This is a genomic window from Streptomyces sp. IBSBF 2435, from assembly GCF_036815005.1.
Lineage (GTDB): Bacteria > Actinomycetota > Actinomycetes > Streptomycetales > Streptomycetaceae > Actinacidiphila.
In genome coordinates this window covers 1-43,344 of record NZ_JAJSYW010000027.1, presented here as the reverse complement: position 1 = coordinate 43,344, position 43,344 = coordinate 1, and the positions used below count along the sequence as shown (strand labels likewise).

General features: G+C 71.7%; 42 protein-coding genes and 4 pseudogenes. 19 read left to right on the top strand and 27 right to left on the bottom strand.

All coding sequences use genetic code 11. The features are described 5' to 3' along the window. Together V7E46_RS07965 and V7E46_RS07960 are read left to right on the top strand one after the other, a co-directional pair. Positions 1-402 (top strand): annotated as a pseudogene (locus V7E46_RS07965) (hypothetical protein); the annotation flags it as partial. 271 nt (positions 403-673) lie between these two features. Then, positions 674-862 carry a hypothetical protein gene (locus V7E46_RS07960; RefSeq protein WP_333767753.1) on the top strand — a complete coding sequence of 63 codons (189 nt, stop codon included), beginning with the start codon at positions 674-676 and terminating at the stop codon, positions 860-862. Between the two features lie 37 nt (positions 863-899). Here the strand turns inward: V7E46_RS07960 and V7E46_RS07955 are convergent, their stop codons facing one another. The 4 genes from V7E46_RS07955 to V7E46_RS07940 all read right to left on the bottom strand — a co-directional run bounded on the left by V7E46_RS07955 (position 900) and on the right by V7E46_RS07940 (position 3,312). Further along, positions 900-1,136 (bottom strand): hypothetical protein, encoded by a 237-nt coding sequence (locus V7E46_RS07955; RefSeq protein WP_333767752.1) that lies wholly within the window; start codon positions 1,134-1,136, stop codon positions 900-902. A gap of 532 nt (positions 1,137-1,668) precedes the next feature. Continuing rightward, positions 1,669-2,520 carry a helix-turn-helix domain-containing protein gene (locus V7E46_RS07950; RefSeq protein WP_333767751.1) on the bottom strand — a complete coding sequence of 284 codons (852 nt, stop codon included), beginning with the start codon at positions 2,518-2,520 and terminating at the stop codon, positions 1,669-1,671. Positions 2,521-2,543: 23 nt separating this feature from the next. Beyond that, on the bottom strand, positions 2,544-3,080 hold the full coding sequence (locus V7E46_RS07945) for a DUF6879 family protein (RefSeq protein WP_333767750.1): 537 nt from the start codon (positions 3,078-3,080) through the stop codon (positions 2,544-2,546). After that, positions 3,043-3,312 carry a hypothetical protein gene (locus tag V7E46_RS07940; protein WP_333767749.1) on the bottom strand — a complete coding sequence of 90 codons (270 nt, stop codon included), beginning with the start codon at positions 3,310-3,312 and terminating at the stop codon, positions 3,043-3,045. The genes V7E46_RS07945 and V7E46_RS07940 overlap by 38 nt, the downstream gene beginning before the upstream one ends. A gap of 258 nt (positions 3,313-3,570) precedes the next feature. Between V7E46_RS07940 and V7E46_RS07935 the strand changes: the two genes are divergently transcribed. The 4 genes from V7E46_RS07935 (at position 3,571) to V7E46_RS07920 (ending at position 4,739) form a co-directional block, all read left to right on the top strand. Continuing rightward, the gene (locus tag V7E46_RS07935; protein WP_333767748.1) at positions 3,571-3,801 is read left to right on the top strand and encodes a hypothetical protein; all 231 of its coding nucleotides are present in this window, start codon (positions 3,571-3,573) and stop codon (positions 3,799-3,801) included. After that, positions 3,798-3,980, top strand: coding sequence for a hypothetical protein (locus V7E46_RS07930; protein ID WP_333767747.1), 183 nt, complete (start codon positions 3,798-3,800; stop codon positions 3,978-3,980). The genes V7E46_RS07935 and V7E46_RS07930 overlap by 4 nt, the downstream gene beginning before the upstream one ends. A 116-nt stretch (positions 3,981-4,096) precedes the next feature. Beyond that, complete coding sequence (locus tag V7E46_RS07925; RefSeq protein WP_333767746.1) at positions 4,097-4,582, top strand: glycine-rich domain-containing protein; 486 nt, start codon at positions 4,097-4,099, stop codon at positions 4,580-4,582. A gap of 31 nt (positions 4,583-4,613) precedes the next feature. Next, a complete protein-coding gene (locus V7E46_RS07920; RefSeq protein WP_333767745.1) occupies positions 4,614-4,739 on the top strand; it encodes a hypothetical protein in 126 nt (41 codons plus the stop codon). 284 nt (positions 4,740-5,023) lie between these two features. Here the strand turns inward: V7E46_RS07920 and V7E46_RS07915 are convergent, their stop codons facing one another. From V7E46_RS07915 to V7E46_RS07905, 3 genes are read right to left on the bottom strand one after another with little or no spacing between them, the layout of a single operon-like run. Beyond that, on the bottom strand, positions 5,024-5,539 hold the full coding sequence (locus V7E46_RS07915; RefSeq protein WP_333767744.1) for a hypothetical protein: 516 nt from the start codon (positions 5,537-5,539) through the stop codon (positions 5,024-5,026). Beyond that, positions 5,536-10,362, bottom strand: coding sequence for a transglycosylase SLT domain-containing protein (locus tag V7E46_RS07910; protein WP_333767743.1), 4,827 nt, complete (start codon positions 10,360-10,362; stop codon positions 5,536-5,538). The genes V7E46_RS07915 and V7E46_RS07910 overlap by 4 nt, the downstream gene beginning before the upstream one ends. Continuing rightward, positions 10,362-10,586 (bottom strand): helix-turn-helix domain-containing protein, encoded by a 225-nt coding sequence (locus V7E46_RS07905; RefSeq protein ID WP_333767742.1) that lies wholly within the window; start codon positions 10,584-10,586, stop codon positions 10,362-10,364. The genes V7E46_RS07910 and V7E46_RS07905 overlap by 1 nt, the downstream gene beginning before the upstream one ends. 216 nt (positions 10,587-10,802) lie before the next feature. Here V7E46_RS07905 and V7E46_RS07900 point away from each other — a divergent pair, with 216 nt between their 5' ends. Next, positions 10,803-11,174: a helix-turn-helix domain-containing protein gene (locus V7E46_RS07900; protein ID WP_333767741.1), complete on the top strand. Its 372-nt coding sequence runs from the start codon at positions 10,803-10,805 to the stop codon at positions 11,172-11,174. Between the two features lie 107 nt (positions 11,175-11,281). On the opposite strand, the gene V7E46_RS07895 is transcribed toward V7E46_RS07900, so the two are convergent. From V7E46_RS07895 to V7E46_RS07825, 15 genes are all read right to left on the bottom strand, one after another. Beyond that, entirely contained in the window at positions 11,282-12,337 is a 1,056-nt protein-coding gene (locus V7E46_RS07895) for a hypothetical protein (RefSeq protein ID WP_333767740.1), read from the bottom strand. Then, positions 12,334-12,909, bottom strand: a complete 576-nt coding sequence (locus tag V7E46_RS07890; protein WP_333767739.1) for an RNA polymerase sigma factor — start codon at positions 12,907-12,909, stop codon at positions 12,334-12,336. The genes V7E46_RS07895 and V7E46_RS07890 overlap by 4 nt, the downstream gene beginning before the upstream one ends. Continuing rightward, the gene (locus tag V7E46_RS07885; RefSeq protein WP_333767738.1) at positions 12,906-13,157 is read right to left on the bottom strand and encodes a hypothetical protein; all 252 of its coding nucleotides are present in this window, start codon (positions 13,155-13,157) and stop codon (positions 12,906-12,908) included. Before V7E46_RS07885 ends, V7E46_RS07890 begins: the two co-directional genes overlap by 4 nt. 235 nt (positions 13,158-13,392) lie before the next feature. After that, positions 13,393-14,451, bottom strand: coding sequence for a site-specific integrase (locus V7E46_RS07880; RefSeq protein ID WP_333767737.1), 1,059 nt, complete (start codon positions 14,449-14,451; stop codon positions 13,393-13,395). A gap of 92 nt (positions 14,452-14,543) precedes the next feature. Next, positions 14,544-14,771, bottom strand: a complete 228-nt coding sequence (locus V7E46_RS07875; protein ID WP_333767736.1) for a hypothetical protein — start codon at positions 14,769-14,771, stop codon at positions 14,544-14,546. 158 nt (positions 14,772-14,929) lie between these two features. Continuing rightward, the gene (locus V7E46_RS07870; RefSeq protein ID WP_333767735.1) at positions 14,930-15,427 is read right to left on the bottom strand and encodes a hypothetical protein; all 498 of its coding nucleotides are present in this window, start codon (positions 15,425-15,427) and stop codon (positions 14,930-14,932) included. 48 nt (positions 15,428-15,475) lie between these two features. Next, positions 15,476-15,817 carry a hypothetical protein gene (locus V7E46_RS07865; RefSeq protein ID WP_333767734.1) on the bottom strand — a complete coding sequence of 114 codons (342 nt, stop codon included), beginning with the start codon at positions 15,815-15,817 and terminating at the stop codon, positions 15,476-15,478. Then, positions 15,814-16,185: a helix-turn-helix domain-containing protein gene (locus V7E46_RS07860; protein ID WP_333767733.1), complete on the bottom strand. Its 372-nt coding sequence runs from the start codon at positions 16,183-16,185 to the stop codon at positions 15,814-15,816. Before V7E46_RS07860 ends, V7E46_RS07865 begins: the two co-directional genes overlap by 4 nt. Further along, positions 16,185-16,436, bottom strand: coding sequence for a hypothetical protein (locus V7E46_RS07855; RefSeq protein ID WP_333767732.1), 252 nt, complete (start codon positions 16,434-16,436; stop codon positions 16,185-16,187). The genes V7E46_RS07860 and V7E46_RS07855 overlap by 1 nt, the downstream gene beginning before the upstream one ends. 42 nt (positions 16,437-16,478) lie before the next feature. Beyond that, positions 16,479-16,832, bottom strand: a complete 354-nt coding sequence (locus V7E46_RS07850) for a DUF4326 domain-containing protein (RefSeq protein ID WP_333767731.1) — start codon at positions 16,830-16,832, stop codon at positions 16,479-16,481. A 219-nt stretch (positions 16,833-17,051) separates the two neighbouring features. Beyond that, entirely contained in the window at positions 17,052-19,709 is a 2,658-nt protein-coding gene (locus tag V7E46_RS07845) for a hypothetical protein (protein WP_333767730.1), read from the bottom strand. Further along, complete coding sequence (locus V7E46_RS07840) at positions 19,706-20,005, bottom strand: hypothetical protein (protein WP_333767729.1); 300 nt, start codon at positions 20,003-20,005, stop codon at positions 19,706-19,708. The genes V7E46_RS07845 and V7E46_RS07840 overlap by 4 nt, the downstream gene beginning before the upstream one ends. Positions 20,006-20,085: 80 nt before the next feature. Next, a complete protein-coding gene (locus tag V7E46_RS07835; RefSeq protein ID WP_333767728.1) occupies positions 20,086-20,313 on the bottom strand; it encodes a hypothetical protein in 228 nt (75 codons plus the stop codon). Between the two features lie 320 nt (positions 20,314-20,633). Further along, positions 20,634-20,819, bottom strand: a complete 186-nt coding sequence (locus V7E46_RS07830; protein WP_333767727.1) for a hypothetical protein — start codon at positions 20,817-20,819, stop codon at positions 20,634-20,636. Beyond that, entirely contained in the window at positions 20,816-21,061 is a 246-nt protein-coding gene (locus tag V7E46_RS07825) for a helix-turn-helix domain-containing protein (RefSeq protein ID WP_333767726.1), read from the bottom strand. The genes V7E46_RS07830 and V7E46_RS07825 overlap by 4 nt, the downstream gene beginning before the upstream one ends. A 124-nt stretch (positions 21,062-21,185) precedes the next feature. Here V7E46_RS07825 and V7E46_RS07820 point away from each other — a divergent pair, with 124 nt between their 5' ends. Then, complete coding sequence (locus V7E46_RS07820; RefSeq protein ID WP_333767725.1) at positions 21,186-21,782, top strand: hypothetical protein; 597 nt, start codon at positions 21,186-21,188, stop codon at positions 21,780-21,782. Here V7E46_RS07820 and V7E46_RS07815 read toward each other — a convergent pair whose 3' ends face one another. Next, positions 21,783-23,405: a recombinase family protein gene (locus V7E46_RS07815; RefSeq protein ID WP_333767724.1), complete on the bottom strand. Its 1,623-nt coding sequence runs from the start codon at positions 23,403-23,405 to the stop codon at positions 21,783-21,785. A 38-nt stretch (positions 23,406-23,443) separates the two neighbouring features. Between V7E46_RS07815 and V7E46_RS07810 the strand changes: the two are divergent. The 3 genes and pseudogenes from V7E46_RS07810 to V7E46_RS07800 all read left to right on the top strand — a co-directional run. Then, a pseudogene (locus tag V7E46_RS07810) lies at positions 23,444-23,563 on the top strand (DUF4244 domain-containing protein); the annotation flags it as partial. 58 nt (positions 23,564-23,621) lie between these two features. Beyond that, positions 23,622-23,978, top strand: coding sequence for a TadE family type IV pilus minor pilin (locus V7E46_RS07805; protein WP_333767755.1), 357 nt, complete (start codon positions 23,622-23,624; stop codon positions 23,976-23,978). Beyond that, positions 23,975-24,283: pseudogene (locus V7E46_RS07800) on the top strand (Rv3654c family TadE-like protein); the annotation flags it as partial. The gene V7E46_RS07805 and the pseudogene V7E46_RS07800, both read left to right, overlap by 4 nt. Before the next feature lie 264 nt (positions 24,284-24,547). On the opposite strand, the pseudogene V7E46_RS07795 reads toward V7E46_RS07800, so the two are convergent. Then, a pseudogene (locus tag V7E46_RS07795) lies at positions 24,548-26,923 on the bottom strand (DEAD/DEAH box helicase); the annotation flags it as partial. Between the two features lie 181 nt (positions 26,924-27,104). On the opposite strand from V7E46_RS07795, the gene bldG reads away from it, so the two are divergent. From bldG to V7E46_RS07775, 4 genes are all read left to right on the top strand, one after another. Beyond that, positions 27,105-27,446: an anti-sigma factor antagonist BldG gene (gene bldG, locus V7E46_RS07790; RefSeq protein ID WP_031520166.1), complete on the top strand. Its 342-nt coding sequence runs from the start codon at positions 27,105-27,107 to the stop codon at positions 27,444-27,446. A gap of 80 nt (positions 27,447-27,526) precedes the next feature. Further along, entirely contained in the window at positions 27,527-27,940 is a 414-nt protein-coding gene (locus V7E46_RS07785; protein ID WP_329176249.1) for an ATP-binding protein, read from the top strand. Positions 27,941-28,274: 334 nt separating this feature from the next. Further along, on the top strand, positions 28,275-28,847 hold the full coding sequence (locus V7E46_RS07780) for a small secreted protein (protein ID WP_333767722.1): 573 nt from the start codon (positions 28,275-28,277) through the stop codon (positions 28,845-28,847). Between the two features lie 61 nt (positions 28,848-28,908). Further along, positions 28,909-30,444 (top strand): DUF7059 domain-containing protein, encoded by a 1,536-nt coding sequence (locus V7E46_RS07775; protein ID WP_333767721.1) that lies wholly within the window; start codon positions 28,909-28,911, stop codon positions 30,442-30,444. Between the two features lie 164 nt (positions 30,445-30,608). Here V7E46_RS07775 and V7E46_RS07770 read toward each other — a convergent pair whose 3' ends face one another. Then, positions 30,609-31,037 (bottom strand): DUF2752 domain-containing protein, encoded by a 429-nt coding sequence (locus V7E46_RS07770; protein ID WP_333767720.1) that lies wholly within the window; start codon positions 31,035-31,037, stop codon positions 30,609-30,611. Positions 31,038-31,044: 7 nt separating this feature from the next. Beyond that, a complete protein-coding gene (locus V7E46_RS07765) occupies positions 31,045-31,599 on the bottom strand; it encodes a hypothetical protein (protein WP_333767719.1) in 555 nt (184 codons plus the stop codon). Between the two features lie 298 nt (positions 31,600-31,897). Between V7E46_RS07765 and topA the strand changes: the two genes are divergently transcribed. From topA to V7E46_RS07745, 4 genes are all read left to right on the top strand, one after another. Beyond that, positions 31,898-34,693 carry a type I DNA topoisomerase gene (gene topA / locus V7E46_RS07760; RefSeq protein WP_333767718.1) on the top strand — a complete coding sequence of 932 codons (2,796 nt, stop codon included), beginning with the start codon at positions 31,898-31,900 and terminating at the stop codon, positions 34,691-34,693. 507 nt (positions 34,694-35,200) lie between these two features. Continuing rightward, positions 35,201-38,245 carry a dTMP kinase gene (gene tmk, locus V7E46_RS07755; RefSeq protein ID WP_333767717.1) on the top strand — a complete coding sequence of 1,015 codons (3,045 nt, stop codon included), beginning with the start codon at positions 35,201-35,203 and terminating at the stop codon, positions 38,243-38,245. 523 nt (positions 38,246-38,768) lie between these two features. Then, on the top strand, positions 38,769-42,008 hold the full coding sequence (locus tag V7E46_RS07750; RefSeq protein WP_443054075.1) for a BTAD domain-containing putative transcriptional regulator: 3,240 nt from the start codon (positions 38,769-38,771) through the stop codon (positions 42,006-42,008). 88 nt (positions 42,009-42,096) lie between these two features. Then, positions 42,097-42,834: a DsbA family oxidoreductase gene (locus tag V7E46_RS07745; RefSeq protein ID WP_333767715.1), complete on the top strand. Its 738-nt coding sequence runs from the start codon at positions 42,097-42,099 to the stop codon at positions 42,832-42,834. Between the two features lie 25 nt (positions 42,835-42,859). Here the strand turns inward: V7E46_RS07745 and V7E46_RS07740 are convergent. Then, the coding region (locus V7E46_RS07740) for an NPCBM/NEW2 domain-containing protein (RefSeq protein WP_333767714.1) at positions 42,860-43,344 on the bottom strand (485 nt) is incomplete at its 5' end.

Below are 43,344 nucleotides of genomic sequence, written 5' to 3'. Positions count from 1 at the left end.
CCGGCCAGCCCCGCACAGTCCGCCCCGGAGGAGCCGGCGCCGCTGGACGCCGACACCATCGCCGACACCATCCGGGACATCGCCGGCAAGCACGGGTGGAAGGGCGCCCACCTCGACCACATCCTCACCGCCCTGCCCGGCCACACCAAGGAGGCCCTCACGGACGTCCTCGCAGAGGCCGGGATCGAGGTCGCCGACCAGCTCAAGCTGACGCTCCCCGGAGGCCGCCCGCGCAACCGCCGGGGCGTCCGCCTCGCAGCCCTGCCCGAGCCCGCTCCCCCGACCGCCCAGGCGATGCCCCAAGGGACCGGTAGGCCGGTAGGAACCCCAGGTCAGGACGCGTCCTACCCGGCCCCTACCGACCGCATACCTACCCCGCAGAAGGGGGCGACAGGCACATGATCCGCCTCATCCTCGCGGCCTTCGACGACCGCCAGCTCACCACCGTCTACTGCGCCGCCTGCGCCCAGCACATGCCCATCGGCCACGGCTGCCAAAGCGGCAACAACCGCTGACGGCACCTGCTTCATCGGGCAAGGCGCCGACGCCGAGGACTGCCGCTGCTGGCCGCCGGTTGACGGCGCGTAGCTGATGACCGCCCGCTCCGTTCGCCGAACCCCGGCGAGCGGGGCCCGCGCGGTGGCAACATGGCCGACTACTCCCAGGGGGATTTATGAAGAAGATCGCGTTAGCCCTGCTCGGTCTGTTCCTCGCCGGGATGGCCATCACGGCCACCTTCACCGGCGGCATCTTCGGTATCGCGTTCGGTATCGCGTTCGCCGCCGGCTCCTGGCGCGCCTTCCGTGCAGTCGGCCGTCTCGCCCCCGCTGCGCCCACTGAGGACCGTCCCTGGCGGCGCTGAGTTAGCCGAACCGCGTCGCCCCGTCGCTGGCGGGGCGTTACCTGTCGTACTGGTCGGTGTACGCCGGGCCGCCGGGCTCGGACTCGCACCCCTGATTCGCCGCCGGCTCACCGAAGTGCGTAACGACCAGGCCATACGACTGGGCGGTCCCACAACCGCGCTCAATCCACTGGTTCGCGGCCAACGACCACACCATGAACAGCAGCAGGGCGATGCCAAGCTGGCTGCTGCGGCGGCGGATCCAGGGCTTCGCGGGTCTCTCGTTCTCCGACATGGCCGTGATTGTCCACGTCACCGCGGGGTGAGGCGCCCGGCGTCACCGAGTCGTGACACACCTCCGCCCCGTCACCATGCTGGTGGCGGGGCTGAGGTGTGCGCAGGGTCAAGCGGTGGTGACGCCGTACGCCTCGGCGAGCAACCGCAGCGCCTCGGCGAGCCCGTCGCCGTTGGGGACCCTGCGAGACCCGGCCCCCTGCTAGAACCCAGCAGGCGGCCTAACCGCACCCTGGCCTGCGCACTAGCACCCCCAACGAGGCTATCGACGACGCCGGGAGAGCACCGAAAGAGCCTGAGAGCCACAGACCAGGACCCAGCCCAAGCAGGCGGCCACGATGGCTGCACCAGTCTCGGCGCGACCACCGATCACGATGCACATCCCCGAGCCGACCAGCAAGGCAACACCTGCCAGCAGCAGACCGGCCACAATTCTGCGAGTGCGCACAGCCACGCCCAAATCCACCGCTTCCCCCTCATGAACCGTCACAGCGTCATCGAGGGGACCCTAACGCCGGGCACACGGCTGCCGCTCACCCAAGGGCGCCGATGGCCTTCAAGATCAGGGCGCGGGCCTGCGGTCCGTACACAGCCATTGAACGCAGCCGCTCGAACGCAGCCGCGTACACCTCGATGTCGGCTGGCTGCGTGACCGTCACACGGGCCGACAGCAGCTCGACGGACACCAGAGTGTCGTCGTACATGTGGAACGTCTCCACCGGCCACAGCGGACCCGGAGCCGCAGTCATGGGGATGATCCCGAACGAGACCGCGGGCAGCGCACCTGCGGTCAGCAGGTACCCCAGTTGGGCGGCCATCGCTTCGGCGTCGGCGACCTGATGGCGCAGCGCCGCCTCATCGATGACGAACACGAAGCGGCGCCCCGCCTCGTGAAGGATCCGCGACCGCTCCAGGCGCGCCACGACGGCCGCGGCCACATCGTTGGGGATGTCCCGGAACTCGGTGATGGTGGACAGCAGCCCGGCCGCGTACCCCTCGGTCTGTAGCAGCCCTGGGACGAGGGTGGGCGAGTAGACACGGAACAGCTTGGTCGACCTGAACAGAGGGACATAGCTGTGCTGTAGCTGGGCCAGGCCCGCCCGGAGCTTGCGCCGCCACTCCATGTACATCGACTCGGCGTTGCGGGACTGGGCGACGATGCCGGGCGCCTGGTCGTCGTTGCCGCACGCCTCACACCAGCGGCGGATGTCCTCTGCGGACGGCGGCGTGCGGGCGCCCTCGATCCGGTACGTCTTCGAGTGAGTCCAGCCGCAGCGCGCGGCCAGCTCAGTCCCGCTGATCCCGGCGTCCAGCCGGATCTCCCGGAGGCGCTGCGCCACGGCGCGCCGCGCCGCTTGAACGGTGGACGAGGGGGAGAGGGACATGAGCTGGCTTGGCTGCCTTTGCGCTATCGGATCTTGTACGTGTCGTGCGGGATCGCCCGGTCCCAGACCTCTTCGAACGCGGTCGCGCACAGCTTGGCGGCGGCCGGGTTCTCGCTGATCTCCCCGCCTCCTGAATGGCCTTCGCCGGTGAAGTGGTTCCACCGGACGAGGGTGCCGTCGATGAGCCAGAAGTCATTGCCGGGAAGTGCGATCTCCGATGCCAGCCGGCGCGGCAGCCACCGCACCTGCTCGCCGGCAAGAAGGTTCTTGAACGTCCCGGAATGCTCGAACCGGATGTACTCGCTGACCGGTTCGGACACAACCCGGGCGCGGCGCACGGCAACGCCCCGGGCGACCGTCGCAGCAATCAGCGAGTGCCACGGCCGCCACCACGAGGCGCGGTCGTCGGGATCGAGGCGGACACCGGCCCGCCAGTCGGCGAACGGCCCCTTCTCTTTGTCGACGGCGTAGGAGTCGCGCATCTCCAGATGGATCGCGGAGCGCTGCGCCGACCCGAGGAGTTCATCCCACGTGGGGACTGGCCGGCCGCTCGATGGCATCGCACGCCTCCCTGATCATGTCCACCATCCTGGCGGGGATACGGACGACAGCCTCGTGGTCCGGGATGCCGATGGCGTGCCCCGGCACCTGGAACGCTTCGCACTGCTGCTGGAGTTCGCTGTCGGGCCTCCAGCCCTGGAAGACGAACTCGTGGCTCTCCTGGTCGATCCACACCGTGGGGCTTTCGCCTTCCTCGGTGTCGGGGTCGATGCCGATGAACTGTAGTGACATGGCCTGCCTCCGGCCTTGGGGGTGTGCACGGATACACACAACGGTTGCCGTGCTGGGGTGGCCGGTCAAGGGGGCCTCATGGCCGTTGACCTCGATCGGGGTCACCTCGTGTTCATTCGTGCACATTGCTCGGTGTGGTGCACACGGCCCGCCTAGCGTCGAAGGGTGCCCGTCCCGCGCCCGGCGTGGGGGCGGGCAGAGAGAAGCCCCGCGGCTGGGCAGGCCCGGGGCGTGGCCACGCCGTAGAGGGGCGCAGCAATGACGACCTTAGCCCTCCCCCGCACCATCGAGACAGCAGACGGCTGGAAGACCGTCGACGACCTCCGGGCGGTCTTTCGCGCCCTCGGTGCGGACGAAGACGTGCTCCGCCGGATCGTCCTCCGGGATGACGCGGAAGGACGGCAGTACGTCGTTGTCGTGCCGCCGCTGGCCGTGGCGCTCGTCGCCGGCCTGGCGGAGCTGCTGCCCCCGGAGGTGAACGGCCGGTGAGGTACTGCACAGGCTGCTGCCAGCAGATCCCCCTGGACGTCGAGGCAGTGCTGACGGGTGTGATCGAGCAGGGGTCAGGCCCCGGCATTCCGCAGTACCGGCACCCCGGCTGCAAGCCGCGGCCGGCAGGCCCCGGGGCGGACCGGCCGCCGCAGGTCGGCATCCGCCGCGCCCCCTAAAGCTGGGGCTGCCGGGTCGCTGACGCACCGGTGGCCCCTACCCCTGCCGTCGTGCTGTGCCCCCGCGCGGCACGGCGGCAGGCCACCACCCTGAACCCCGCCCGACTGGAGAATTCATGCAGCCAACGTCACCCCGCGCGCTCCTGGCCCCGGGCGACTTCGCCGACGTCACCGCCACGGTGCTGGACAACAATCCGGGCATGGACACGGCCACCGCCGGACGGATCGTCACCGAGGCACTGGCGTTCGTCGCCACCGCCGCCCGACACCCAGGCGCCCCGATCGCCCCCTCACGGACCGTGGATGAGGGCTGGCACGCCCTGCTGCTCCACACCGCCGTGTACGCGCGCCTGTGTGACCGCCTCGGGGTGTTCGTCCACCACTACCCGGAGCGGCCCGACACGGCCCGGCAGGGGGCGGACGTCCTCGCCCGCACCATGGTCCTGATCCGATCGGACGGCCACACCCCCGACCCCGAGCTGTGGACAACCCCTGTGGACAACCGCATCCCGGTTGCAGCCCCGTGCGGGCACGCGCCCAGGTGCGGGCCGATCGACCCCATCCCGGCCCCACCGTCCGACGTGGCCGCTCTCGTCGGCTGACACCCGCAGTGTGGCCGGCAGGAGGAGCCCCGTGGAATGGATCGACCCGCGCTACGCCGCGGTCATGAAGGCGCTGAGGCAGGCACAGCAGGCCCGCACGGCGGACGACCGGCCGGTTCGCTTGTTCATCCTTCCCGCCCCGCCTGGCGGCCGTTGAGACCCGCGGTACAGCAGCACCTGTAGCGGTACCGCGGTCACGGAGCCCGCACCGGAGACACGCCCCCCAAGGCAGCCGGTGCGGGCTTCACCATCAGCCGGTTGTCGGTGATGATCGGCACCCAGAAGTGCACGCTCAAGCTACGCAGGCGCGTAGCCTGGCTGACCTGTGTTTTTACGGTGAACCGTGAAAACCCCTCCGCCCGCCCGCGTAGGCGGGGAAGTCCCCCCGGGCAGCCGCAAACACGCTGGTCACCTGCCAGGGTCTACGCCCTCGCGTGCCCTTCACAGGGTCGGCGGCCAGCCGGGCGTGGGCACCGGAACGTCCTCGTCGAAGCTGAGCAACCGCCACCCAGCACCCCCGGCGTAGCGCATCACCAGCGTCACCCACGGCCCGTCAGCGACATCCCCGGCCGCAGGGGGCGCATACAGTGCGAGGCGCTCGACGTCCGGGGCCAGCGGCTCCGTGTCCACCGTCATCACCCACGACTCGATGCCCTCTGGGGCACCCTGGGCGAAACGCTGGATCTGCGCGGACTCGTACACGCTCCACAGGCGGTGCCTCGGCTCGTCGACCACCAGGGCCTCAACGACCCCTTCCCGGGTGTAGCCGAGGTGCTTGAGCGCCTTGCGCTGCGGGGTGAGCCACAACTGCACCATGCACCGGCGCAGCGTCGGATCGATCCACGGCCACGCCGCCCGCAGGTTGAAGTCGATCCACAAGGCACGATGCACCGCCCGCCCCGCGAGGTGGATGGCCAGGTTCGGGCTGAGGTCGACGTCGTCTCGCTGCTCGCTCATCGGCCGACCCCCGGGCGCTTGATGCTGCTGTTGTACCTGATCAGCTCGTTGTTCATCTCGCGAACCAGCTCCTTTGCCGCGTGTTTGCGGGCGGCCGGCGTGGTGAAGTCGAAGCTACCGGCGATGTTGACGGCCTCGATGGTGACGCCGCCCCCGTTCTGCACCAGGGCCTGGAAGCTTGCGTAGTCGGCGGGGTTCAGGACCGCCTCGGGCCGGCCGGTGCGGTTGACGGCCATCGTTGCCCCGGGTTTGAGGAGCCCGCCCTGGTCGTACCCGCCGGGCCGGTTCAGGGCGCTGAGGGACCCGTAGCGGTGGAGGGCGTAGTTCAGGCCGGCATAGGTGTTGGCAAGGGGGTCGGTCGAGACGCCGTACATCGACGGGCCGCGCCCCCGGAACTGCCCCGCGTAGGTGTCGAACGTCCCCCGGATCACCTGCATGAGGCCGACGCTCGGGTGCCCCGCCTTGGCGTTGCTGTCCCAGAGGTTGACGGCCCGCGGGTTGCCGCCGGACTCCTGGTTCATGCGCCGCTCGACGGTGCCCAGCCACGATCCGGGCTGACCGAGGAGGCCGAGGGCCTGGGTGATGGTGGACGCCCACTGGGCGACCCCGGCGACGGGCGAATAGTTGATCTGCCCGGCGGTGTTCTTCTTGTCGTCGTCCCGGAGGAACCCGAGCATCTGATCGAGGATCGACGTCGGCACGCTCTTGATCATGCGGGAGAAGTCGCCGGACCCGGACGGGATACGGGCGATGAGCGGGTTCACCAACTCCTTGATGGCCGCCTCGGCGGCCTTCGCGAGACCGCCCCGCACAATGTCCTTCGCCCACCCGGCGGCGTCTCCGATGGCCCCACCGACGCCCTTGACGACACCGCCGATCGTCCCGCCGATGCCGTAGTAGGGGCCGCTGTTCCTGCTGCTGCCGACCGCCTGGTCGATCGCCGGGTGCCCGCCGAGCTTGGCGACCTGGGCCAGCGACAGCACCCGCTCACCGGGGGTGAGCATCGCGGGCACCGTGTCCCTGGTGCCCTTGCCCGGGACGACACCGCCGGCGGCGAAGCCGAGGGGGACATCCGGCAGGGTGATCTTCGAAGAGATCTTCCCCGCGATCTTGTTCCACATCTTCTCGATGCCCTGCCCGTACACCTTGCTGATCACGAACCGGACCGGGCCGGCGAACTTCTCCGTGATGCCGTTCCAGATGGTGCCCAGCGAATCCCGCAGCCCGGTGAACACTGCCTTCGTCGCACTTGAGAAGGCGCCGATCGACGTGCGGACCGAGCTGACCGTCGAGGTGAACTTCGACGACACCCCGTTCCACAGGCCGTTCCAGGTGTTCGTGACGCTGGTGCGCAGCGATGTGAACTGGCCGCTGATCCACGTGCGGGCGGAGGTGATCGCCCCGGACAGTCCCGACCAGAAGCTGTTCCAGGCCTGGCGGATTCCCGCGGTGAGGTTATTCCAGATCTGCTGGACGTCCCGGCGCAGCCCGTCGAAGATCGCTTTACCGCGGTCCCACAGCAGCGTGAACCAGCCGATGATCGCCGTAACCAGGTCCGGGATGATGCTGTGCCCGACGAGTACATCGAACAGCCATTGGAACGCGGCGGCGATGCCCTTCGTGACAGCAGTGACCGCGTCAATCGCCGGTTGCAGCGCACCGAGCAGGCCGCCCATGAACGCCACCAGGCCGCCCAGGACCGGCATCACGACGTTCGTGATCGTTCCCGTAGCCAGGCCGATCAGAGCAGTCGCCAGGTCGGCGACGACCGGCAGCAGCGGCAGGATCGCCGGCAGCAGCTGCGTGAGGAGCTGGGTCGACAGCAACACCACCTGCGGCAGCAGCGGCGCCACCGCGGTCAGGATCTGCGCCAGGGACTGCGCGAGCTGCACAACCACCGGGATCAGTACCGGGATGACCGGCAGCAGCGCCTGGAACATGCCGACGAACTGTTCGGCGTACCGGCTGACAAGCCCCCCGATGGCCGTGCCCAGGGCTGCGACGATCGGCACCAGGCCCTGTGATCCGAGCTGGTCGAGGGCCGCACCCAGGACGGGGCCGAGGTCGGAGAACACCCCGGACAGGGTTTGGACGATCTTCATGAACGGCGGCAGCAGGGACTTGCCCAGCTGAGCCACCACCGGCGCCAGCGCGGTGAACAGGCCGGTGACGATGCCCAGCACCGGCGTCAGCACCGGCCCCAAGGCTGCGATCATCTGCCCGACGACGACCAGCAGCGGAGAGACCGCCGTCACGGCCGCCCCGATCGCCCGCGCGACTGCCACCAGCACCGGGCCGAGGGCGGCGACGATGGGCGTAAGCGCCGCCCCGAGGGAGCGTGCCAGCAGCTCCACCGGCGGGACCAGGGTCGTCAGGATCGGGGCAAGGGATGCGAACAGCGGGCCCATGGCCTTGAGCAGTGGCGTCAGCGCGGACGCCAGCGCTCCGACGAGCTGGCCCACGACGGGCAGTACCGGGTTGAGGGCGGTCAGCAGCGCGCTGATGGCGCCGGCTGCCGCCATCAGCGGCGGGCCCAGCGCCTTGATGACCGGTCCCAGCGCCGACCCCAGCCCCTTCACCAGCGCCTGCACCGGCGGGCCGAGGGCAGTGACGACGGGGACGATGGTTTCCAGCGCGGTGATGAGCAGCGGGCCGGCGGTCTTCGCGATCAGGGAGAACGTCGAGAACAGTGCCCGCAGTGCGTCCTGTACCGCCGGGGAGCTGAACGCCGTGTTCAACGCCCCCGTGATCGTTTTCAGGGTGTTGAGGAACCCGCCACCGGAGGTGTTGGCGGCCTGGAACAGCGACCCGAGGATTCCCCCGATGTTGGCGAGGATCGGACCCAGCTGCTTCACCAGGTCGACCGCGTCGTCAATGGCCTTGGTGAGGCGGCCGTCCTTGAACGCCGCGGTGAGCTTCGCGCTGATGCTGTCCGCGCCCCGCCCGGCCGCCTCGGTGAGCTTCTGGAACGCCGGCGCTGCGGCCACACCGATCTGCGCCAGCCCCGTCACGAACTGCCCCGGGATACGGGACAGGGGCACCAGGCCCCCGTTGAGCCCGTCGAACAGGCTCCGCAGGGTGCCGGTCTTCCCCAGGTTCGTCACGGCCGACATGGCGTTCTTCGCCATCTCGTTGAGGACCCCGGCAGTACCGGACAGGCCGGCCCGCAGCGACGGCAGCGCCGCGTTCGCCATCGTGGTGAAGCTCGCACCGAGCCCGGAGAAGAGCTTCTGCTGCACGTCCAGCTTGAGCGCGGCCCAGGCGGCACGCTGCGCGACCACCGCAGTAACGAACCCGCGGGCCGCCGGAGCGAGCTTCGCCATGGCCTGAGCGAAGGTGTTCACCGCGCCCGTACCGCTCGTCGCAGACGCACCGGCCTGCGTGAGGGCTTCCTGCGCCTGGAGGATCGCGTCAGCGCCCGCCTGCGCGGTGCGGGCCTGCTGGATCTGGGCGTTCGTCAGGGCCTGCGTCTTGTCCGCGACATCCTGGACGGCGTCGGCTTCCGCCTGCTTGGCCTGCTTGACCTGGTCGCTTCCTTCCACCCCGGCCTTGTTCGCGGCCTTCGTGTCGTCGCTGAGTCGCTGGACCTGCTGCTGCTGCTCGACCAGGGACTGGACGGCCTCGTCGTAGGCGAGCTGGGCGCGGGCGATGGCGTCGGGGTCGCCGGTCTTCTGCGCGTCGGCCAGATCCTTCGCCGCGTCCTTGACCGCGAACTGGGCGTCCTTCTCCCCGTTCTGGGCGTCGACCAGGTTGTTGTTGAGATCCTGCAAGTCCCTCGCGGCCTGCTTGCGGGCCGCGTTTACCTGCTGCTGCGCCGCCAGCGAGGACCGCTGCGCCTGGGCGAGGTCCCGTTCCGCACCGGCCACCTGCTGCACGGCCGACCGATTGGAGTCCGCGGCGGACTGCGCGGCCCGCGCCAGGTTCCGCTGGGCGTCGGCGACCTGGTTGGTGGACCGGGTCGCACTGGCCCCGCTGCTGGTCGCCGGGGCAAGGGCCGCCTTGATGGCATCCCCGATACCGCCCGTGCCGATCTTGATCGCGGCGAACGCAGACGCCAGCGACAGGACCGCCGGTACGGCCAGCGCGGACGCCGGACCCATCTCAACGATGGCCTGAGACAGGCCCAGGATCGCCGGGGACCCCAGGATCGCCGCAGCCTTGAGGCTCATCAGCGAGCCGATCAGCCCGCCGAGACCGCCGCCGCTCCCCCCTGCGCTGCCGAGGGACGACAGGGACGACGTCAGCGTCGACAGGGCGGAGCGGTCGAAGTCGACGTGCACGTTCATGCGCCGATCGCGGGTCAGCACGTCGAGGCGGGTACGGGCTTCGGTGGTGTTCGCCTGCGCCACGACACTGACCGTGCGGCGACGGGTGAGGTTCGTCAGGTCATCGGCAGCAACCCGGGTGTCGACGTCGACACCGATACGGGCGCGCCGGCGGGCCGTCAGGTTCCGCAGCTCGTCGGCCGCGACCCGGGTGTCGACTGATGCCAGGATCCTCACCATGCGGTCTGCGGTCAGCCGGTCGAGCTGGGCCGTGACGCGCCGCAGGGCGGCGTCGGGGATGAGCGGCTTCACGGTGACGGTCAGGTCCCGCAGCCGCAGCCGGTCCAGGACCCTACTGTCGACGTCGAGCGACACCCGGAGCCGCCGGTCCGCGGTGATTCTCGCGAGGCGGGCCGTGAAGTCCTGCTCCCGTTCCAGGGTCAGGCCGACCTTGACCGTGTGCCGGGCGTTCTTCAACCGGTCAATCGACCGGTCGTAGGCGCTCTGGTCTGCGGTGACCTCGACGTAACCCTCGGCGATGCGAAAGGCCCCGGGCATCAGGCCACCGCCCCGCGGTCTTCATCGAGCAGGTCGTCGAGGGGGACGCCGATCACTTCGGCGAGTCCCGAAGCGATATCGACCGGGGGGCGTACACGGCCGCGTTCGTATGACCAGACCGCGAAGGGGCTGCGGTGGACGCGTGCGGCAACGTCGCCGGCGGTGAGGCCGGCCGCCTGGCGTGCTGCACGCAGACGAGTACCTGAGAAGCGGCGGTTCGACATCGAGGTGACCCCTGGTCATGAGCGGCATTCCTGCGGGGACCGCCATCGGGCCGCCCATCACGGGCCTGTCCGTCTGCTGTTGCCTTCGCCAGTCCCATCACGGGCGGGGCGCGGCGGCAGGGCGAAGAGAGTGTCCTGCTTGCAGCTTACGCCAGTCAGCCTACGATTCGCAGGGATAGAGGATGCTGATTCTTTGATTCGTAGGCAGGAGTCTCGATGGTGATTCAAACTCGATGGCCAGCGGCACCCGGATACGGGGCACTCCTCTGGCAGGCACGGCACCGCGGCGGAACATCACTGCTCGCCCTGGCCCGCGCGACCGGGGCCAGCACTAGCCACCTGAACAACCTCGAACACGGCCACTATCGGCCGGCGGAAAGCCTCGCCGTGCGCGTCGCCGACGCCGTGCCCTTCACCGAGTGGGAGCGGGCGGTGTGGCTGGCCCTCGCCGTCCCCGACCACCTCAAGGCCAACAAGGGGCGCCAGCCTGCGGCGCGGAGGGCGCGTCTTGCAGGTGACCCGTTTCGAGAAATGGGTCACCTGGCGCCGGATGGCGGGCGGCGTAGACGTTGCCGTCTGTGCCCGTGATCTCGGGCTACCCGTAAGAACCCTGTCACCAGCCGCAAACGTGATCTACTCCAGAGCTTCGTTGGCCGTGCGGTGTCTCAACACACTGCGTGCGGACCTGAAACCTCTCATGTCAGATCGGCGAAGTCTCGGACGGTTGTGGTTCCGGACCGGACGATCCAGATTCCGCTTCCAGGCGGTGTCTCGTCCGAGCGGGCTTTGAGGGCTTCGATGTCTACGACCGGGGGCCATTGGGTGCGCTGTGACCAATGCACTCCGCTGAAGTCGATGCCCCTCAGGTCAGTGTCGCGCAGGTCGTCATGGGTGAAGTCGTCCAGGAGTGTGGGCACCGATGCGGCATCGAGTACGGGGGGGTCTTGGCGTAGGACCGAGCCAATGGCCCGGCAAACCTCATTGGTACGGATTTCGATGAAGGCGTCGAGGTTGAGGGCGGGGTCGAGGTTGAGGGCGGCGTCGCAGGCGAGGTCGGGGTCGAGGTCGAGGTCGAGGACGTGGGCGCGCTCGAGGGCGAGGTCGAGGGCGAGGTCGAGGGCGCGGGCGCGGGCGAGGGCGCGGGCGAGGGCGCGGGCGCGGGCGAGGTTGAGGGCGAGGCGGCGGTCGCGGACGACGAGGGCGAGGGCGAGGGCGAGGGCGCGGACAAGGTCGAGGGCGCGGTCGCGGGCGAGGTCGAGGTCGAGGTCGCGGACGCGGTCGCGGACGACGAGGTCGAGGTCGCGGACAAGGATGTGGGCGAGGTCGCGGGCGAGGTCGAGGGCGAGGTCGCGGACAAGGTCGTGGGCGAGGTCGAGGGCGAGGTCGCGGACACGGACTCGGTCGCGGGCGAGTGCGCGTTGTGCTGCTTTGACGTCCGGGTGCTCGCGTAGGCCCATGCGGTCTGCGGGGCTGAGTGTGGGAAGGAAGTCCCCTGTGTGGGGGTGGCGGTGTGTGCCGGATGTGTCGGAGAAGGCCTGGGGCTGGGGTGACGGCGGGAGGATGCCGGCCAGTCCGGCTTCGGTGTCCAGGACGGTGCCGAGGGCGTTGACGGCGGTGTCGTGGCGGGAATGGATGAGGATTTCCCGCAGGCCGGCTTCGATGTCGAGGACGCTGTCCAGGCTGTGCTGGTACCGGCCGAGTCGGCTGCTGACGGCCTCGCCGTCGTCGTCGTGCGTGGGGTGGTCGGTCACTGTCCCTCCTCCCGTGCCTTGATTGCTTCTGCCACAGCTCGGCGGGCTTTGTAGAGGCTGGCGCGTACTGCGTCGTCGTTCATACCGAGTTGTTCGGCGATGTCGCCGGGGGTGAAGCCGGACAGGGTCCAGGCCAGAACCTGACGCTGCCGGGGCGGCAGGCTGCGCAGCAGAGGCAGCAGGTCGTGGCGGGCCTCCCAGGCCGCGATCGCGTCCGGGTCTGCCAGTAGTGACGTCGGCTCCGGTACCTGTTCCACGGGCTCTTCACAGGAGGCGATCCTGCGGACCAGCGCGCGGGAGGCAACCTTGTACACCCACGCCTGGGGCCGATCAATGGTGTGCCAGCGCTTGTAGGCGGAGAGCATGGTGTCTTGGGCGATGTCCGCTGCGACGTGCACGCCAGCGCCCTGACTGACCAAGAACCCCACCAACGCGCGGACCGTGGCGCGGTAGAAGGCGCTGAACGCCGCGTCCTTCGCTAGCTGTAAGTCGTGCCACGTGTCCAGGTGGTCCCCTATCGCGGGTGCGACAGCGGAGTGCTCAGGACCGTCCCCCGGTTCGTGGATACTCACGCTGCCGCGTCCTCCCTGTACTCCTCCACGGGGGAGATGCTCACCCGCAGCCGGTGACCGTCACGGTCCTGGTCGTCGAACTCCACCCGGCTGCCGGCGGCCACCTTCTCCGCGATACCCAACAGATAGGCATGGCGACACTGCTCACGGCGCGACCGCCAGCGCAGACGCAACCAGAGCCCCCACAACGCGAACGCCTTGGCGCTGACGACCGAGCCGATGGTAATCACAATCGTGGTCGTGTCCATCCCCTGCCCTCCCCTGATGCCGGGTACGGCCCCGGACCGAGTCTCATGCAGAGAAGAGGCTGAGAGAGCCTTGATCGTGAACCTCAGCCTGCGGAAACTTTCGCCGCGCAACGACGGAGTAGACGTACCGTCGTTTGCGGCTGGTGACAGGGTTCTTACCGGCACCCCATCTCGGCGGGTGTTTCATCTGGACCACCTGCATCACGCGTCGCGGTTGGCGCGGCCGACCCTGCGCCTACAGCCCGGTTACCGGGTTCTCCTCCCAGCGGTCGCCGTCCTCGAAGTAGCCCAGCAGGGCCTTGCTGCCGTCCGCCCACCCGCCGTGGCGGCCGATCCGCACCAGGTCATGGCCGGCCTTCCTTGCGGCCGTAGCGAACCCGCGGCGCAGGGAGTGACCGGACCATTCACCGTCCAACCCTGCGGCTGCGGCGCTGCGTTCTACGACCTGGGCGGCGGCCTGCGCGGTGAGGCGGCCGGAGCTGTCGCCGATCGGCAGGCCGCGCCGCATCATCGGCGGGGCCACGCGCCCGTGTCGGTCGACCCGGACGAACAACGGGCCCTCGGTACGGCCCGCCTCGGCCAGGGCCCCACGCAGGGCACGGACGGCCCGCACCGGGCACGTGGCCGGGCGGCCGCCGAAGGGGACCGCGGTGTCCGTGAACGCCTTAATCTTGCGGCGGTAGACGCTCGCGTCGATGCCCTGCTCGGTCTCGGGAACGTCGGCCAGGTCGAGGGCGACGAGCTCGGAGACGCGGGCCGCCGTGGCGAAGCCGAGCAGCAGCAGCGCGGCGTCCCGCTTCCCGATCAGCATGTCGCGGTCGAGGGTGGCGAGCATCGACCGGAGCGCCGCGGGCTCGGCCGGCTTCGCCTTGCGCTGGCGTGCCGCCGGGTCCTTGGTCCGGGCGAGCCGGTCGCGGTAGCCGCGCAGCACGACCCGGGCGCCCTTGGTCGAGGGCGGGGTCAGGTTCGCGGCCGTGTGGGCGGTGCGGATCGCGGCGATAGCGCGTTCGACGGAGCTGGGGGAGTAGGGCCGGCCGGTCGACCGGCGGGGCGTGGTCGTCAGGTGGGCGGCGTACTCGACGATCGTCTCGGGCTGGGCAGGCAGGGGGGCGAAGCCCTCCGCGATGCACCAGTCGGTGAACTGCCGCCAGTCGGAGCTGTAGGCGCGGCGAGTCGAGTCGGCGGTGCCGGCGGCGAGGGCTTCGCGGGCGGCTCCGCTCAGCGCCGGGGTGGTGTTGTCGACGACTGCTGACGGGCCGTTGGTGGGTACAGCAACCTCATTGCTCTGACTCATGAGAAGAAACGTTATCGTGAGTCAAAGACTGAGGGGCGGAAACAGCTCAGCCCCGCCAGGGCGTGACTGGCAGGGCTGAGCCGAGGACTACGTCAGGCCGCGTCCCCGCCGCCCGAGCGGTACGCCTCCCGCAGCGCTTCGCGCGCCACCTGCCCCGCCCGGATGGCCTTCCGCGTCTCGGCGTCGACCACCTCGGCCCGGCGTTCCGCCGCCCGGTCCTCGCGCCCCGCCGGCTCGCTCTCCGGCGAGTCGGCGGCCGGACGCGCCCGCCGCGCGTACTCCTCGGCCGTGCGCTCGGTCAGCGGTCGCCATCCGTTCACCCGACCCCGGCGGGCAATCCGATCCGCGTGGGCCTGCGCCGAAGGCATGGCCGGCGGAATCGACGCGTGGGGGTTGTAAGGCTTCTGCTCCATGGTGCTGCTCTCCCTTTGTGACGGTGAGGGTGCGACTACTCGGCGCCCAGCGCCCGGCTGGCCGCTCACGCCTCCACCTCCGGCAGACCCGGCAGTCCCTCGATCTGCTCGGACAGATGGTGCGCCGTCATCACGGCCTTCGCCCTCGACGCCGGGTTGATGCCGACACCGTGCGACCCGGCCGCCGTGTCGAACACCTGCGCTGCCGTCGCCGCATCCTGCAACGCCACCTGCGCCTGCCCGATGGCCCGCGCATACCGGCGCGTCGCATACTCGTACCGCTCCGCCGCGTGCTCCCGGGTCGCTTTCGCCGACGCGCCCGCCCGGTCGTACAGGGCGTGCACCGCCTCCGCCAGCGCCTCGTTCGCCTCCCGCCGCGCGGCGTGGTCGTTGGGCTTCTCCCGCATCACCGTCTGCACGGCGCCATGCGCGGCCTCGACGTCCGCCAGGGCCTTGGCCACCTTCGGGTGAAGGTGCTCCCGATCGGAAGGGATCGCGAAGGTGTGGGCGCGGTCACCTGGGATGGTGAACGAGACCGGGTGACCATTCAGTTCGGTAAACATGCTGTGCTCCTCCTGTTGTGTTCCGTCTGCTTACGCGGCCGTGCACGTCTACGTGTCGGCCGCCATCTCGGCGAGGACCCGTTCGTTCTCCGCCTCCGCCGCCGCCACAGCCGCCGCCAGGTGCCGGCGGCGCTCCTCCAACTCCGCCTCCGGCACCGCCTCGTGCCCCTCGCGCGCCCACCGCTCCCGGCGGGTCGGCCACGGCGTGAGCCCCTGGCGGCGCCGGGCGCCCTCGACCAGCTCCGCCAGCTCGTCCACAGCCGACCCCTCGTACGGCAATGGCCACCGGGCGCCCAGCCCGCACGACTCGTCGTGCCACCGGCACACCGGGCCCGGCACCGGCGGCCGGCCGAGCCGGTCCAGCCGTGCCCGCAGGCTGCGGGTACTCACGCCGCACCCGCTTCCTGCGCCGCCTCGATCTCCGCGATGCGCTCCGCCAGGTCCACGTGCTCACGCACCGCCGGCAGCGCCCCGAGCAGCGCCGTCGCAGCCCGTACACGGATCGCCGGGGACTTGTCCACCAAGGCCTCCCGCAGCGTGTCCACCGCGTCCCGGGACGCAGCCGCGATGGCGTCGGTGATCTCCCCCAGGATTTCGCGCCGGGCCTCCCGCACGTCCGCGGCGAACGCCGGGTCCTCCCGCCACCGGCGCACGGTTCGCCCCGATACGCCCACCTCTGCGCCGACCTTGTCCGTCGACAAGCCGCGGGCCAGCAGCGCCGCGGCACGCGGCTTCTGGTCCAGGTCAGAAACGGTCATCACCGGTCATCCCCTTCCGTGGCCGGGTCGTACGAGGGCCGGTAGACGATCTGCCGGCGGAAGGACTCGAACGACTCCTCGGTGTGGGCGAACGGCGGGGCGCACGGGCCGGCGTCGACGAAGGGCAGCAGGATGTCCTCGCCGTCTGCGGCGGTAGCCACCTTCCAGGCGATGACGGGGTCGAGGGTGGTCTCGCCGTCGTCGGTTTCTTCGAGGTACCAGCCGGGTGCGGCGGGGATGATCTGGGGCATTGCTTCTCCTCGGGTCAGTGGTCCGTCGTCGTCGGAGCAGGGCTACGGGCGTGCGCCGCGCTTGTCGACTCGGTTGAGCAGCATGTCGACGTGGCAGGGCTCGCTCAGCGGGCAGCGGCACGCGACGCGGGTGTCGGCCAGCTCGGTGACCGCCTGGCGGACGATCTCGGGGTGGGTGTCGAGGTGTTCGGCGTACAGCCGCAGTGCCTCGGCGCGGTCGTGCGTGGTGCCGCCGCAGGCCGGTTGCTTGCACGGCTTGTTGACGCGGTGGGGGTTGGCGTACGGGCTGCCGGGGAGCTTGGGCCCGCGGCGGCCGGCATAGATGGCACCCGCGGGGAGGCGAGGGTGGAACAGGTCTCCGTCGACCTTGGTGCGGCGGGGGTGGGGCGTGTTCATGGCTGGCTCCGGTTGTGGACGCGTCCGGGGAATGTGGACGTGGACAACGTGGACACGTGTCCACACACCCCCCTCGCGCGTCGCAGGAAAGGAGAGATGTCCTTATTTCTTTTAGTTCGTCAGGGGTGCGCGAGGCCGTTCCGATCCCGATACGGGGGTGTGTGGACACGCGTCCACATGTCCACATCGGGGATTCGGTGTCCCCGTGTCCACATGTGATTAGTCCGTTGTGACACAAATGTGGTCACCTTCTTCGAAGACCCATTCCCGGGACACGGCGAGGGCGACGGCCTTCTCAAGGAGAGGTCGGTCCCGGCTGGCGAGAGTGCGGTTCAGCGCCCCGTAGGTGATGCCGCCCACCTGGGAGGCGTGCTTGCGTACGAGGCGGGCGACACGCTCCAGAACAAGGTCTGCACCCTGCTTGGCGTTGTGCTCGCGCACCGCCTTCTCGACCGCGGCGACTTCCTGCCGCTCGCGTTCGGCTGCGGCCTCGCGCTGGGCCCGGGCGATGAGGCTCTCCCGAACACCACACGATGCGGCCCACAGCATCTCGGCCAGCTCCCAATCCGCCTCGGTCGTCGCGTATCGGCCGCCGTCGAGCAGGGCGAAGATCGCGGCGAGCTTGACCTTCATCAGCCCCGCGTGGCCGTCGAGTTCGGAGACTTCGACTTCGCCGCGGGCTCGGGCGGTGTGCTCTCGCCAGAGCTGGCGCCGGATGTGGTCGGGGAAGGTGATGTTCACGGGCTCGGCCGGCTGCAACTGGCCGGGGTGCTTCTCGATGGGCCCGGGCCAGGCCGGGGGTTCGTCGGGGATCGAGGGGTCGGTTGCCCAGCACCACAGGAACCGTTGCGGTGTGCCGGTGCTGGCGTCGGCGATCAGCGGCATGGCCGTACTCGGCTGGAAACCCACCAGCAGGCCGAGACTGTAGGTGCCGGCGGCGACGTAGCGCGTCCGCTCCTCGGAGGCGTTCGTCTGGCCGAGGGTCTCGCCGACGGCCGCGCGCCGCAGCGTCTCGGCGAGGACGGAACCGGATCGCGCGCCGAGCTGCGCGAGAGTCTGCCCCTCGTCCACGTACAGGTACGCGTTGTGCCTGACCTGCTGGCGCTTCCGCACGGTCACGGGATCGCCCTTATTGGGTCCGTGCCGGTGGATCTCGCCTGTCTCGACCTCGACGACGCCCATGAACATCTCGGCGATGCCCTCACCGGTGCCGACTGGCAGGCCGTCGCGGAACTCGTCGTCCACGTGGGGCATGAGGTCGCGGGTGAGGGACTGGCCGGTCGACTTGCCGGCGCCGGACGGGCCCACGGTGGCGGCGAAGATGTTGAGGCTGGCCCGACTTCCGATGCCGGTGTCGGCCCGCAGATGGTGGGAGATCATGCCGGACAGACGGGCGAGCGTGCCGAAGAGCAGCACGTCTCCCGAGCAGCCACGGGAGTGCGCGGCCTGCCGGATGTGCTGGAACACCGGGCGCGCTGCCCAGAATGCCTCGGGGAGCCGGCCAGTCTGCATCGGCTGCTGCGGTGCGGCCGGGCCAGAGTCGGCGGCCGGGCTCGGCTCGGTCCCGTCGGCCAGGTCGCTCCAGTCGACGGGCGGGGCCGCGTCGGTGGGCGGCAGCAGGTCCTCGAAGCCGTGTCGTGACTCGGTGAGGCAGCGCTGTCGTACTTCGGTGAGCACGGCGGCAGGGAGTCGTGTGGCCGCGCCGCTGGTGGGGTGGCCGCCGGCGGCGCGCTTGATGTCGCGGGCGGCCTCGCTGGTGTTCCCGCCGTAGTTGAGGTGGGCCCACAGGGTGCCGATGGTGAGCTTGTTGCCGGGCGCCTGGGCGCCGACGGGCAGGTCGGAGCGCTCCGACCAGTTGATGGCCACGTGGTCGTCGCACAGCAGGCTGTAAGCGCTGCTGGGGCGGTCACCGTTGGCGGTGGGCCGGAGCCACTTCTCCCGGCCGTCGCTGTGCTGGCCCTGGTAGGTGAAGCCGGCGGGTTCGAGAACGTCCCGGAATTCGAGCATGTCGGCGAGGACGTCGAGGGGCCCGGTCCCGGAGCGTTGCGCGGGCCGGTCGGAGCGCGGGGGCCGCGGCGGGGGCGCCGTACGTCCGAGGCGCTGCGCCTTGCGGGCCTGCTTCTCGCTCGCGGCCTGCGCGAGCACCTCGCGGGCGGCGGGCGCCAACTGCGCGGCGATGCCCGCCAGGTCGTCGAAGTCGTACAGGACTCCGCTGCCGGGGCCGATCGAGGTGGGGCGCTCCAGCCCTTCCTTGCGGTTCACGGTGCCGGGCAGCTTCATCAGCCGGTCGAGGTTGCCGACCTCGGCGTCCCACGACCAGCCGAGAACGTACGCCTGCGCGGCGAGGATAGCCTGCCACCCGGTGGTGACTTCCTTGACGCGTGCCCGGTCGGCGTCGCCGCCGATGACGCGCCGGTCGGCGAGCATCCAGTGGGAGTTATAGCCTCCACCGGACAGGGTCCAGCCGCTCGGTGCCGGCAGGCCCGACTCGGCGACCACCTTGGCCACGGCGTCCATGTCGGGGGGCGCGGGCAGGTCGTCGGGGCTGGGCTTGTGACCGATGGTGCCGAAGTCCCCGTCAGCCCACAGGTGGGTGAGGGCGTGCGCGAGGTCTTCGCCGCCGCGGCCTTCCTCGGGCCGCTCGCGCAGGGTCGTCACCTGAGCGTAGATACCCTTGGGGTGCCGCTTGTCGAGCCGCACGGAGTAGTTGACGGCCGCCTCGATGCCCGCCTCGTCGGTAGTGAAGCGGCGGCCGGCCCATCCGTCTGCGTCGGAGCAGATGCTGATGAGCCCGGGCTGGCCGGCGTAGAGGTGGCCGAGCCACGTCCGGATGGTGGCCGAGTCGGCGGCGAGGCGCTGTTGTGCGGGAGCGGTCACCGTTGCACCTCCGGGAAGTAGTACGCGCCCGGGATGCGGCCAACGCAGCGGGCACGGCGCGGGCACAGCCGCGGTGAGCCGACGTGGCCAGCGGGGTGGACATGCTGGTGCGGGCAGAACGGGCAGTCGATGACGAGCAGCAGCAGGGGGCGCTGCTCGCGGTCGAGCAGGTCCGGACTGGTGGTGATGACGAGCCGGGCCGCCGCCGGCCGAAGGCCCACCGCCCGGGCGTCACGGGGGTGCGCGGGCGGGTCCTCAGCCGCAGCGAAGAGGCTGGGCTGTTCGGTGGTGCTCATGGACACGCGTGTTTCTCCAGAAGGGAGCGCCCGGGCTCCCACCTTGGTCAGGTGGGAGCGTCGGCGAGGGGGGTATGTCGTCACGCGGGGCGGGTTCCTGCGCTGGCGACCGTGTTCAGCTCGCGGCAGACGGCTTCGATCGCCTCTGGGTCGGCGCCGGCGACTTCAACGGAGGCGCAGCGCTGGACGAGGGCGCCCAGTTCGTCCCAGGGGGAGAAGTAGCGGCGGGCGGTACCGAGGTCGATGCGGCAGTGGGTGCCCGCGGGCAGCGGGTCTCCGCCGCGCGATTCGCGGGGGAGCCGTGCCACGCCGTGGCTGTCCACGTCGAGTCGGATGACCAAGGTGGGGCGCACAACGGGGCCCGGCCTCGACGAGGCGACGAACAACCGCTCCCCGCCTCGTTCGTTCGCCGGCCGTCTCCGCGGGGAGGCTCCGCGGGGAGGGACGCGCGGCGCCCCGCTGGACCGCGGCCTGCCTTCCGTGTCATCGTTGTTCACTGTCGATCCGTTCTTCTGGACGTCGCCCCGGGTAGCTGGCGAGCTATGAGCCCGGGGCTTTCGCACGTGGATGAGGCGATGGCCTCTGCCTGGTCGGTGCTGGCGTTACCGACCCTTAGCGGGGGTCGCATCTATGCGGCAGCGCCGTTCGGGCTGGCGGCCTTGGTGTCCGGCCGCAGCAGGATGCGGAGCTTGTCTTCCTGCGAGCGGCTGAGCGGCGGGGCGGCGTCGACGAGGTCGGCGATGCGCTGCCAGTACCGGGCAGTACGTTCGTCGCCGTTGGCGCGCGCCTGCTCGGCGAGGTCGGCGGCCGTCATGCCGCCTTCTCGGGGATGTGGTTGGCGCTGGCGATTCCGAGGAATTCGGCGAGCTGGAGTGCAGCACCCGTGCGGGGCTGAGTCTGGCCGGCGAACCACCTGGAGACGGTTCCAGGGTCTGCCCCCATGGCTCCTGCAACTTCACGGATTGACACGCACAGGCCTTCTCTGACCTGCGCGGCTTCTCCGGAAGCGAGCATGCGGCGCACCTCGGAAACCCGCTTAAGGGCTTCGATATCCATGGGATGAGTGTCCCACTAGCGCTGCTATGAATGCAACATTCTCACCGTAACATTGCAGTCGTGTGCAACACTCAACCGCAGGGAAGTGTTGCAGTAGGGGTCGATGATGCCGGACTATGGCGCCATGGCATCCGCACCCCGCAAGATCGCGGCTTCGGCCGACACCCCCGCCGTGTGGCCCAACGGCGTGCCGGGCAGCCGGACCGTAGAGGTGGATGTCGAGGACCGCGACTACGCGGTGAGCGTGGTGATTCGCTTCGGCCATATCCCGGGCCAGCCGTTGGAGCCGCTGAGTATCCATATCCGGGGGTTGGACGGCGAGCGGTCCGGTCTCAATCCGAGGGTCTTCCGGGAGGCGCTTCTCCCTCGCTGGGAGAAGGCCGGCCGTGCAGCCGTCGAGCACCGCTTGGTGACGGCCAGTCCAACGTTTCAGCACGTAGAGCCCGCGTCGCTGGCCGAATCAATCGTCGCCGAACGTTTTCCTGAGCTGGCGGGGCCGATTAAAGGGAACGCGCTGCGGCGCCGGAAGAGCCTTCTTCACCTGGCAACCGTTGTTCAGGAATACAAGCTCGCTGAATCGCAGGGAGCCACGAATCCAGCCGAGGTCGTCGCAGCAGCGCATGGCGTCGCAACCGGCACCGTGCGCAGCTGGCTTACCCGCGCCCGCCGGGAGGACCTGGCCCCAGCGAGCGGACACCGGAACGCAGTCCCTCGCGGCTGATCAGTCCTCAGCTTGCTTCCACGCAATGGCGATGGTGTCCGGGTCGAAGTAGCCGGCACCGGACCCGGGCACGTACCCCTTCGGCCGGCCGCGGCGAGCCTTGCCAACGGTCACCGTCATGAGAGCATCGATAATCGAGCGCTTCCGATCCAACGGAAGACTGGGCCACTGTTCCGCGATCTGCTCGGTGCCCAGGGGCAGCGACGCCAGCACCGGAACCTGCGCGAGGCGAGCCATTCTCAACTCGACGCAGGCCAGTCTTTCCCGTGTGCGACTGGTGCCGTCGAGCATCTGCTTCCGTGTGATCCGATCGGCGTCGTAGTCTTCCGCGTACCCGTCGAGCTTGGCCCTCAGCGAGTTGGCCTCGGCCGCCAACTGGTCGGCGCTCGGGTCGGCCGAGGTCGGTGGCACCAGCAGCTTGGCGGCGTCAGCGCGGGACAGCCGCCTGATCGCGATCTGCTCCACGAAGTCGTCGAGGGCGACCATGTCCCGGGTTGCGTGTCTGCCGGTCCCGCAGCGGTACGCGGGCCGGTACGTCCTGCCTTCGGGGCCGACGCGTTTGCGCCCGCCGACTCCTGTCAGTGCGAACACCAGGGGCTCACCGCACCAGCACTTGTACAGGCCTGAGCCGAGGTGCTTGCGGGCGGTGCCGTGCAAATTGGTGCGGCGTCCGGGGTTCTTTAGCAGGTCCGTGACCGCCCGCCATTTCTCCTCCGAGACGAGCGCCGGCCAGGCAGCTTGCCCGACGACCTCGCCGCGGGTCTCGATCAGCCCGGCGTTGCGCGCTCGCAGCAGGGTCCGTCCGAGGGCCACAGGCCCCCACACGCGCGTTTCTGGCTCTCCCCGCGTCCCGTCTGCCTGCCGGTACCTCCTGGGCGGCACACGGACGCCCTGAGCGTCCCAGGTGCGGCAGATGGACCGAAGGGAGTCCCCGGCGATGAGCGCGTCCATGGCCTGCTCGATGCGCCACGCCTCCGATCCTTCGGTGTTGACGGCGGCGGCACCGCAGGCCCCGCACGCTCGGTCGCTGGCGAACCCGTCCGTTGCGCCGCATCCGGGACACAGCAGGGATCGCACGACCATGCCACCGTCCTCGTACCCGAAGGGGCGGGGGCCGCCGCGGTAGGTGCCCTCGCGGACGTTGTCGAGCTTGGCGTCGCGGACGCGCTCGCCGATCTCTTCGGACTCCTCCTGCGCGTCGACGGCCGCACGGCGGGCTTGGCCCCGGCCTTCGGCGGTGTTCAGGTTGAACGCCCCAGCCTTGATCGTGTCAATGGCGATGTCCCGCTCTTCGGCCAGATCCAAGAACGCGAACGCGTCGCGCCAGTTTCGCTGTAGGCGCTTGCCGGACAGGGCCAGGACGGCGTTCGCCTCGCCTGTGCCGAGCATGTCGAGCAGCTGCTGATACTTGGGCCGGGCGGCGCCACTGTATGCGCTCACGTCATTCTCGATGAGGACCGCGATGACCTCCCAGCCGTTGCGGTCAGCTCGTTCGCGGCAGACCTTCTCCTGCCGATCGACGCCCCAGCGTTTTCCCTCGCGGTCGTCTGAGATGCGGCAATAGATCACTACCCGGCGGCTGGCCCCCGGGGTCTCGATGCGGGGGAGGTTGGTGGCGGTCATGGCAGGAGGGTAGCTCTTAAAGCAGTGTCAGCCAATCCCTTGACGGGACGATCGCGGCGTGCGGCTTCGCGGCCGTGCTCTACAAGATCGTGACCAGCGGACCCGTGCGGTCCGCGCTCACCGCGGTGATCGAGAAGGCACTCCATGCGTCGTTCTGACCGCCGCGCGGCTCCCTGTCGCGGCGTGCGTCCGGGACCGGGCGCCGGTCCCGGACGGCTGTCGGCCGTTCACGACGAGCGCGGGTATGTCACGGCCGAGACCGCGATGACCATTCCGGTGCTGATCGCGCTGGCCGGGGTGCTCATCTGGGCAGTGATGGCCGCGGCGGCGCAGGTCGAGTGCGTGGACGCGGCGCGGGCCGGGGCGCGGGCGGCGGCCAGGTCGGAGCTGGACGCCGAGGTGCTCCGGGTGGCGCGGGAGACCGCGCCCTCCGGGGCACGGGTGAGCGTGGGCCGGGCGGGCGACCTCGTCACCGTGCGGGTGACCGTGCCCCGGCCGCGCTTCCCGGTCACCTTGACGGCGCAGGCCGCCGCCCTCGCCGAGGACACCGTGGGCGGAGGTGGCGGCCCATGACCGGCTGGAGGCGGAGCGGCGACCGGGGGTCGGCCACGGTGTGGTCGCTGGGGATCGTCGCCGTACTGCTGACGCTCTGCGCGACCGGGCTCTACCTCGGCCAGGCGGTCGTCCTGCGGCACCGGGCGGGCGCCGCGGCGGACCTGGCCGCCCTCGCCGCCGCCGACCACGCCCTGGACGGCCGCAGCACCGCCTGCGCCCTCGCCGCCGAGGTCGCGCGTGCCCAGGGCGCCCGGCTGGCGAGCTGCGCGGTCACCGGCGAGGTCTCGGATGTGGTGGCGGAGGTCGGCGGAGCGCGGGTGCGTTCCCGCGCGGGACCGTCACTCGACGCCGGACCGGCCCCCGCCGTTCCCGTCGCCGCGCCGCTGGGCCGGGTCCGCCCCGGCGTGGGGATCGGTCGGGCCGCGGTTGTGACCGGGGTCTTCGGAGGGCGGGACCGGGTCCGGCGCGCTGTCGGTGTCCGCCGCGTCGGCGGTGGAGGTGCCGGCCGGGGCGTCGTCGCGGTCGGCACCGGCGGCGGGCAGGGCATCGGAGGGCCGGGGCGCGCCCGGGCCGGTGCCGGTGCCGCCGGAGGGAGGCTCGGCCCCGGGAGCGGAGGAGAGCAGGCAGCCGAGGAGGCGGACCGCCGCGGCCTTGTCCAGCGGGTCGTTGCCGTTGCCGCATTTGGGCGACTGGACGCAGGAGGGGCAGCCGAAGTCGCATTCGCATGCGGCGATGGCCTCGCGGGTGGCGGTGAGCCAGCTGCGGGCGGTGTGGAAGGCGCGTTCTGCGAAGCCCGCACCGCCGGGGTGACCGTCGTAGACGAAGACCGTGGGCAGGCCGGTGTCGGCGTGCAGCGGTACGGACACGCCGCCGATGTCCCAGCGGTCGCAGGTGGCGAAGAGCGGAAGGAGGCCGATGGAGGCGTGTTCGGCGGCGTGCAGGGCGCCGGGCAGCTCCTCCGGGTGGATGCCGGCGGCGTCCAGCCGGTCCTCGGCGACGGTCCACCAGACGGCGCGGGTGCGCAGGGTACGCGGCGGGAGGTCGAGCTTGGTCTCGCCCATGACCTCGCCGCTGACCAGCCGGCGGCGCAGATAGGACACCACCTGGTGGGTGACCTCGACCGAGCCGAAGTGGATGCGGGCTTCGCCCCAGGGCTCCTCGATGTCGGCGGCCAGCACCCGGACAGCGGTGGTGTCGCGGGCCATCGTGGAGTAGGGCGGGTCGGCGCGGGCGACCAGGGCGACGCTGTCGTCGAGGTCGAGGCGCTCGACCAGGTAGGTGCGGCCCTGGTGCAGGTGGACGGCCCCGTCGTGGACAGCGGTGTGGGCCGAGGAGGCGTCCACCGTGCCCAGCAGGCGTCCGGTCGCCGACTCCACGACCTGGACCGGCTTGCCGCCGTCGCCGCGGATGTCGGTGAGGTCGGCGGCCCGCTCCCTGCGGGTCCAGTACCAGCCGGCTGCCCGGCGCCGCAGCAGCCCGCGCCGCTCCAGCTGCCCGACGAGCGCGGGCGCCTCGGGGCCGAAGAGGTCGAGGTCGTCCTCGGTGAGCGGCAGCTCGGCCGCGGCGGCGCACAGGTGCGGGGCGAGGACGTACGGGTTGTCCGGGTCGAGGACGGTGGATTCGACGGGCTGCTCGAAGATCGCCTCGGGGTGGTGGACGAGATACGTGTCGAGCGGGTCGTCCCGGCCGACCATGACCGCGAGGGCGCCCTGCCCCGAGCGCCCCGCCCGGCCGGCCTGCTGCCACAGCGAGGCGCGGGTGCCGGGGTAGCCGGCCAGCAGGACGGCGTCGAGCCCGGAGATGTCCACGCCCAGTTCCAGCGCGGAGGTGGAGGCGAGGCCGAGCAGCCGGCCGGAGTGCAGGTCACGTTCGAGGGCGCGGCGTTCCTCGGGGAGGTAGCCGCCGCGGTAGGCGGCGACCCGGGCCGGCAGCGAGGGGTCGATCTCGGCGAGCCGCTCCTGGGTGATCAGGGCCACGAGTTCCGCGCCGCGCCGGGAGCGGACGAAGGCGACCGTGCGGACGCCCTGGAGCACCAGGTCGGTGAGCAGCTCGGCGGCTTCGGCGGTGGCGGTACGGCGGACCGGCGCCCCGTGTTCGCCGGACAGCCGGGTCAGCGGCGGCTCCCACAGGGCGAAGGCGAGTTCGCCGCGCGGCGAGGCGTCGTCGGTGACCTCGGCGACCTGGACCCCGGTGAGCCGGGCGGCTGCGCGTGCCGGGTCGGCGGAGGTGGCCGAGGCGAGCAGGAAGACCGGCTCGGCTCCGTAACGGGCGCACACCCGCCGCAGCCGGCGCAGCACCTGGGCGACGTGCGAGCCGAAGACACCGCGATAGCTGTGGCACTCGTCGATCACGACGTAGCGCAGATGGCGCAGGAAGGAGGACCAGCGGGCGTGTCCCGGCAGGATGCCGCGGTGCAGCATGTCCGGGTTGGTGAGCACGTAGGTGGCGTACTGCCTGACCCATTCGCGTTCCTCGACCGGCGTGTCGCCGTCGTAGAGCGCCGGGCGGATCGCGGCGCCCAGCGGCGCGGCGAGGGCGCTGACGGCCCGGCGCTGGTCGGCGGCGAGGGCTTTGGTGGGCGCCAGGTACAGCGCCGTCGCGCCGCGCCCGCCGGCGCCCGGGGCGTCCGCGCCGTCCAGCAGCGCGCTGAGCACCGGCGCCAGATAGCCCAGCGACTTTCCGGACGCCGTACCGGTGGCGACGACCACCGACTCGCCGCGGGCCGCGTGCTCCGCCGCGCGCGCCTGGTGCTCCCACGGACGGTCGATCCCGGCCGCCGCGACGGCCGCCACGACCTCCGGCCTCACGCTCTCCGGCCACAATGCATGACGTCCGACCCGCGGGGGCAGGTGCTCCGTATGGGTGATGCGTGCGGCCCGGTCTGCCCCCGTGGCAAGCCGCTCCAAAGCGGTGCGGGGGGACGGGCGGCCGTGCGCCGACTGCGGAAGTTGATCCTGGGCCATCGGCACTCAGTGTGTCACCGGCGTGACGGACAATCGCAGTAAGGCGTCGTGCTGGCCCACTGCGAAGTGATTGAATGCCATCGCGGCTGCCGGTCCTTCCCTACCTTCGGTGGGAAGGCCCCTACTCCTCGGTGGGGAGGCCCCTGGGGGAGCCGCGTCGATGCAAGGTGCTGGAGGATCCGTGGACCTGTCCCTGTCGACCCGAACCGTCGGCGATCGCACGATCGTCGAGGTCGGCGGCGAGATTGATGTGTACACCGCGCCCAAGCTGCGTGAGCAGCTGGTGGAGCTCGTGAACGACGGGAGTTACCACCTGGTCGTGGACATGGAGGGAGTCGACTTCCTCGACTCCACCGGACTTGGTGTGCTCGTCGGCGGCCTCAAGCGGGTGCGCGCGCATGAGGGGTCGCTGCGACTGGTGTGCAACCAGGAGCGCATCCTGAAGATTTTCCGTATCACCGGTCTGACCAAGGTGTTCCCGATTCACACCTCGGTCGACGAGGCTGTCGCGGCGACCGACTGATCTTCGCCCGAGCGAAGGGGTACCGGACGGGCCGCCGTCCGGACCCCTGTGATGCCCACCCAAGGACCGAGGGGGAGGCCATGCCCACCGTAGAACTGCTCTTCAGCGCCCAGCCGGAGCATGTGCGCACAGCACGGCTCGTGGCGGCTGCTGTGGCGCGCCGGGCGGGGGTGGACGAGGCGGCTCTCGACGAGGTGCGGCTCGCGGTGGGCGAGGCCTGCAGCCGGGCCGTCGGACTGCACCGCATCAACGGCGTCGAGGCACCCGTTCGGGTGATGCTCAACGAGGACGAGAAGAAGTTCTCCATCGAGGTCGCCGATGAGGTCCCCGGCAATGCCTCCGGCTCCTCGCCGGACGGCGGTGCGGACGAGGCGGCCGACGACGAGGGCGAGATGGGCCTTGCCGTCATCAGCGGTCTGGTGGACGACGTCGAGGTCATCGAGGGCGCGGCCGGCGGAGTCATCCGCATGAGCTGGCCGACCGCCTCTGTGTAGGAGCCGTCCGACGGCGACGCCGTGGGCGACGGGCCCGAAAGCTGCTCTGTGCGGGCCGCCTGACCCCGCGTCCGGCGCAGCCTGACCCGAGCTCGACGCAATGTCCCACGGTGTGACATCTGCCACACCGTCAGCCCGGCTGCGGGCGACCTCATATGACTGCATGCCGGGCCGCGTCCGCCCGCACCGGATCGCGAACCGCCGCCGTACCGTCGCTTGCTACGAATGGCTTGAATATCGGATGAATGGTGACAAAATCTTCCGATGATTCGCGGTGGACACCCCCTTCCCGTGTAAGTTCCGGGGCCGTGACGCCACGGAAGGGACCCAACCGGTGAAGCTGAACCACAGACTCGGGGCCGCGCTGTCCGGTGCGGTCGTGCTGCTGGCGCTGTCGGCGTGTTCGAGCGACGACACGGGCAAGAAGCTGGACACCTGGGCGAAGGGCGTCTGCGACCAGACCGCGGCCCAGACCAAGAAGATCAACGACGCGAACACCGCGCTCACCAAGGTCGACAGCGGCGGCAGGCCGCAGGACGTCAGGACCGCGGACTCCGCCGCCTTCCAGCAGATCTCCGACGCCTACAAGTCGCTGGCCGGAGTCTTCAGTCGGGCGGGCGCCGCGCCCGGCAGCAAGGGCGATCAATTCCAGCAGAAGGCCGTCACCTCCTTCACCACGCTGTCCACGCAGTACGCGAGCCTGAAGAAGCAGGTCGACGCGCTGGACGTCACCGACCAGAACAAGTTCGCCGCAGGACTCCAGGGCGTCTCCGACTCCTTCAAGCAGGCCGGCACCGACGGCGAGCAGGCGCTCAGCGCCCTGCGCCAGGGCGACCAGGGCAAGGCGCTGGCCAAGCAGCCGGGCTGCCAGAGCGTGCCCGGCACGGCGTCGCCCACCGCCTCGTAACCGCCGCCTTGCCGCGGCGGTACGTGCGCACGGAGCGCCGGGCCGCCGGCCTTCCGCGACAATGGCGGGTGTGAAGACGCCCCGCCTCCCCGCTCCCGACAGCGCGCCCGCCCTGCGTGACGATCTGCGTGCCGCGGCCTTCACGGCCGACGGCTGCCTCGATCTGCTCGGCGCCGTCGCCTATGCCGCGCTTTCCCGTGCCGAGACCGTGCCCGCGCTGCGCGCCACCCGCGGCTCCGGACCACTGGACACCCTGGTCAGGCTCTTCCTGCTGCAATGCCCCGTGCCGTACGAACGCGCCCGCGCCGCGCTCCCCGGGCTCGACGGCTACGCGGCCGACGGCTGGCTGCTGCGCGACGGCGACGACGTACGCGCCACCGTCGACGTACGCCCCTACGCCGGTGACGGGAACGCCGACTGGTGGATCGTCTCCGACCTCGGCTGCGCGGTCGGCGGCGCCGGCGGTGTCGGCAGCGCGCCCGGCGTGAACCGGGCCGACCTGGTGCTCGGCGTCGGCGGCGCGTCCACCACGCTGGCCGGGCTGACGGTGCGCGAACCGGTCGGCAGCGCCCTCGACCTGGGCACCGGCTCCGGCATCCAGGCACTGCACGCCGCACAGCACGCCACCAGGGTGACGGCCACCGACGTCAACCCGCGCGCCCTGCACTTCGCCCGGCTGACCCTCGCGCTGTCCGGCGCTCCCGAGCCCGACCTGCGCCAGGGCGGCCTGTTCGAGCCGGTCGGCGACGACCGCTACGACCTGATCGTGTCCAACCCGCCCTTCGTGATCTCGCCGGAGGGCCGGTTCACCTACCGGGACGGCGGTATGGGCGGCGACGACCTGTGCCGCACCCTGGTTCAGCAGGCCGCCGACCACCTCAACGACGGCGGCTGGTGCCAGTTGCTCGCCAACTGGCAGCACACCGAGGGCCAGGACTGGCGCGAACGCCTCAGCGGCTGGGTGCCGCGCGGCTGCGACGCCTGGATCGTGCAGCGCGAGGTCCAGGACGTCGCCCAGTACGCCGAACTGTGGCTGCGCGACGGCGGCGACCACCGCACCGACCCGGCGGAGTACGCCGCCCGGTACGACGCCTGGCTCGACGACTTCGAGCGCGCCAAGGTCAGCGGTGTCGGCTTCGGCTGGATCACCCTGCGCAAGTCGGGCGCGGAGCAGCCGGTGATCACCGCGGAGGAATGGCCGCACCCGGTGGAACAGCCGCTCGGCCCGCACATTGCCGCGTGGTTCGCCCGGCAGGACTTCCTGCGCCGCCACGACGACGCCGACCTGCTGGAGGCCCGCTTCACGCTCGCCGACGAGGTGGTGCAGGAGCAGGTCGGGCTGCCGGGCGCCGAGGACCCCGAGCACGTGGTGCTGCGTTCGGCCCGCGGTATGCGCAGGGCCACCAAGGTCGACACAGTGGGCGCGGGTTTCGCCGGGGTCTGCGACGGTACGCTGCCGGCCGGCCGGATCGTGGACGCCATCGCCCAACTGCTCGGCGAGGACCCGGTGGTGCTGCGCGACCGCACCCCAGGCTCCATCCGGATGCTGGTCGAGCAGGGCTTCCTCGAACCAGTCCCCGACGACTCGCGGCCCTGAGTGACGCGCGGCCCGAACGGCCCGCTGCCCTGATGAACCGCCGCCCTGATGAACCGTGGCCCTGATGACCGCTGCCGTGAGCGACCCGCGGGCCCGGACGACCGCGGCCTGAGCGGGCCTTGAGCCGCCCCGAGCGTCACCCAGGCGTCAGCGCCCCGCCGGCGTCAGCGCAGATTTCTCAGCACCGCCCACGCCACCAGAACCGCCCCCACGGCGTACGACGCCCGCGCGCCCAGCACCGGCCGCCAGCGCAGCCCGCGCAGCCCCGCCACCGCCCAGCGCCCGGCGACCGCCAGCAGGAAGGGCGTGCAGAGCAGCAGCAGCCCATTGTCGTGGAAGGCCCGCACCGGATCCGCGTGCAGCAGGTCGTACGCCATACGGGTGGCGCCGCAGACCGGGCAGAGCAGCCCCGTGGCCCAGTTGAAGGGGCAGCGCGGCAGCCAGTGGCCCGGCTGGTGCGGGTCGGTGCCGTACAGATACAGCGAACCGGCAAGGCTCGCGGCGAGCGCGCCCAGCGGCGCCGCGGCCGGGTGCCCCGCGGCGCGCCGCAGCGGTCCCGCGCCGCCGTCCGCACGGGCACCCGCGGTGGTCATGCCTGCGTCACGCGCTCAGCGAGCGGGCGTAGTTGACCTGCTGGGTGATCGCGTAGATGTCCTGCGGGCTGCGCACCGGGATCATCGTGGCGTGGTATTTGCCGCCGCTGTTGACCGTCACCTGGGCGTAGCCGGTCGTCACGTTCTCCTTGATCAGCATGAAGAACAGCCCGACCAGGCAGGCCAGCGTGAAGATGACGGCCAGCACCACCGCGTATGTCGGCGTCTTGGACTCGGTCCTCGACATGTCGGACACCGTCCAGACCGCGCCGCGCAGCGGCAGCAGCCCGGCCGGGGTCATGATGCCGGCCTCGGTGACCGCGATGTCGCCGATGGTCATCAGCGTCGCGCCGGGTCCGTACTGCGGCTGCGGCGGGCCGCCGTGCTGCCAGCCGCCGGGCGCCACGGCCGGCGGCTGGCCGCCCTGCGGCGGGAGGCCGTAACCGGGCAGGGCCGGCATGGTCGGCTGGTACGACGGCAGCGAGGTCTTCTGGATCCGCGGGTCCTCCTGCGGATTGCTGCCGTAGGAGTTGTTGTCCCCGTACGGATTCTGGTCGGACATCCGATCCCCCTGTGCTACTGCGGCCTGCGGCGCGGACAGGCGGCGCCGAGGTTCTTGCCGACCATCCTTGCAGTCCGCGCCCGCCGCGTCGCGCCCCCGGCCGTATCCGCCCGGGGATCTCCGCGCAGGCGTGACGCGCGCCCGCGCGACTCTGACATGACCCGTCCATGCGGCAGACAGGCCGCTTGTCGGGTTACCGTTCGGATGGCGTTGTTGACTTTTCCCGTTTGACACGGGACCGGGAGGTACGGTCACACTCCGCAGCGTCACCCCTTCGAACCGGAGAGAAGAGCAGAAGTTGTCCCCGACCCGCGAGACCGCACCGGCCGGCCGCCGACTCGTCATTGTCGAGTCGCCCGCCAAGGCGAAGACGATCAAGGGCTATCTCGGCCCTGGATACGTCGTCGAGGCCAGCGTCGGGCACATCCGCGACCTCCCCAACGGGGCGGCCGAAGTGCCGGCGGAGTACAAGGGCCAGCCGTGGGCGCGGCTCGGCGTCAATGTGGACAGCGACTTCCAGCCGATCTACGTCGTCAACGCCGACAAGAAGGCGCAGGTCAAGAAGCTCAAGGACCTCCTCAAGGACTCCGACGAACTCTTCCTGGCCACCGATGAGGACCGCGAGGGCGAGGCCATCGCCTGGCATTTGCAGGAGATCCTCAAGCCCAAGGTCCCGGTCCACCGGATGGTTTTCCACGAGATCACCAAGGATGCCATCCAGGAGGCCGTCCGCAATCCGCGCGAGCTGAACCAGCGGCTTGTCGACGCCCAGGAGACCCGCCGCATCCTCGACCGCCTCTACGGCTACGAGGTCTCGCCGGTGCTGTGGAAGAAGGTCATGCCGCGGCTTTCGGCGGGCCGCGTCCAGTCGGTGGCCACCCGGCTCGTCGTCGAGCGGGAACGCGAGCGCATCGCCTTCCGCTCCGCCGAATACTGGGACCTGACCGGCGTTTTCGGCACCGGCCGCACCGGTGACGCCTCCGATCCCTCGACGCTCAACGCCCGGCTGGTGTCCGTCGACGGCCGCCGGGTCGCCCAGGGCCGCGACTTCGACGCCGCCACCGGTGCGCTCAAGGGCGGCGCCACCGTCCTGCAGCTGGACGAGGCCGCCGCCCGCGCACTTGCCGCGGCGCTGGCCGACACGCAGTTCTCGGTCCGCAGCGTCGAGTCCAAGCCGTACCGCCGCTCGCCCTACGCGCCCTTCCGCACCACCACCCTCCAGCAGGAGGCGTCGCGCAAGCTCGGCTTCGGCGCGAAGGCCACCATGCAGGTCGCCCAGAAGCTGTACGAGAACGGCTTCATCACCTACATGCGTACGGACTCCACCACGCTCTCGGAGACCGCGATCAAGGCCGCCCGCGCCCAGGTCACCCAGCTCTACGGCGCCGACTACCTGCCGGACAAGCCGCGCGTCCACGCCGGCAAGGTCAAGAACGCGCAGGAGGCGCACGAGGCGATCCGCCCCTCGGGCGACCGCTTCCGCACCCCCGCGGAGACCCGGCTGACCGGCGACCAGTTCCGGCTCTACGAGCTGATCTGGATGCGGACCGTCGCCTCCCAGATGAAGGACGCGGTCGGCCAGTCCGTCACGGTCAAGGTCGGCGGCACCTCCGCGGACGGCCGGGACACCGAATTCAGCGCGTCCGGCAAGATCATCACCTTCCACGGCTTCCTCAAGGCGTACGTCGAGGGCGCCGACGACCCCAACGCCGAACTGGACGACCGCGAGCGCCGGCTGCCGCAGGTCGCCGAGGGCGACCCGCTGACCGCAGAGCAGATCAGCGCCGACGGCCACGCCACCAAGCCGCCCGCCCGCTATACCGAGGCGTCGCTGGTCAAGGAGCTGGAAGAGCGCGAGATCGGCCGCCCGTCGACGTACGCGACGATCCTCGGCACGATCCTGGACCGCGGCTACGTCTTCAAGAAGGGCACCGCGCTCGTCCCGACCTTCCTGTCCTTCGCCGTCGTCAATCTGCTCGAGAAGCACTTCGGCTGGCTCGTCGACTACGACTTCACCGCCTCCATGGAGGACGACCTCGACCGCATCGCCCGCGGCGAGGCCCAGTCCGTGCCGTGGCTGCGCCGCTTCTACTTCGGCGCGGACGACCCGGGCGCCGCCGCCGCCTCCCCGGGCAGCGACGGCGACCACCTCGGCGGGCTCAAGGAACTGGTCGAGGACCTCGGCGCCATCGACGCCCGGGAGATCTCGTCCTTCCCCGTCGGCGACGGCATCGTGCTGCGGGTCGGCCGCTACGGCCCCTACGTAGAGAGGGGCGAGCGCGGCGAGGACGACCACCGCCGCGCCGACGTCCCCGACGACCTGCCGCCCGACGAGCTGGACGTCGAATACGCCGAGGAGCTGTTCGCCCGCCCCAGCGGCGACTTCGAACTCGGCAGCGACCCGGAGACCGGCCGCCCGATCGTGGCCAAGGACGGCCGCTACGGCCCCTACGTCACCGAGATCCTGCCCGAGGACACCCCGAAGACCGGCAAGAACGCGGTCAAGCCGCGTACCGCCTCCCTCTTCAAGTCGATGTCCATCGACACGGTCACCCTGGAGGAAGCGCTCCGGCTGATGTCGCTGCCCCGCGTCGTCGGCACCGACGCGGAGGGCGTCGAGATCACCGCGCAGAACGGCCGCTACGGGCCCTACCTCAAGAAGGGCACGGATTCGCGCTCGCTGGAGAGCGAGGACCAGCTCTTCACGATCACCCTCGACGAGGCGCTGGCCATCTACGCGCAGCCCAAGCAGCGCGGGCGCGCGGCGGCCAAGCCGCCGCTCAAGGAACTCGGCACCGACCCGGTCAGCGAGCGTCCCGTCGTCGTCAAGGACGGCCGCTTCGGTCCCTACGTGACCGACGGGGAGACCAACGCCACGCTCCGCCGGGACGACGAGGTCGAGTCGATCACTCCCGAGCGGGGCTACGAACTCCTGGCGGAGAAGCGGGCGAAGGGGCCCGCGAAGAAGAAGGCTCCCGCCAAGAAGGCGGCCCCGGCCAAGCGGGTCGCGGCCAAGAAGGCCGCTCCCGCGAAGAAGGCGGCTGCTTCCGCCAAGAAGGCCACGGCGAAGAAGTCCGCGCCCTCCGCGGACTAGGGCGCCCACTGTTGCACCGGGGTACGCCTCCGCCGCCGCGGGGGTGGGGCGACCCTCCGGTAAGGGGTGCGCTTCCGCTGGGCGCGGGCCTGCTGGGGGTGCCTCTTCGGCTGGGGTATGCCTTCGCCGCCGCGAGGCCGGGGGTTCTGCCGCGTAAGGCGGCGCCCTACCGGGGGGCGCGGGGAACTGCGCGGGCAACCGGCCGCCGGCCAGTTGCCCGGAGCGGACCGATCTGCCCCTTCGGGCCGGTGGCGACCCGCGCCCCGGTGGCGGCTGGGCGCGCAGTGCCCCGCGCGGGGCACGTGCGGACGGTGCGCCACCGTCGTGGCTGAGCGCGCCGTTCCTCACGCCCCTGAGGGGCACTCCTTGCGGAAGGGGCACCGCGGAACCCCCGCGCCTCCGGAGGGCAGCGAACCCTGGGTGGGCACCCCGTTACCGCGTGGACGTGCAGGTTCTGGTAAGGGACCGGGCGCCCGGGAGCACGCGGATGGGCGATAGGCTGTTGGGATGACGCGATCCGAGCAGCCCCCGCAGCCCGCTGACGTCACGCCCGCCTTCGCGGGCGCCCTGGCGGCGGATTCACGGGACCGCGCGGTGGGCGCGCTGCTGAAGATCCCGGCATTGCGGAAGCTGTGGAACGCCCAGCTCACCGGCGCGGTCGCGGACCGCCTCGGCCTGCTGGTGCTGCTCTGGCTGACCGTGCAGGCGACAGGCGCGGCCGACGCGTTCGGCGGGGGCTACCGCGGGGTGGCCCTCGCGACGGCCGCGGTCTTCGCCGCCCGCCTCGTGGCGACGCTGCTGTTCGGCGCGGTCCTGCTCGGCCCCCTGTCCGCGGCGACCTCGGAAAGCGGCCCGCTCGACCGCCGCTGGACCATGATCGGCGCCGACGGCGTACGCCTCGCGCTGTTCATCGTCGCCCCGCTGTGGATCACCTGGTCGCCGGACTCCGCGCACATCTGGCTGCTGGCCACCGTCTTCGCCGCCGGGATCGCCGAGCGGCTGTGGGCCGTCGCCAAGGACGGCGCCGCGCCCGAGCTGCTGCCGTCGCCGGGGAACACCTCGGTACGGCCCGCGCCCGATCACCTGGCCACGCTGCACCGGCTCGACCTGCGGACCAGCTTTGTCGCGCTGCCGCTGGCCGCCGCCGCGATGGTCGTCATCACGCTGGTCAACACGCTGCTGGCGACCGGCATCAACTGGTTCGACCTGCACCAGGTCGCGCTGTCCTCCTACGTCGCCGCCGGGCTGTTCTCCTCCTCGATGGCGGTGCTGTCGGCGCTCGAACTCCCGTCGGGTACGGCGGCAGGGCCGCGTTCGCCGCTTGAGGGGCTGCGGCTGCCCAAGGGGCCCGAGGGCGCCGAGAACGGCAGGACCGGTTCGCTGCCGCTTCTGGTGCTGTCCACCGCGGCGGTCGCAGGCGCGATTGCCGCGGCGGTCTCCGTGGCGGTTCTCCACGCCGCCGCAATGGGCTTCGGCCCGACCGGCTTCGGCCTGCTCGTCCTCGTACTGACCGCGGGCACCGTCCTCGGCATCCGGATCGCCCCCCGCACGCTGCCCGGCCTGTCCAGGCGGCGGCTGCTGGCGCTGGCCATCGGCGTCACCGGTGTCGCGCTGCTGCTGACCGGGCTGGTCCCCGACCCGACCACGATGCTGCTGCTCGCGCTGCTGGCCGGCACCGCAGCCGGCATCAGCGCCAACGCCGGGCACCTGCTGATCGAGCAGGAGGCCGAGGAGACCCGCCGGGCCAGGACCACCGAGCACCTCCAGGCCGTGGCACGCGCCGCGCTCGGTGTCGCCGCGGTCTGTGCGCCGCTGCTGGCCGCCGCGATCGGCCCGCACCGCATCGAGAACGGCCGCTTCACCTTCGACCACGCCGGCGCCGCCTACACCCTGATGCTCGTCGGCGCCCTGCTGCTGCCCGTTGCCGCGCTCGTCCTCGGCAAGACCGACGACCGCAGCGGCGTACCGCTGCGCCGCGACCTGCGCGAGGCGCTGCGCGGCGCCGAACCGTCCGCCGCGCCCGCCGCCACCGGTTTCTTCATCGCCGTCGAGGGCGGCGACGGGGCCGGCAAGTCCACCCAGGTCGATGCGCTCGCGAGCTGGATCCGCGCCAAGGGCCACGAAGTCGTGGTCACCCGGGAGCCCGGCGCCACCGCCGTCGGCAAGCGGCTCAGGTCGATCCTGCTCGACGTGTCGTCCGGCGGGATCTCGCCCCGCACGGAAGCGCTGCTCTACGCGGCCGACCGCGCCGAGCACATCGATACGGTCGTCCGGCCGGCGCTGGCCCGCGGCGCCGTCGTCATCTCCGACCGCTACATCGACTCGGCCGTCGCTTACCAGGGCGCCGGGCGCGACCTGGCGCCCACCGAGATCGCCCGCATCAACCGCTGGGGTACGGACGGGCTCGTCGCCCACCTGACCGTGCTGCTCGACGTGTCGCCCGAGACCGCACGGGAGCGCTTCACCGAGGCCCCCGACCGGCTCGAATCGGAGCCGCCGGAATTCCACCAGCGGGTCCGTGCCGGTTTCCTCACCCTCGCCGCCGCCGACCCCGCGCGCTACCTCATCGTCGACGCCGGCCAGGAGCCGGCCGCCGTCACCACGGTGATCCGCCACCGGCTCGACGAAGTCCTCCCGCTGTCCGAGCAGGAGATCGAGGCCCGCGCGGAAGCCGAGCGCAAGGCCGCGGAGGAAGCGGCGCGGCTTGTCGCCGAGGAGGCCGCCCGCAAGGCGGAGGCCGAACGCGCCGAGCGCGAGCGGCAGGCGCAGCTGGAGAAGCTGCGCCGCGAGGAGGAGGAGCGGCGGCTCGCCGCGGAGGAAGCCGCCCGGCAGGAGATCGCGGAACGCAAGGCCGCGCAGGAGGCGGAGGCCGCGCGCCTGCGCCAGGAGGGGGTCGAGCGGGCCGCCGCCGAGCAGGCGGCACGGCTCGCCGCGGAGACCGAGGCGCGGGAGGCCGAGCAGGCCAGGCTGCGGCGGCTCGCCGAGGAGCAGGCCAGGCTGCGGGCCGAGGCGGAAGAGCGGCGGCTGGAGAAGCAGCGCAAGGCGGAGGAGTCGCTCCTCCGCGCCGAGGCCGCGCGGGCCGCTGCCGCGGATTCCGCCGCGGCGGACGACGCGACGACCGTCATTTCGCCCGTCCCGGCGAGTCCGGAGTCCGACGACTCGCCGTCCTCGGACTCCTCCGAAACCACGACGGTGCTGCCGCCGGTCGTGCCCAAGCCTGAATCCGGGCCTCACGCTGACCCTGAGTCCGGGTCGGACGAGACGGCGGTCCTGCCGGCGGTCCCGGCGGAGCCCGCCGCAGACGAGACGGCGGTCCTGCCGCCGGTGCCTGGTACGGCGAGCGACGGCGATCCGGCGGACCGGGTGCCGCCGTGGCTTTTCCGCCCCGAGTCGGGCGAGGCCGAGCGGACCCGTGAGCTTCCCGCCGTGCAGCAGCCGCCTGCCAGGCGGCCACGGCCGGACTGGGCCGAGGCGACGCCCCTCGACGACCTCCCGACCCTCGCCGATGAGCTTCTGGGCCGCCGCGACGAGGACGGCCGCCGCCGCCCCTGACCGGCCGCTTCCACCCCCGGTGGGTGCCCTGTCCTGTCGCGATCACAGTGCCACCGCACGGTGGCTGGCCGCGCAGTTCCCCGCGCCCCTCTGGGGCACCCTCTCCCGCAGAGGCCAAGCCCCGAGGGGCGCGGGGACCTGCGCGCTCAGCCACGATGGCGCGACCAACAAGCGACGCACGGCAAGGGGCGAGCCCCCAGGGGTGCGGGGAACTGCATGGCACGCCACGCCGGCGGGTCGGATGAACGCGAACCGCAAGGGAGGGCAACTCTCGGGGCGCCGGGGTCCCCCAGGCACGGCGTCGCGGGCCGAACCGCGTGACAAGCCAGGGCGGCGAGCCATCTCACTCCCCGAGGCGCGTGAACTGCGCGAGTGCGCACCGTAAGGGCGGGAGAATGCGCGGGTGCGGTATTTGGTGTTGGGGGTTACCGAGGTGCGGGACCCGGGCGGCATGCCCGTGGCCCTGGGCGGCGGACGCGTGCGGGCACTCGTGGCCGCGTTGGCCGTCGACGCGGGACGACCCGTGTCCGCTGAGACACTGATCGCGCACGTATGGGCGGGCGACCCGCCCGCCGACGCGGCAGGCGCACTGCAAGCCCTGGTCGCCCGGCTGCGCAGGGCCTTGGGCCGGGAGGCCGTCACATCGGAGCCGGGAGGCTACCGCCTGACAACGGCTCGTGACGCCGTGGACATGTACGAGTTCGAGCGCCTGGTCGACGAGGGCGGTGCGGCGCTGACCGGGGGCGACCCGCAGAAGGCGGCGGGGGTGCTGGCGCAAGCCCTGGCACTGTGGCGCGGCCCGGCGCTGGCGGACCTGCCGGACCGGGCGCCGGCCGCCGCCCGCACGGACGCGCTGCACCGCACGGCGCAACGGCTGCGGATCGACGCGGAAATCGCGCTCGGCAGGGCGTCCGACGTACTGCCCGCCGTGTGGGAGGCGGTGGCGGCGCACCCGCTGGACGAGGCGTTCAGGGCCCAGCTGATCAAGGCGCTCCGCGCGGCGGGCCGGACCGCGGACGCGCTGGCGGCATACGAGGAGACCAGGACGGTGCTGGCGGAGACGCTGGGCGCCGACCCGGGACCCGAGCTGCGCGCGCTGCACGCGGACCTGCTGCGCCCGTCCGTACCCGCCGCCCCGGCACCTGCGGCCGGGAATCTGCGGGCCAGGCTGACGAGCTTCGTGGGCCGGGAGGCGGAGCTGCGGGACATCCGCCAGGACGTCGCGGCGGCCCGCCTGGTGACGCTGACCGGGCCGGGCGGGTCGGGGAAGACCCGGCTTGCCCAGGAGGCCGCGGAGGCGGCCGCCGGCGGCTTCCCCGACGGTGTGTGGCTCGCGGAACTGGCCCCGCTGGACGACCCGGCCGCGATCCCGCACGCCGTGCTCACCGCGCTGGGCCGCCGTGACGCGCAGGTGCTAGCGCCGGGTCCGCTGCGGGCCGAGCAATATGCGGAGGATCCCGTGGCGCGGCTGCTCGACCACTGCGGGCGGCGCAGGCTGCTCCTGGTGCTCGACAACTGCGAGCACGTGATCGTCGGCGCGGCCGTGCTGACCGCAGAGCTGCTCGCCGCGTGCCCCGGCGTGACGGTGCTGGCCACCAGCAGGGAGCCGCTGGGGGTGCCGGGCGAGGTGGTGCGGCCGGTCGAGCCGCTGCCGCCGCGGAATGCGTACCGGCTGTTCGCTGAGCGGGCGGCCACGGTAAGGCCGGGCGCGGCGCCTTACGGGGACGACGGCCCCGACGCGGCGGCGGTGCGGGAGATCTGCCGGCGGCTCGACGGCCTGCCGCTGGCGATCGAGCTTGCCGCGGCCCGGCTGCGCGCGCTGTCACCGCGGCAGATCGCGGACCGTCTCGACGACCGTTTCCGCCTGCTGACCAGCGGCAGCCGTACGGTGCTGCCGCGCCAGCAGACGCTGCGGGCGGTCGTCGACTGGAGCTGGGACCTGCTGACGGAGCCGGAGCGTACGACGTTGTGCGCGCTGAGCGTCTTCGCGGGCGGCTGCACCCTGGCCGCGGCGGAGGCGGTGTGCGGCCCCGACGCTCTGGAGACGGTCGCACAGCTGGTCGACAAGTCCCTGGTGGTCGCCGACCTGATGGCGGCCCCCGGGGCGGCACCGGACGGGCCGGACGGCCACCGGGCGCGGTATCGCCTGCTGGAGACGATCCACGAATACGCCGCGGAGCGCGCCGCCGAGCAGCCCGGCGAACTGGCCCGGGCCGCCCGCCGCCACACCGCCCATTACCGCGACCTGGCGCGCACCGCCGACCCTGAGCTGCGCGGCACCGACCAGATGCGCTGGCTGGAGGTGCTGGAGGCGGAGCTGGACAATGTACGTGCGGCGCTGCACCGCGCGATCGGGGCGGGCGAGGAGCCGGATGCCCTGGCCCTTGTGCTGGCGATGGGCTGGTTCTGGTGGCTGCGCAATTACCGCGACGAGGCGGACAGCTGGCTGGGGCAGGTCGTCGCGATGGGCGGCGACCTGCCCGAGGACCCGGCGGACCCGTTGTACTGGCCGCGGATCGACGCCCGGATGCTGATGTTCTTCGTCAAGAGCGACCACGCGGCGGAGGACCAGCTCTCATCGCCCGAGTCACGGGCGGCGGCGACGGCACTGGCACAGGCGTACAGCGAGGGCGGGCCGCCGGCGGCGCGTTTTCCCGGGATGCTCTGGCCGTTCACCGCGTTCCTCCTCGGCGGGCAGCAGGGAATCCGCCTGCAAACGGACGCGGTCGTCGCCAATTGCCGCGCCCACGGCGGTGACTGGGAGCTGGCGGTGGCGCTGATGTTCCGTACCCATGTCGCGGTGGACTCGCCGGGCGGGCTTGAGGAAGCCGAGGAGAGCCAGGACGAGCTGCAGATGCTCACCGACCGGCTCGCCGACCGCTGGCTCCGCGCGCAGGTGCACAGCGCGCGCGGCGAGATCGCGCTGGCCCGCGGCGACCACGCGACGGCGCGCCAGAACCTGGAGGCGGCGCACCGGCTCGGGCGGGAACTGGGGGCGTACGCCGAGGCTGCCTTCCTGCTGGCGCGGCTCGGCGAGGTCGCGTACCGGGAGGGCGACGACGACACCGCAGAACGGATGCTGGCCCGTGCCGACGAGGAGGCGGAGCGTTACTCCGTGTGGGACGCCCGCACCTATGTCCGCTACCTCCAGGCCACGCTGCTGCTCCGGCGCGGCGAGGTGCCGCGGGCCCGGCAGATGTGCGACCTCGCGGCGGGGCGGGCCTCCGACGGCACCCCGCCGCCGATGTTCCATGTGCTGCTGGCGGGCCTGGCGGCGCGGATCGCGCTGGCCGAGGACGATCCGCGGTCGGCGCTGGCCAAGGCGGACGACGCGCTGCGGATGGCGCTGGCCGCGGACTGCACGGAGCAGGTTGTCGGCGCGCAGTTCGAGGTGGCGGCCGAGGCGCTGACGGCGCTCGGCGACGTCATGGGCGCGGTGGAACTGCTCGCCGTCGCGGACGCCGTACGGGGACCGGCGCCGCGCAGCGTGCCCGAGCAGGAGGCGGTCGACGCGGTGACCGCCCAGGCGGCCTCGGCACTGTCCGCGGCGGAACTGGCGGCGGCCCGCGAGCGTGGCGGGGGCCTGGCCAGGGAACGGGCCGCGGCACTGGTCGCGCTGCTGGCGAGCGGCAGCGCCGACCCCGACCCCGGCCGCGGCCCTGGCGACGGCAAGGGGCGCACCGGCCACACGTACGGGCCGGTCGGCGGAAGCGACGGACTTCCCGGCCGCGGCAACAGACGCGCCGGCGGCGACCGGGAATAGCGGCCCGGGACCGGGTCTTACGTCATTGAGGCTTCAAGGAATACTGGAGCCGGGGTCTCGTGCCCGCCGCCCCCGCAGCCCACCGGAAGTGAGAAGAGCCGTGAAGGTCGAGATCTACAGCGATATCGCCTGCCCGTGGTGCTATGTCGGAAAGACCCGTTTCGAGCGCGCGCTCGCGGCCTTCCCGAAGGGCTCCTCTGTCGAGGTCGTCTACCGGCCCTTCCAACTCGACCCGTCCGCCCCCTACGAGGCGCGCCCGCACCGCGAGGTCCTGGCGGCGAAGTACGGGCCGCAGGCTGCGGCAATGGACCAGCGGATCACCGCGCTCGGGGCCGAGGAGGGCATCGACTTCGACTTCGACACGGTCCTGGAGAACAACTCGCTGCTCGCCCACCGCCTGCTGCGCTTCGCCCTGGACGAATACGGCCCCGCCGCGCAGACCCGGCTCAAGGGCCGGCTGATGACCGCGCACTTCGGCGAGGGCATGGACATCGGCGACCACGAGCACCTGACCGACGCTGCCGTCACGGTCGGCCTCGACCGGGACGCGGTCGCGGCCTTCCTGAGCAGCGACGAGCTGCACGACGAAGTGCTGGACGAGATCGACGAGGCCCGGCAGCTCGGGATCACCGCGGTGCCGACCTTCGTCTTCGAGGGCCAGTGGGCGGTTCAGGGCGGCCAGGAGACCTCGACCTTCCTGCGGGTCCTCGAACAGGTCGCCAAGGACACCGCGGCCGCGGCGGACAGCGCCGGCGCCGAGGCCGGCGCGTGCGCCGACGGTGTGTGCGAGGTGCCCGCGACGGACGGCGGGGCCGCGGGCATCTGACCCGGCACGGCCGCTGCGCCGTCCGCTACGCGCAGCTGATCACCGCGTCCGCCCAGTCCGCCAGACCCGTGACGCCGAGCTGTCCCCGCCCGGCCTCTGCGGTGACGACCAGCCGTACGGTCTTGTGGCCGGCCAGGCGCACGTGTACCGGCACGGCGGGGTCGCCGTCGCGGATCACGCCCGAGGACCACAGGCGGGTGCCGTCGCCGTAGACGGAGAAGCGCACGGCGGTGCGCAGGATCCGGGTCAGGTCGTCCACTCCGGCGTCGGCGTCGAAGGAGACGCAGGCCCGGTTGAGGTCGATGGCCACCGCCGAGGGCGCGCGCACACTGATGCCGTGCGCGTACGCCGTGCCGCCGATCTTCAGGCCCCAGCGGCTCCACCACCAGCCGCGCCCGGAGCGGGGCGGCTGGATGGTGGGCCGCGTCGGGTCGCCGACGCCGGTGATGCCGAGCGAATTGACCTGGTAGACGGTCGGCGCGGGCGGTGGGGGCGGCGTCGTCGTCGGGT

Bases quoted from the DNA above. Each gene is read 5' to 3' on its own strand.
- V7E46_RS07850 (WP_333767731.1), bottom strand. From the start codon at position 16,832: ATGAACACGCCCCACCCCCGCCGCACCAAGGTCGACGGAGACCTGTTC.
- tmk (WP_333767717.1), top strand. From the start codon at position 35,201: ATGACGCGATCCGAGCAGCCCCCGCAGCCCGCTGACGTCACGCCCGCC.
- V7E46_RS07770 (WP_333767720.1), bottom strand. From the start codon at position 31,037: ATGACCACCGCGGGTGCCCGTGCGGACGGCGGCGCGGGACCGCTGCGG.
- V7E46_RS07885 (WP_333767738.1), bottom strand. From the start codon at position 13,157: ATGGACACGACCACGATTGTGATTACCATCGGCTCGGTCGTCAGCGCC.
- V7E46_RS07785 (WP_329176249.1), top strand. From the start codon at position 27,527: ATGCCCACCGTAGAACTGCTCTTCAGCGCCCAGCCGGAGCATGTGCGC.
- V7E46_RS07915 (WP_333767744.1), bottom strand. From the start codon at position 5,539: ATGAGCGAGCAGCGAGACGACGTCGACCTCAGCCCGAACCTGGCCATC.
- V7E46_RS07955 (WP_333767752.1), bottom strand. From the start codon at position 1,136: ATGTCGGAGAACGAGAGACCCGCGAAGCCCTGGATCCGCCGCCGCAGC.
- V7E46_RS07960 (WP_333767753.1), top strand. From the start codon at position 674: ATGAAGAAGATCGCGTTAGCCCTGCTCGGTCTGTTCCTCGCCGGGATG.
- V7E46_RS07880 (WP_333767737.1), bottom strand. From the start codon at position 14,451: ATGAGTCAGAGCAATGAGGTTGCTGTACCCACCAACGGCCCGTCAGCA.
- V7E46_RS07825 (WP_333767726.1), bottom strand. From the start codon at position 21,061: ATGGATATCGAAGCCCTTAAGCGGGTTTCCGAGGTGCGCCGCATGCTC.
- V7E46_RS07775 (WP_333767721.1), top strand. From the start codon at position 28,909: ATGGCGGGTGTGAAGACGCCCCGCCTCCCCGCTCCCGACAGCGCGCCC.
- V7E46_RS07840 (WP_333767729.1), bottom strand. From the start codon at position 20,005: ATGAGCACCACCGAACAGCCCAGCCTCTTCGCTGCGGCTGAGGACCCG.
- V7E46_RS07925 (WP_333767746.1), top strand. From the start codon at position 4,097: ATGCAGCCAACGTCACCCCGCGCGCTCCTGGCCCCGGGCGACTTCGCC.
- V7E46_RS07905 (WP_333767742.1), bottom strand. From the start codon at position 10,586: ATGTCGAACCGCCGCTTCTCAGGTACTCGTCTGCGTGCAGCACGCCAG.
- V7E46_RS07860 (WP_333767733.1), bottom strand. From the start codon at position 16,185: ATGACCGTTTCTGACCTGGACCAGAAGCCGCGTGCCGCGGCGCTGCTG.
- V7E46_RS07765 (WP_333767719.1), bottom strand. From the start codon at position 31,599: ATGTCCGACCAGAATCCGTACGGGGACAACAACTCCTACGGCAGCAAT.
- V7E46_RS07855 (WP_333767732.1), bottom strand. From the start codon at position 16,436: ATGCCCCAGATCATCCCCGCCGCACCCGGCTGGTACCTCGAAGAAACC.
- V7E46_RS07945 (WP_333767750.1), bottom strand. From the start codon at position 3,080: ATGCCATCGAGCGGCCGGCCAGTCCCCACGTGGGATGAACTCCTCGGG.
- V7E46_RS07870 (WP_333767735.1), bottom strand. From the start codon at position 15,427: ATGTTTACCGAACTGAATGGTCACCCGGTCTCGTTCACCATCCCAGGT.
- V7E46_RS07815 (WP_333767724.1), bottom strand. From the start codon at position 23,405: ATGACCGCCACCAACCTCCCCCGCATCGAGACCCCGGGGGCCAGCCGC.
- V7E46_RS07830 (WP_333767727.1), bottom strand. From the start codon at position 20,819: ATGACGGCCGCCGACCTCGCCGAGCAGGCGCGCGCCAACGGCGACGAA.
- V7E46_RS07935 (WP_333767748.1), top strand. From the start codon at position 3,571: ATGACGACCTTAGCCCTCCCCCGCACCATCGAGACAGCAGACGGCTGG.
- V7E46_RS07940 (WP_333767749.1), bottom strand. From the start codon at position 3,312: ATGTCACTACAGTTCATCGGCATCGACCCCGACACCGAGGAAGGCGAA.
- V7E46_RS07910 (WP_333767743.1), bottom strand. From the start codon at position 10,362: ATGCCCGGGGCCTTTCGCATCGCCGAGGGTTACGTCGAGGTCACCGCA.
- V7E46_RS07900 (WP_333767741.1), top strand. From the start codon at position 10,803: ATGGTGATTCAAACTCGATGGCCAGCGGCACCCGGATACGGGGCACTC.
- V7E46_RS07950 (WP_333767751.1), bottom strand. From the start codon at position 2,520: ATGTCCCTCTCCCCCTCGTCCACCGTTCAAGCGGCGCGGCGCGCCGTG.
- V7E46_RS07820 (WP_333767725.1), top strand. From the start codon at position 21,186: ATGGCATCCGCACCCCGCAAGATCGCGGCTTCGGCCGACACCCCCGCC.